The 57,671-nt window shown below is 43.8% G+C and carries 47 protein-coding genes, 2 tRNA genes and 1 pseudogene (2 of these 50 running past the window's edge); 30 read left to right on the top strand and 20 right to left on the bottom strand.

Annotated elements, in window-relative coordinates:
* From RB622_RS00950 to RB622_RS00910, 9 genes are all read left to right on the top strand, one after another.
* Positions 1 to 377: the 3' portion of an NrtR DNA-binding winged helix domain-containing protein gene (locus RB622_RS00950; protein ID WP_308044600.1), read on the top strand. 325 nt of this gene lie to the left of the window's left edge; the window shows 377 of its 702 coding nt (coding positions 326–702); its start codon lies off the left edge, out of view; its stop codon occupies positions 375 to 377.
* 91 nt (positions 378 to 468) lie between these two features.
* Positions 469 to 1,038 (top strand): MarC family protein, encoded by a 570-nt coding sequence (locus RB622_RS00945; RefSeq protein ID WP_308044599.1) that lies wholly within the window; start codon positions 469 to 471, stop codon positions 1,036 to 1,038.
* Positions 1,039 to 1,130: 92 nt separating this feature from the next.
* Positions 1,131 to 1,598: a nucleoside triphosphate pyrophosphohydrolase family protein gene (locus RB622_RS00940; protein ID WP_308044598.1), complete on the top strand. Its 468-nt coding sequence runs from the start codon at positions 1,131 to 1,133 to the stop codon at positions 1,596 to 1,598.
* A 42-nt stretch (positions 1,599 to 1,640) separates the two neighbouring features.
* A complete protein-coding gene (gene pepT, locus RB622_RS00935) occupies positions 1,641 to 2,876 on the top strand; it encodes a peptidase T (protein ID WP_308044597.1) in 1,236 nt (411 codons plus the stop codon).
* A gap of 10 nt (positions 2,877 to 2,886) precedes the next feature.
* A complete protein-coding gene (locus RB622_RS00930; protein ID WP_308044596.1) occupies positions 2,887 to 3,525 on the top strand; it encodes a ribonuclease H family protein in 639 nt (212 codons plus the stop codon).
* 6 nt (positions 3,526 to 3,531) lie between these two features.
* Complete coding sequence (locus RB622_RS00925; protein WP_308044595.1) at positions 3,532 to 4,254, top strand: methyltransferase; 723 nt, start codon at positions 3,532 to 3,534, stop codon at positions 4,252 to 4,254.
* Between the two features lie 64 nt (positions 4,255 to 4,318).
* A complete protein-coding gene (locus RB622_RS00920; RefSeq protein ID WP_308044594.1) occupies positions 4,319 to 5,293 on the top strand; it encodes a glycosyltransferase family 2 protein in 975 nt (324 codons plus the stop codon).
* Between the two features lie 41 nt (positions 5,294 to 5,334).
* The gene (locus RB622_RS00915; RefSeq protein WP_308044593.1) at positions 5,335 to 5,946 is read left to right on the top strand and encodes an inorganic pyrophosphatase; all 612 of its coding nucleotides are present in this window, start codon (positions 5,335 to 5,337) and stop codon (positions 5,944 to 5,946) included.
* A 229-nt stretch (positions 5,947 to 6,175) separates the two neighbouring features.
* Entirely contained in the window at positions 6,176 to 7,771 is a 1,596-nt protein-coding gene (locus RB622_RS00910; protein WP_308044592.1) for a peptide chain release factor 3, read from the top strand.
* 169 nt (positions 7,772 to 7,940) lie between these two features.
* Here RB622_RS00910 and RB622_RS00905 read toward each other — a convergent pair whose 3' ends face one another.
* Positions 7,941 to 8,303, bottom strand: a complete 363-nt coding sequence (locus RB622_RS00905; protein WP_308044591.1) for a hypothetical protein — start codon at positions 8,301 to 8,303, stop codon at positions 7,941 to 7,943.
* A 315-nt stretch (positions 8,304 to 8,618) separates the two neighbouring features.
* Complete coding sequence (locus RB622_RS00900) at positions 8,619 to 8,906, bottom strand: hypothetical protein (RefSeq protein ID WP_308044590.1); 288 nt, start codon at positions 8,904 to 8,906, stop codon at positions 8,619 to 8,621.
* A 184-nt stretch (positions 8,907 to 9,090) separates the two neighbouring features.
* On the opposite strand from RB622_RS00900, the gene RB622_RS00895 reads away from it, so the two are divergent.
* Together RB622_RS00895 and RB622_RS00890 are read left to right on the top strand one after the other, a co-directional pair.
* Positions 9,091 to 12,120 carry an amidohydrolase family protein gene (locus tag RB622_RS00895; RefSeq protein WP_308044589.1) on the top strand — a complete coding sequence of 1,010 codons (3,030 nt, stop codon included), beginning with the start codon at positions 9,091 to 9,093 and terminating at the stop codon, positions 12,118 to 12,120.
* Between the two features lie 50 nt (positions 12,121 to 12,170).
* Positions 12,171 to 13,499 (top strand): amidohydrolase family protein, encoded by a 1,329-nt coding sequence (locus RB622_RS00890; protein ID WP_308044588.1) that lies wholly within the window; start codon positions 12,171 to 12,173, stop codon positions 13,497 to 13,499.
* Positions 13,500 to 13,617: 118 nt separating this feature from the next.
* Here the strand turns inward: RB622_RS00890 and RB622_RS00885 are convergent, their stop codons facing one another.
* Positions 13,618 to 14,340: a S1-like domain-containing RNA-binding protein gene (locus RB622_RS00885; protein ID WP_308044587.1), complete on the bottom strand. Its 723-nt coding sequence runs from the start codon at positions 14,338 to 14,340 to the stop codon at positions 13,618 to 13,620.
* A 98-nt stretch (positions 14,341 to 14,438) separates the two neighbouring features.
* Between RB622_RS00885 and RB622_RS00880 the strand changes: the two genes are divergently transcribed.
* Complete coding sequence (locus RB622_RS00880; RefSeq protein WP_308044586.1) at positions 14,439 to 15,032, top strand: amidohydrolase family protein; 594 nt, start codon at positions 14,439 to 14,441, stop codon at positions 15,030 to 15,032.
* A 118-nt stretch (positions 15,033 to 15,150) separates the two neighbouring features.
* On the opposite strand, the gene RB622_RS00875 is transcribed toward RB622_RS00880, so the two are convergent.
* From RB622_RS00875 to RB622_RS00850, 6 genes are all read right to left on the bottom strand, one after another.
* Complete coding sequence (locus tag RB622_RS00875) at positions 15,151 to 15,993, bottom strand: S1-like domain-containing RNA-binding protein (protein ID WP_308044585.1); 843 nt, start codon at positions 15,991 to 15,993, stop codon at positions 15,151 to 15,153.
* Between the two features lie 168 nt (positions 15,994 to 16,161).
* Positions 16,162 to 17,493 carry a TolC family protein gene (locus RB622_RS00870; protein WP_308044584.1) on the bottom strand — a complete coding sequence of 444 codons (1,332 nt, stop codon included), beginning with the start codon at positions 17,491 to 17,493 and terminating at the stop codon, positions 16,162 to 16,164.
* A 42-nt stretch (positions 17,494 to 17,535) separates the two neighbouring features.
* Positions 17,536 to 20,643 (bottom strand): efflux RND transporter permease subunit, encoded by a 3,108-nt coding sequence (locus RB622_RS00865; RefSeq protein WP_308044583.1) that lies wholly within the window; start codon positions 20,641 to 20,643, stop codon positions 17,536 to 17,538.
* Positions 20,644 to 20,679: 36 nt separating this feature from the next.
* A complete protein-coding gene (locus tag RB622_RS00860) occupies positions 20,680 to 21,786 on the bottom strand; it encodes an efflux RND transporter periplasmic adaptor subunit (protein WP_308044582.1) in 1,107 nt (368 codons plus the stop codon).
* A 152-nt stretch (positions 21,787 to 21,938) separates the two neighbouring features.
* A complete protein-coding gene (locus RB622_RS00855) occupies positions 21,939 to 23,189 on the bottom strand; it encodes a chorismate-binding protein (protein ID WP_308044581.1) in 1,251 nt (416 codons plus the stop codon).
* Between the two features lie 81 nt (positions 23,190 to 23,270).
* Positions 23,271 to 23,696 (bottom strand): hotdog fold thioesterase, encoded by a 426-nt coding sequence (locus RB622_RS00850; protein ID WP_308044580.1) that lies wholly within the window; start codon positions 23,694 to 23,696, stop codon positions 23,271 to 23,273.
* 85 nt (positions 23,697 to 23,781) lie between these two features.
* Between RB622_RS00850 and RB622_RS00845 the strand changes: the two genes are divergently transcribed.
* The 4 genes from RB622_RS00845 to RB622_RS00830 all read left to right on the top strand — a co-directional run bounded on the left by RB622_RS00845 (position 23,782) and on the right by RB622_RS00830 (position 27,337).
* Positions 23,782 to 24,426: a histidine phosphatase family protein gene (locus tag RB622_RS00845; protein ID WP_308044579.1), complete on the top strand. Its 645-nt coding sequence runs from the start codon at positions 23,782 to 23,784 to the stop codon at positions 24,424 to 24,426.
* 102 nt (positions 24,427 to 24,528) lie between these two features.
* Positions 24,529 to 25,581, top strand: coding sequence for a histidine kinase (locus tag RB622_RS00840; protein WP_308044578.1), 1,053 nt, complete (start codon positions 24,529 to 24,531; stop codon positions 25,579 to 25,581).
* A gap of 105 nt (positions 25,582 to 25,686) precedes the next feature.
* The gene (locus RB622_RS00835) at positions 25,687 to 26,421 is read left to right on the top strand and encodes a response regulator (protein ID WP_308044577.1); all 735 of its coding nucleotides are present in this window, start codon (positions 25,687 to 25,689) and stop codon (positions 26,419 to 26,421) included.
* A gap of 109 nt (positions 26,422 to 26,530) precedes the next feature.
* Positions 26,531 to 27,337, top strand: coding sequence for a DUF3298 domain-containing protein (locus tag RB622_RS00830; protein ID WP_308044576.1), 807 nt, complete (start codon positions 26,531 to 26,533; stop codon positions 27,335 to 27,337).
* Here RB622_RS00830 and radC read toward each other — a convergent pair whose 3' ends face one another.
* The 4 genes from radC to RB622_RS00810 form a co-directional block, all read right to left on the bottom strand.
* Positions 27,338 to 28,042 carry a RadC family protein gene (gene radC, locus RB622_RS00825; protein WP_308044575.1) on the bottom strand — a complete coding sequence of 235 codons (705 nt, stop codon included), beginning with the start codon at positions 28,040 to 28,042 and terminating at the stop codon, positions 27,338 to 27,340.
* Positions 28,043 to 28,105: 63 nt separating this feature from the next.
* Entirely contained in the window at positions 28,106 to 29,608 is a 1,503-nt protein-coding gene (locus RB622_RS00820) for a hypothetical protein (RefSeq protein WP_308044574.1), read from the bottom strand.
* A 253-nt stretch (positions 29,609 to 29,861) separates the two neighbouring features.
* Complete coding sequence (locus tag RB622_RS00815; RefSeq protein ID WP_308044573.1) at positions 29,862 to 30,608, bottom strand: C4-type zinc ribbon domain-containing protein; 747 nt, start codon at positions 30,606 to 30,608, stop codon at positions 29,862 to 29,864.
* 106 nt (positions 30,609 to 30,714) lie between these two features.
* Positions 30,715 to 31,815 carry a Nif3-like dinuclear metal center hexameric protein gene (locus RB622_RS00810; protein WP_308044572.1) on the bottom strand — a complete coding sequence of 367 codons (1,101 nt, stop codon included), beginning with the start codon at positions 31,813 to 31,815 and terminating at the stop codon, positions 30,715 to 30,717.
* Positions 31,816 to 31,975: 160 nt separating this feature from the next.
* Here RB622_RS00810 and RB622_RS00805 point away from each other — a divergent pair.
* The 4 genes and pseudogenes from RB622_RS00805 to RB622_RS00795 all read left to right on the top strand — a co-directional run bounded on the left by RB622_RS00805 (position 31,976) and on the right by RB622_RS00795 (position 33,583).
* Positions 31,976 to 32,052 (top strand) — tRNA-Asp (locus RB622_RS00805).
* 25 nt (positions 32,053 to 32,077) lie between these two features.
* A tRNA-Asp gene (locus RB622_RS00800) sits at positions 32,078 to 32,151 on the top strand.
* 153 nt (positions 32,152 to 32,304) lie between these two features.
* Positions 32,305 to 32,562, top strand: a pseudogene (locus RB622_RS30265) (hypothetical protein); the annotation flags it as partial.
* A 454-nt stretch (positions 32,563 to 33,016) separates the two neighbouring features.
* Positions 33,017 to 33,583 (top strand): hypothetical protein, encoded by a 567-nt coding sequence (locus tag RB622_RS00795; protein ID WP_308044571.1) that lies wholly within the window; start codon positions 33,017 to 33,019, stop codon positions 33,581 to 33,583.
* A gap of 117 nt (positions 33,584 to 33,700) precedes the next feature.
* On the opposite strand, the gene RB622_RS00790 is transcribed toward RB622_RS00795, so the two are convergent.
* Entirely contained in the window at positions 33,701 to 37,840 is a 4,140-nt protein-coding gene (locus RB622_RS00790; RefSeq protein WP_308044570.1) for a two-component regulator propeller domain-containing protein, read from the bottom strand.
* Between the two features lie 354 nt (positions 37,841 to 38,194).
* Here RB622_RS00790 and RB622_RS00785 point away from each other — a divergent pair, with 354 nt between their 5' ends.
* The 4 genes from RB622_RS00785 to RB622_RS00770 are packed head-to-tail and all read left to right on the top strand — an operon-like array spanning position 38,195 to position 46,356.
* Entirely contained in the window at positions 38,195 to 41,341 is a 3,147-nt protein-coding gene (locus tag RB622_RS00785; protein ID WP_308044569.1) for a TonB-dependent receptor, read from the top strand.
* A 27-nt stretch (positions 41,342 to 41,368) separates the two neighbouring features.
* Complete coding sequence (locus RB622_RS00780; protein WP_308044568.1) at positions 41,369 to 42,910, top strand: RagB/SusD family nutrient uptake outer membrane protein; 1,542 nt, start codon at positions 41,369 to 41,371, stop codon at positions 42,908 to 42,910.
* A 16-nt stretch (positions 42,911 to 42,926) separates the two neighbouring features.
* Positions 42,927 to 44,384, top strand: a complete 1,458-nt coding sequence (locus tag RB622_RS00775; RefSeq protein ID WP_308044567.1) for a VCBS repeat-containing protein — start codon at positions 42,927 to 42,929, stop codon at positions 44,382 to 44,384.
* A complete protein-coding gene (locus RB622_RS00770; RefSeq protein ID WP_308044566.1) occupies positions 44,347 to 46,356 on the top strand; it encodes an FG-GAP-like repeat-containing protein in 2,010 nt (669 codons plus the stop codon). The genes RB622_RS00775 and RB622_RS00770 overlap by 38 nt, the downstream gene beginning before the upstream one ends.
* Positions 46,357 to 46,606: 250 nt before the next feature.
* Here RB622_RS00770 and RB622_RS00765 read toward each other — a convergent pair whose 3' ends face one another.
* Positions 46,607 to 47,620: a sialidase family protein gene (locus tag RB622_RS00765; RefSeq protein WP_308044565.1), complete on the bottom strand. Its 1,014-nt coding sequence runs from the start codon at positions 47,618 to 47,620 to the stop codon at positions 46,607 to 46,609.
* Between the two features lie 113 nt (positions 47,621 to 47,733).
* Between RB622_RS00765 and RB622_RS00760 the strand changes: the two genes are divergently transcribed.
* Complete coding sequence (locus tag RB622_RS00760; protein WP_308044564.1) at positions 47,734 to 48,864, top strand: winged helix-turn-helix domain-containing protein; 1,131 nt, start codon at positions 47,734 to 47,736, stop codon at positions 48,862 to 48,864.
* A gap of 265 nt (positions 48,865 to 49,129) precedes the next feature.
* On the opposite strand, the gene RB622_RS00755 is transcribed toward RB622_RS00760, so the two are convergent.
* The 3 genes from RB622_RS00755 to RB622_RS00745 form a co-directional block, all read right to left on the bottom strand.
* Positions 49,130 to 49,492: a VOC family protein gene (locus RB622_RS00755; protein ID WP_308044562.1), complete on the bottom strand. Its 363-nt coding sequence runs from the start codon at positions 49,490 to 49,492 to the stop codon at positions 49,130 to 49,132.
* Positions 49,493 to 49,563: 71 nt separating this feature from the next.
* Positions 49,564 to 50,301, bottom strand: a complete 738-nt coding sequence (locus RB622_RS00750; RefSeq protein ID WP_308044561.1) for a helix-turn-helix domain-containing protein — start codon at positions 50,299 to 50,301, stop codon at positions 49,564 to 49,566.
* A gap of 480 nt (positions 50,302 to 50,781) precedes the next feature.
* Positions 50,782 to 51,156 (bottom strand): hypothetical protein, encoded by a 375-nt coding sequence (locus RB622_RS00745; protein ID WP_308044560.1) that lies wholly within the window; start codon positions 51,154 to 51,156, stop codon positions 50,782 to 50,784.
* Positions 51,157 to 51,751: 595 nt separating this feature from the next.
* Here RB622_RS00745 and RB622_RS00740 point away from each other — a divergent pair.
* Both RB622_RS00740 and RB622_RS00735 read left to right on the top strand, forming a co-directional pair.
* Positions 51,752 to 52,321 (top strand): hypothetical protein, encoded by a 570-nt coding sequence (locus tag RB622_RS00740; protein ID WP_308044559.1) that lies wholly within the window; start codon positions 51,752 to 51,754, stop codon positions 52,319 to 52,321.
* Between the two features lie 121 nt (positions 52,322 to 52,442).
* Positions 52,443 to 52,904, top strand: a complete 462-nt coding sequence (locus RB622_RS00735; RefSeq protein WP_308044558.1) for a hypothetical protein — start codon at positions 52,443 to 52,445, stop codon at positions 52,902 to 52,904.
* Positions 52,905 to 53,038: 134 nt separating this feature from the next.
* Here RB622_RS00735 and RB622_RS00730 read toward each other — a convergent pair whose 3' ends face one another.
* Positions 53,039 to 53,935 (bottom strand): helix-turn-helix transcriptional regulator, encoded by an 897-nt coding sequence (locus RB622_RS00730; protein WP_308044557.1) that lies wholly within the window; start codon positions 53,933 to 53,935, stop codon positions 53,039 to 53,041.
* 227 nt (positions 53,936 to 54,162) lie between these two features.
* Here RB622_RS00730 and RB622_RS00725 point away from each other — a divergent pair, with 227 nt between their 5' ends.
* The 3 genes from RB622_RS00725 to RB622_RS00715 are packed head-to-tail and all read left to right on the top strand — an operon-like array spanning position 54,163 to position 56,289.
* Complete coding sequence (locus tag RB622_RS00725) at positions 54,163 to 55,227, top strand: carboxymuconolactone decarboxylase family protein (protein ID WP_308044556.1); 1,065 nt, start codon at positions 54,163 to 54,165, stop codon at positions 55,225 to 55,227.
* The gene (locus RB622_RS00720; protein WP_308044555.1) at positions 55,224 to 55,694 is read left to right on the top strand and encodes a cyclophilin-like fold protein; all 471 of its coding nucleotides are present in this window, start codon (positions 55,224 to 55,226) and stop codon (positions 55,692 to 55,694) included. The genes RB622_RS00725 and RB622_RS00720 overlap by 4 nt, the downstream gene beginning before the upstream one ends.
* Before the next feature lie 19 nt (positions 55,695 to 55,713).
* The gene (locus tag RB622_RS00715; RefSeq protein WP_308044554.1) at positions 55,714 to 56,289 is read left to right on the top strand and encodes a sugar O-acetyltransferase; all 576 of its coding nucleotides are present in this window, start codon (positions 55,714 to 55,716) and stop codon (positions 56,287 to 56,289) included.
* A 507-nt stretch (positions 56,290 to 56,796) separates the two neighbouring features.
* Here the strand turns inward: RB622_RS00715 and RB622_RS00710 are convergent.
* Positions 56,797 to 57,671: the 3' end of a choice-of-anchor Q domain-containing protein gene (locus RB622_RS00710; protein WP_308044553.1), read on the bottom strand. It continues 2,653 nt past the right edge of the window; 875 of the gene's 3,528 nt are visible here — the last part of the coding sequence; its start codon lies beyond the right edge, outside the window; the stop codon is at positions 56,797 to 56,799.

Raw genomic sequence — 57,671 nt, 5'->3', positions numbered from 1 at the left:
AAATTTCAAAGAATTTTGAAGCGCAGTGGTTCTCCATGCAGGAGCTGCCTCAGCTGCTCTTCGATCACAGCGCGATGGTGCAAATGGCTATCGAACATTTGCGTTATAAGGCTTCACAGCATCCGATTGGTTTTGAGCTTCTTCCGGAGAAATTTACCATCCCGCAGCTGCAAAAACTCTACGAAGCGATTTTTGGAACCGAACTCGATAAAAGAAATTTTAGCCGGAAGTTGTTGTCGACAAATTTGTTGATAAAGCTGGAAGAAAAGCAAAAAGGATTTTCGAAAAAAGGTGCTTTTTACTACAAGATCGACGAAGAAAAGTACAAAAAGCAGTTTAATACTTTTCTAAACTTTTTGCCCAACGGAAACGCTTAGCAGGATTTAAATCGTTAGCTTAACAATAAAAGGTTGTGTAAGCAACGGGTTTTGTTCAACTTTGCGGCATAATCCTTGAATTGGTGTCGCGATGTTTAATCTCAAAGAAATACTTTCCGTAACGCTGATTTTGTTTTCAGTGATCGACGTATTGGGCTCAATACCCATCATTGTTGATTTCCGTAAGAAACTGGGCAAGATCGAATCTGAAAAAGCCACGCTGGCTGCGGGGGCGATCATGATCGTTTTTTTGTTTTTGGGCGAAAGACTTTTAAGCCTTTTTGGGGTGGATGTTGCCTCATTTGCCGTTGCCGGCGCCATCATTTTATTCCTTCTTGGATTGGAAATGGTGCTGGGTGTCAGTATTTTCAAACATGACAACATCAGCGTCAGCGCAGCGTCGATCGTGCCGATTGCTTTTCCGATCATCGCCGGTGCCGGGACAATGACAACCCTTCTTGCATTGCGGACAACCTATGAAATCAACAATATTCTGGTCGGTGTGCTGCTCAATTTATTTTTTGTTTATATGGTGCTGCGGTCTTCCAACTGGATTGAAAACAAACTTGGAAAAGGCGGGACGGATATCCTTCGGAAGGTATTTGGTATCATTCTGCTGGCCATTTCTATAAAACTTTTTAAAACAAACCTTATATTGTAACGTTAAAGCTGGGCTGAGTTTTGGTTTGAAAATACCTTTTTTACCGGATTCGAACGGATCATTTATAATAAATTTCAAATTTCTGTAACACAATGCAACAATTAGATAGTCTTAACCAGGTCGCTGAATTTCATAAAACTTTTAAACACCCAATCCTTGAAACGCCGACTATTCCTTCCGAGGATCGCAGCCGTTTGCGTGTGGCGCTTTTGGCAGAGGAATTAAAAGAATTGGAAGTGGCCATTCTGGAAAAAGATCTTGTGGAGGTGGCTGATGCACTTTGTGATTTGCAGTATGTACTTTCAGGCGCGGTGCTTGAATTTGGTTTGGGAGAAAAATTCAGGGCATTGTTTGATGAAGTACAACGCTCCAATATGTCAAAAGCCTGTGTGAGCATTGAAGAAGCCGAGGCGACTGTGGCGCATTACAATGCCAAGGGCACAGCATGTTATTACAAAGAAGACAATGGCAAATACCTTGTTTACCGCACGGCTGACGATAAGACATTGAAAAATATCAATTATTCACCGGCGGATCTTTCAGGAATTATCGCCTCATAAAGAATAAATATCAGTCGTTATTTCATTTTAATTTAAAGTAAAATGTCTTCCGTACTCAACAGATTTCTTAGCTACGTTCAGATCGACACACAATCTGATCCACAATCAACCAGTTTTCCAAGTACGGAAAAACAGCGGGACCTGAGTAATCAGCTCGTGATCGAGTTGCAGGAATTAGGTATTGAAGATGCGCATCTGGATGAACATGGTTACGTTTACGCAACGATTCCGGGAAATTCGGACAAGAAAAATATTCCGGTGATCTGTTTTTGCTCACATGTGGATACTTCGCCGGATGTGAGTGGAGCGAACGTGGCGCCGATTGTGCATCAGAAGTGGAATGGTGCGGATATTATTTTGCCCGATGATCCAACACAGGTAATCAGACTTTCGGAGCATCCCGATTTGAAAAATCAGATCGGGCACGACATTGTAACAGCCAGCGGAAGTACGCTTTTGGGAGCGGACAATAAGGCCGGTGTTGCCGAGATCATGGCGGCGGCTGAAATTCTGGTCACGGATCCGAGAATAAAGCACGGCGATATCAAAATACTTTTTACGCCGGATGAGGAAGTTGGTCGCGGGACGGAAAAGGTGGATTTGGTTAAACTCGGTGCCGATTATGGTTACACGGTGGATGGAGAGGCAGTCGGTACCATGGAAGACGAGACGTTTTCTGCCGATGGTGTGAAGGTTACGATTCATGGTGTAAGCACGCATCCCGGATACGCGATCGGTAAACTGGAAAACGCGCTAAAAATTGCGGGTGCTATTCTGGCGGCTTTGCCGAAGGACGGTCTTTCCCCGGAAACAACGGAAGATAAGCAGGGTTTTATTCACCCGGTTCATATCGAAGGAATACAAGAAAGGGCGGTTCTGGATTTTATCATCCGGGATTTTACCGAAGCAGGACTGCATGAAAAGGAAGCTTTTCTTCAAGAAATCGTCGATAAGGTTCTTGCCAGCTATCCCAACTCGAAATGCGAATTTAAAGTCACACAGCAGTACCGGAACATGAAGGAAATCCTTGCTCTGCACCCACAGATCATTGATAATGCCGTGGAGGCCATGAAGCGTTCCGGTTTAAATCCTATTACGAGAAGTATCCGCGGCGGAACGGATGGTTCCAGGCTGTCATTTATGGGGCTGCCGTGCCCGAATATTTTTGCCGGAGAACATGCGTTTCATTCGCGTTTGGAATGGGTTTCTGTCCAGGATATGGAAAAAGCGGTGGAGGTTATCGTAAGCCTGACGCAGGTTTGGGAGGAAAGAAGTTAGTTTAGAATTAATGGCAAAAAAGACAAAATTTTATGTAGTGTGGCAAGGTAGACAAACAGGTGTGTTTACCGACTGGAAAGAATGTGAGGCGCAAATCAAGGGCTTTGAAGATGCCCGGTACAAATCATTTGACTCGATACAAGAAGCGGAAACAGCCATTCAGCGGAATTATTGGGAGTATGTTCAAAAAAAGGAGAACGCGGCAAAGCCAGTGGCTAAAATAGCGCCGGCAAATATTGGTCAGCCTATTAAAAACAGCATTGCCGTGGACGCGGCCTGGAATACGGCCTCGGGTGACATGGAGTATCAGGGGACTTATCTGCAAACCGGCGAAAGGATTTTTCTTCAGGGGCCTTTCAAAGATGCCACCAATAATATCGGCGAGTTTCTAGCGATCGTGCATGGATTGGCCTATTTGCAAAAGAACAACAGCGAAATTCCTGTATACTCAGATTCACGAACGGCGATCAGCTGGATTAAAAAGAAACATGCCAATACAAAATTGCAGCTGACGCCAAGGAATAAGCCCGTTTTTGAAATGCTGCAAAGAGCCGAGCGCTGGCTTGCCACAAACAGCTATCCGAACAAAATCCTGAAATGGGAAACGGAATACTGGGGTGAAAATCCTGCTGACTTTGGAAGAAAATAAAAATCCATGGCCAGAAATTCCTTTTTCAAATTCAAACAATTTACGATCAATCAGGATCAGTGTGCGATGAAAGTCTGCACGGATGCCTGCGTGCTGGGTGCCTGGGCTGATGTTGAAAATGCGGAGCGGATTCTGGATATTGGTGCAGGCACAGGCTTGTTGTCTTTGATGGTTGCCCAGCGTAACCATCGCGCAACGATTGACGCGGTCGAATTGGATCGCGAAGCCTATACGCAGGCTAGCCGGAATACCGCTAACAGTCCTTTTAAAAATCGGATCGCAATTTTCAATGATGCGATCCAGGATTTTTCTTCTGACGGAAAATACGATTGCATCATTACCAATCCGCCATTTTTTCAGTCGGATCTTCGCTCACCGGATCTGAAAATAAACCAGGCCCATCATTCAGAATCCCTCACTTTTCAGGACTTACTCAAATCTATTGACAGGTTACTCACCGAAAAAGGGAAATGGAATATACTGCTTCCGGTCGATGAAGGTATTATTTTTCAGGATCTCGCCGAGAAAGCCGGATGGTTTTTGGAGCGAAAACTAACTTTGTTCCATCAAAAAGAAAAGAAACCATTTCGTCTGTTAATGATTTTTTCAAAACTTGAACTTGCTGATATTGTGGATGTTAATTCGGATTTGTTTATATACGGCGAAGATGGCAGAACCTATCATCCTGAGTTTAAAAAATTAATGAAAGACTATTATTTGATATTTTGATCAGGAAAAACACGAACTTTACACGTTAATACGGGTGTGTAGGTATCACCCTTGTACTTTATTCATGACCAATTCAGCTATTCAGATTTCCGTTGTTATCCCGCTTTTTAATGAAGAGGAGTCTTTGCCAGAGCTTAGTGAGTGGATTGCGCGCGTGATGACTGAAAATAATTTTTCCTACGAAATCCTTTTTATCGACGATGGGAGTAAAGACCGCTCATGGGAAGTAATATGTGAGCTTTCACTGAAAAATCCCCATATCAGAGGTAAACGGTTCGTACGCAACTATGGGAAAACGGCTGCTTTGCAAACGGGTTTTCAGGCGGTGCGTGGCGATGTGGTTATCACGATGGATGCTGATTTGCAGGATAGTCCGGACGAAATTCCTGAGCTATACCGGATGATTAAAGAAGATCGTTATGATCTGGTTTCGGGGTGGAAAAAGAAAAGATACGACCCGATCACGAAGACAATTCCGACCAAAATTTTCAATGCGGCTACCCGTAGTATTTCCGGCGTATCTTTGCACGATTTTAATTGCGGGCTGAAAGCGTACCGTAAAGACGTGGTTAAAAATGTCACGATTTATGGTGAAATGCACCGTTATATTCCTGTTATTGCCAAGTGGAATGGCTTTGGAAAAATCGGTGAAAAAGTTGTTCAGCATCAGGCAAGAAAATACGGTTACACAAAATTTGGCCTTGAAAGGTTCGTTTTTGGCTTCCTGGACTTGCTTTCGATCGCGTTCGTCAATAAATTTGGTCGTCGCCCGATGCATTTGTTCGGCAGTCTTGGAACGCTTATGTTTTTTCTTGGAACGGTGATTGCCTTCTGGCTACTGGGAACGAAAATTTATAAAATTTACATTTCCCACGAACAGTACCGCAACGTTACAGAAAATCCGCTGTTCTTTCTCGCGCTTGTTGCGATCATGGTCGGCTCGCAGCTATTTCTCGCCGGATTTCTGGGCGAGTTATTTGTGAAACAATCCATATCCAAAACAGGCGATTATCTGATTTCAGAAAAGGCCGGAGAATAAAAAATAAAGAATTAAAAAGATCATATACATATTACCAAATAATGAACGCAAACGTACACAAAGCCCACCCCTGGCATGGAATTCCGATGGGGGAAAATGCACCTGAACTGGTAAACGCATTTATTGAAATCGTTCCTACGGATACTGTAAAATACGAAATTGACAAGCAGACAGGTTATTTGAAAATTGACCGTCCTCAAAAATATTCCAATATTGTTCCTGCGCTTTACGGATTCATTCCTAAAACGTATTGTGCCGATAAAATTGCAGCTCTTGCCCGTGACAGATCGGGGAGAGACGTTACAGAAGGTGATGGTGATGCGCTTGATATCCTGGTATTGTGCGAAAAAATCATTACGCACGGTGATGTCATGTGTGAGGCAAAACCAATCGGTGGTATTCGTTTGATCGATGGCGGCGAAGCGGATGATAAAATCATTGCCGTTTTGAAAGGTGACGAAGTTTATGGTGGATATGCTGATCTGAGCGAGTTGCCACAGGGAATTGTTGAGCGTTTGAAGCACTACTTCCTGACTTACAAAAACCTTCCGGGTGAAAAGGCACACATTGAAATTACCAATGTTTATGGCCGTGACGAAGCGCACGAAGTGATTCTTACATCCGTTGAAGATTACAAAGATTCTTTCTACTGAATACCTGAATTACCCCAGGTACTCATGAAAGTAGATGCTTAGCATGCATCAAGCATACTGACAGTTAATAATATAGCCGCTCCGGATACGGAGCGGCTATGTTTATTTGTATCTTTGTGCAAAATTTTGAAAAAAGGGAATCTTTCGTACCTGTTGTCAGCCTGTTCGGTTTGATATTTAAATCTGAAAATCAGCGTAAACCGGTAGCAGCAGGATATAAAATAACATAATGAGTAACATAGAGGAAATTAAGAAAAGGCGGACATTCGCGATCATTAGTCACCCGGATGCCGGGAAAACTACCCTGACAGAAAAACTTCTGCTTTTTGGAGGTGCGATTCAAACGGCTGGTGCTGTAAAATCGAATAAAATCAAGAAAACAGCCACTTCCGATTTCATGGAAATCGAGAAGCAGCGTGGTATTTCGGTTGCAACGTCGGTAATGACTTTTGAATACCGTGATTTGTTAATCAATATTCTGGATACACCCGGTCACAAGGACTTTGCCGAGGATACCTACCGCACGCTGACAGCTGTGGATAGCGTTATTCTGGTTATTGATTGCGTGAAAGGCGTTGAAGAGCAGACCGAAAGACTTATGGAGGTCTGCCGGATGCGTAACACACCTGTGATTGTTTTTGTAAACAAACTCGATAGAGAAGGTCAAAATCCATTTGAACTTCTTGATGAGCTGGAAACAAAGTTGGGCATTCGTGTACGTCCGCTTACCTGGCCGATTAACATGGGTGCAGATTTTAAAGGCGTTTACAGTCTGTTTGAGCAGAAACTGTATTTCTTTAAGATTAATAAAACCAAAATTGAAAGCAACGTTGTTGAAATTGATCTGGGAGACGATAGACTTGAAGAGCTTGTTGGCCTGAAAGACGCTGTGCAGTTGACCGAGGATGTGGAGTTGGTCGAAGGCGTTTACGACCAGTTTTCAAAAGAGGCTTACGAAAAAGGAGAACTGGCTCCGGTTTTCTTTGGCAGCGCGATCAATAACTTTGGTATCAAGGAGCTTTTGGATACCTTTTGTGAAATTTCTCCGCTTCCGCAGCCACGTGCTACGGATGTGCGTGAGGTTGAACCAACTGAGAAGAAATTCAGTGGTTTTATTTTTAAAATTCACGCAAACCTGGATCCGCGTCACCGCGACCGTATCGCTTTCCTGCGTATTTGCTCGGGTAAATTTGAGCGAAGAACTTTTTATCATCATGTAAGACTAAATAAGGACGTGCGTTTTGCCAGTCCGTTTACTTTCATGGCGTCGGATAAAAGTGTGCTGGACGAAGGGTTCCCGGGAGATGTTGTCGGTTTGTATGATACGGGAAATTTTAAAATTGGCGATACTTTAACAGAAGGAGAAAACTTCAATTTTGCCGGTATCCCTAGTTTCTCTCCCGAGATTTTCAAGGAGTTGATCAACCTGGATCCGATGAAATCAAAACAATTGGAAAAAGGAATTCAACAGCTGACGGACGAAGGTGTTGCCCAGTTGTTTAATCTTGACTTGGGAAATAGGAAAGTTGTAGGGACAGTTGGAGAGCTTCAGTTTGACGTAATCCAGTATCGCCTTGAACATGAATATGGTGCTAAATGCCGCTGGGTTCCTATGAACGTGACGCGTGCTTGCTGGTTAACGGCGGATGAAAAATCGGCAATGGACGAATTTATCCGTTTGAAAGGAAATCAGATTGCCTTTGATAAAGACCGTAATCCGGTATTTTTCGCAGAATCAGACTGGATGATCCGTATGAACCGCGAGAATAACCCGAAAATACATTTCCATTTTACGTCGGAATTTAAGACGGAGGTGGCGTTGTAAATATTTCGTCAGGCGCCACAAACCCGAAGGGTTGATCATATTATAGCAAATCAGGCTTTCAACTGCCTGATGTATTCCTCAAAGGATGGGTACAAAACCTAAAAACGGTGTTTATCATTAAATTAAAACTTAATGATAAACACCGTTTTTAGTAATGATTTGCAAGAAACTAGTTTCTTGGACCTCTGCCTGCTCCGCCGTTTCTCCTCCGTTCTTCCATCACTGTTTTGTATTTTTCCTGTTGCTCGGGCGTTAATACTTTTTGAAGTTCCGTATTAAAAGTTGCCATGGACTCTCTCATTTTGGATCTGTCCGCATCCTGCGAATTTCTCATTTCCTCCATTTTCTGGGCGCGCGTCAAATTCAACGTATAAACTTGTTTTTGCTGCTCATCTGTCAGGCCCAGACTTGCGGTTAACGATTTGGTTTGGTTTTCTGCTCTTGCTTCCGGCGTCAATTTTGCATTGTCCCGCTGTGCATAAGCAGAGATACTTGCGAAGGCCAGCATAATGGCGATTATTCCCTTCTTCATGGTTTTAAAGTTTAGATACCAGTCTTAGAGAGCGATTTGTAAAGAAGGTTTAATCTGGATGGATTTATTTAATAGAAAAATATTGTGGCCAGTGCAATGCTGATGGCGGGGTGTAACTTAACCGCGTTCCGAGCATTGCCTGATGCTAGCCTGTTGTCATATAAGTAGTAGTGAAAAATTAGTTTATATGATTGATTTTTATAATAATCTATTACTCATTCGGTCACGGAGCTAATCGCATATAGCTAATCGCCAATAGCTACTTAAGTTAAATAGCTTATAGTATTCAAAAATAAGTATATAAACTTATTTAGTTTAAAGCAGCGATTCAACCAGAAATTGCCATTCCTCTTTCAGGGAGCCTTTAAAAACATCAGCACCGGCCCTCCGGTACCAATATCCCGCGTTCCAGGTGTCGCCTTCAACCCGATGCAGATAAGCGTGCAGGCGATCATAGGTTTTTGTTCCTTCGCTGCTTTGGGCGATGTCGTGAGCGGCTTCCCAATTAGCATTGGCATCATACCAAAGTGCTTTTAATAACACCGGGAGCTCTTTTGGCGGCTGAGATTGTGAAAGGCTTGAAATGAATTGATCGTAGGTCATATAGATTTTAAAGGTAATGCTAATTACAAAAAAACAAACCAATATTGAAATTCCAAGTACAGATTGTACAGATATTGTAATACGGGGCTTTAAGCACTGTGTTAAGTGTTTTCATTGTATATTGTCTTATCAACAGTTGGATTAACAAAAATTCCTTAACTAATTTTAAAAATCTCCTAATTCTATGATTAAACAATTATCAACGTTAGTAGTTGGACTAACCTTGACCTCATTGTGCCATGCCCAGGAAACCTTCCCCCGTAATGGCGCCTATGATGAAAGAAAAGGGCAATATGCATTTACAAACGCCACGATCGTAGTGGATTCCAAAACAACGATTTCAAACGGGACTTTGCTTATCGAAAACGGTATGATCCGTGAAGTAAGCAAACAGGTTAAAATTCCTGCCGCTGCTGTGGTTGTGGATTTGAAAGGTAAATATATCTATCCATCACTTATCGACCTGGATTCCGACTATGGAATGCCCGAGATCAAACGCGACCAACGTAGCGCAGGCCGTCAAACGCCGCAATTAGAATCCAATAAAAAAGGTGCATTTGGCTGGAACCAGTCTATCCAACCAGAAACAGATGCCAGTAATATTTTCACGACTGATACTAAAAAAGCAGCTGATCTGCGGAAAATTGGCTTCGGGACAGTACTGACGCATCAGCATGATGGAATTGTTCGTGGTAATGGCGCGGTGGTTACGCTCACGGATGAATCTGCGAACAAGGCGCTGTTAAACGGGAAGGCTTCTGCGCATTTTTCTCTAAGTAAAGGAAGTTCAACGCAGAATTATCCTTCATCCGGAATGGGTGTGGTCGCGTTGCTTCGTCAGCATTATTACGATGCAGACTGGTATGCAAAAGGGGGGAAGGCTAAGGAGACGAATCTTTCGCTGGAAGCATTTAACCAGATCAAGGGCCTGCCTTCCTTTTTTGAAACGAACGACAAATATAGTGTATTGCGTGCCGACAAGATCGGTGACGAATTCGGACTTCAGTATATTATCAAAGGCGGAGGTGATGAGTATCAGCGTCTGGAGGAAATTAAAGGCACGAAAGCGACTTTGATTTTACCCCTTGATTTTCCGGCGGCTTATGATGTGAGTGATCCATGGGATGCCGATGTGATCACCGTTGCGCAACTTAAGCACTGGGAAATGGCGCCTGCCAATGCCTCGATACTTTCCAAAGGAGGCGTTTCTTTTGCGCTAACTTCTGCGGATCTTAAAAACAAAACAGATTTCTGGGCTAAAATACGCACCGCAATCGAGTATGGTTTACCGAAAGAAAAAGCACTGGAGGCATTGACAACCACGCCTGCCAAACTCATAAAAGCTGAGGGGCAAGTTGGAAGCTTGAAAGCGGGATTGCTCGCGAATTTTTTGATTACCTCCGATGATTTATTCAGCAAGGAAAATGTGATTTATGAAAACTGGGTTCAGGGGAAAAAATTCATTGTTGCGCCGCTGAATGCACCAGATTTCAGGGGGAATTATTCTTTTTCGATCAACAGGGAAGCGACAGGCAAGCTGGAAATATCAGGTTCCGTTGAAAAGCCGGAATATAAAATCATCCTGAAAGACACCGTTAAGATTACGCCAAAGGTAATTTTAGCCAATGAACTGCTGACCATGACTTATCAGCCTGAAACGAAAAATCCGGGGACCATAAGGCTAACAGGCTGGATTGCCGGGAAAGGACTTTCGGGCGAAGGTATTTTACCAGACGGGGCGCCGGTTACCTGGAATGCAACTTTGACAGAAAACTATAAGGAAGTTGCCAAAAAGGATACTGCTTCCCTTAAAATGAAGGAAACTGGCCCGGTTGTTTTTCCTTTTGTAGGATTTGGAAATGAGCAGCTGCCAAAATCCGAAACCGTATTTGTGAAAAATGCGACGGTTTGGACCAACGAGAAAGACGGTATTCTGCAAAATGCTGATGTGATTATCCAGAACGGGAAAATTGCAAAAGTGGGTAAAGGATTGTCAGCGCCATCGGGCGCACGTACGGTTGACGGTACTGGAAAACATTTGACCAACGGCATAATCGATGAGCATTCTCATATCGCTTTGTTTGCGATCAACGAGGGATCACAATCCAGTACGGCAGAGGTGCGTATGAGTGATGTAATCAATCCGGATGATGTCAATATCTACCGTCAGCTGGCTGGTGGTGTTACTACTTCACATTTGCTTCATGGTTCAGCCAACGCGATTGGCGGACAAAGTGCCCTGATCAAATTGAAATGGGGAGCGACACAATCGGAAATGCTTATTCCGGATGCTAAAACGATAAAGTTTGCTTTGGGCGAAAACGTAAAGCAATCGAACTGGGGTGATGTGGCACGCGTACGTTTCCCACAAACGAGAATGGGGGTTGAACAGGTTTACTTTGATCATTTTATCAGAGCGAAAGAATACGCAAAAACCTGGAAGGATTACAACGGGGCTGCAAAGAAAACGGGTCTGGAAGTTCCGCGTAAAGATTTGGAGCTGGAAGCTTTGGCTGAGATTTTGGATAGTCAGCGTTTTATCACTTGTCACTCTTACGTGCAATCCGAGATTAATATGTTGATGCACGTAGCCGATTCGCTGAACTTTAAGATCAATACTTTTACGCACATTCTGGAAGGCTATAAGATGGCCGACAAAATGAAAAACCGTAATATCGGCGGATCCACATTTGCTGACTGGTGGGCTTACAAGATGGAAGTGAAAGAGGCTATACCATATAACGCGGCGCTGATGTACCACGAGGGAATCACCGTGGCAATCAATTCAGACGATGCGGAAATGGCCAGAAGATTAAATCAGGAAGCGGCTAAAACGGTAACTTTTGGCGGGGTGCCGGAAGAGGAAGCATGGAAAATGATTACTTTAAATCCTGCGAAACTTTTGCACGTTGACAATAGAATGGGTAGCATTAAGGCTGGCAAGGACGCCGATCTGGTTCTTTGGAATGCGCATCCGCTGTCAATTTATGCACGTCCTGAATTTACAATGATTGAAGGAACGGTTTATTTTGACCGTAAAGAAGACGTTGCAAAACAGGCTAAAATAGCGTTGGAGCGCGAACGCATTATTCAAAAAATGCTCAGCGACAAGGCCGATGGAAAACCGACACAAAAACCACAGGCAGCTCAGCCACGCATGTGGCATTGTGAAGATATCATCGGTATTCATGCAGAACATGAGGAAGGAAAATAAAGGAAATCTTTGTCTGTTCTTCCATCATTTACTCATTTTTTAACTGTCTTATGAAAACAAAAAAATATATAAAACCGGCATCTTGCTTCTTCGGGTTGGCGGCTATTTTCTGTCTTAATTTTGCCGGATATGCCCAGAACCCGGCTCCGGCCAAGCCGCAAACAAAACCCATTATCCTGACTGGCGGAACCATACACCTGGGCAACGGGCAGGTAATTGAAAACGGTGTCATTGCTTTTGATAAAGGAGTTATTACGCAGGTAGCCGCTTCGGGCGCTGCGGTTGATCGCAATAGCTCGGAAGTGATTGATGTCAAAGGGAAGCATATTTTTCCTGGTATTATTTCAATGAACACCACGGTTGGTATTCAGGAAATCGCCTCGGTGCGCGCGACGCTGGACTACAACGAAGTAGGAGAAATTAATCCGCACGTGCGGGCGCTGGTTGCCTATAATACCGATTCTGAAGTTATACCTACGCTGCGCAACACTGGGATTTTGCTTTCTCAGGCCGTTCCGCAGGGCGGGATTATTTCGGGCTCCTCATCCGTGTTTTATTCTGACGGATGGAATTGGGAAGATGCAGTACTGAAAAAGGATGATGGCATCTGGATCAACTGGCCTCCATTTTTGGCCAGCAGTTTTAACTATGAAGATTTTTCTGTTTCTGTAAAAAGAAATGAGAAGCGTCAGGAGATTATAGACGTGTTTCGCAGTACATTTTCCCAGGCCAAAGCTTATGCCGAAACAGCAAAGCCAAGTCCGGCCAATATGCGTCTGGAAGCCATGCGCGCTCTTTTTAAAGGAACGACCAATCTTTATATTCGGGCTGATTATGCCAAGGATATCATTGAATCGGTGAAATTTGCTCAGGAATTCGGATTGAAAAAGATCGTGATTGTGGGCGGAGACCAGGCCAATAAGGTGACTGCATTTTTGAAAGATAATCAGATTCCTGTGGTTTTGAATCCTGCGCACCGTCTGCCAAACGGGACAGATGAAGGTGTTTATCTTCCTTATGAGTTACCGGGAATACTGGCAAAAGCGGGCGTGAAAGTTGCAATCACCTACGCTGATGAATGGTGGAGAACCCGTAACCTTGCTTTTTTAGCCGGCACATCATCTGGTTTCAGTGATGTGACACCGGAACAGGCACTGCAATTTATCACCAAAAATCCTGCTGAAATATTGGGCGTGGATCAATACGTGGGAACTTTGGAAAAAGGTAAGCAGGCTTCTCTGGTCGTAACGACTGGCGATATGCTGGATATGCGTGGAAACGCGGTACAGATGGTTTTCATCAAGGGTGGAAAAGTGAACCTGGATGACAAACAAAAACGTCTTTACGAGAAGTATAAAGAAAAATACGGCCAGAAGTAATTTAGGTTACACAGCGTTTTAAGAGTTAAAAAAGAGAGCCACAGAGAAAATAAATCTCTGCGGCTCTCTTTTTTAACTCTGTGGTTCTCTGTGTAACCTAACCTGGTAACCTGACAAATTAATCTTCCGTCAGTGAATAAATTCCTTCCTCGGTGATACGTATCAGGCCTTGTTTGTATAAACCGCCAATGGCTTTTTTGAAGACTTTCTTGCTGATTCCGAGTTGTCTGTTAATGTCTTCTGGAGCGCTGCTGTCTGAAAGGTTCAGGAAGCCGTTGTTCTTTTTAAGGTCGTCAAGAATGCGTTGTGCAGTAGGTTCCACCACATTTTCGTAACCCTGTTTTTCCAGGCTGATATCCAGTCTGTTTTCGTCCCGGATCTTTTTGACATAACCTTTCAGAGAATCGCCTACCTGAATGGTTTTGAAAACCTCATTGGCATAAATAAGTCCCTTATGAAACTGGTTTACCACCACATTGTAGCCAAGATCCGTTTTTTTCCAAACGAGCAAATCAACCTCATCGCCTTCTTTGACCAGCAGACGCTCGTTTTCCAAATATCTGTCGAGCTTTGTTGTGGCAATCAAACGGGATGTTTTTTGGTCCAGGTATAAAAAGACCACATGCCACTCGCCAATTTCCATCGGTGTGGTTTGTTCTCTGAACGGAACAAAAAGGTCTTTTTCCAATCCCCAATTCAAAAATGCCCCATGTTCCGAGACGTCTTTGACTTCAAGATTGGCAAATTCGTTCCGTACAATTTTGGGAGTTTCTGTGGTTGCCACCGGCCGGTCTTCCGAATCGTTGTATACAAAAACCTTGATAACATCATCGATCTGCATGTCATCAGTTTTGTATTTATTGGGAAGAAGCACTTTCCCAGGCCAAAGCTTATGCCGAAACAGCAAAGCCAAGTCCGGCCAATATGCGTCTGGAAGCCATGCGCGCTCTTTTTAAAGGAACGACCAATCTTTATATTCGGGCTGATTATGCCAAGGATATCATTGAATCGGTGAAATTTGCTCAGGAATTCGGATTGAAAAAGATCGTGATTGTGGGCGGAGACCAGGCCAATAAGGTGACTGCATTTTTGAAAGATAATCAGATTCCTGTGGTTTTGAATCCTGCGCACCGTCTGCCAAACGGGACAGATGAAGGTGTTTATCTTCCTTATGAGTTACCGGGAATACTGGCAAAAGCGGGCGTGAAAGTTGCAATCACCTACGCTGATGAATGGTGGAGAACCCGTAACCTTGCTTTTTTAGCCGGCACATCATCTGGTTTCAGTGATGTGACACCGGAACAGGCACTGCAATTTATCACCAAAAATCCTGCTGAAATATTGGGCGTGGATCAATACGTGGGAACTTTGGAAAAAGGTAAGCAGGCTTCTCTGGTCGTAACGACTGGCGATATGCTGGATATGCGTGGAAACGCGGTACAGATGGTTTTCATCAAGGGTGGAAAAGTGAACCTGGATGACAAACAAAAACGTCTTTACGAGAAGTATAAAGAAAAATACGGCCAGAAGTAATTTAGGTTACACAGCGTTTTAAGAGTTAAAAAAGAGAGCCACAGAGAAAATAAATCTCTGCGGCTCTCTTTTTTAACTCTGTGGTTCTCTGTGTAACCTAACCTGGTAACCTGACAAATTAATCTTCCGTCAGTGAATAAATTCCTTCCTCGGTGATACGTATCAGGCCTTGTTTGTATAAACCGCCAATGGCTTTTTTGAAGACTTTCTTGCTGATTCCGAGTTGTCTGTTAATGTCTTCTGGAGCGCTGCTGTCTGAAAGGTTCAGGAAGCCGTTGTTCTTTTTAAGGTCGTCAAGAATGCGTTGTGCAGTAGGTTCCACCACATTTTCGTAACCCTGTTTTTCCAGGCTGATATCCAGTCTGTTTTCGTCCCGGATCTTTTTGACATAACCTTTCAGAGAATCGCCTACCTGAATGGTTTTGAAAACCTCATTGGCATAAATAAGTCCCTTATGAAACTGGTTTACCACCACATTGTAGCCAAGATCCGTTTTTTTCCAAACGAGCAAATCAACCTCATCGCCTTCTTTGACCAGCAGACGCTCGTTTTCCAAATATCTGTCGAGCTTTGTTGTGGCAATCAAACGGGATGTTTTTTGGTCCAGGTATAAAAAGACCACATGCCACTCGCCAATTTCCATCGGTGTGGTTTGTTCTCTGAACGGAACAAAAAGGTCTTTTTCCAATCCCCAATTCAAAAATGCCCCATGTTCCGAGACGTCTTTGACTTCAAGATTGGCAAATTCGTTCCGTACAATTTTGGGAGTTTCTGTGGTTGCCACCGGCCGGTCTTCCGAATCGTTGTATACAAAAACCTTGATAACATCATCGATCTGCATGTCATCAGTTTTGTATTTATTGGGAAGAAGCACTTCTTCACCTTCTACATCGCCTAAAAAGAAGCCAACGCTGGTATCACGCAGGATGGTCAGGTGGTTATATTTTCCTATAAAAAGCATTCTCTGTCTCTAAGTTTGCTGCAAAGGTAATGCTATAAACCGGTATTTACCACCTTAATCTCTTAGCACCATAGAAGTTGATGTGCCCTGAAATAATAAAACCATGTAAGAAACCATTGAAAACCTTGGTTTTATACAGGAAGGTGAACTCAGGTACCGTTGATGGATTTACATCAGTGCATTGGTTAATCTTTTCAGTTCAATTTCAGACGATTTGGCAGCATAGTTCAGGTTGATCAGCCGGTAACCTGCTTCCTCGAAACTGCGCTGTGCTTCCCTTACATCAATAATTGTTGCCTGAATAAGCTGAAAACGCTGCAAGGTAAGATCCAAAAGCTGCTGACTTAACTTGTAATTAGCCTTCTGAGATTCAAGCTGATCCAGAGAACTTTGATACGTCTGGAACATTTTTACCGCCTGTGCCGAGTAATCCCGGAAAAGGATCTGTTTCTGCGTTTTCGCCGACGAAGAGTTGATTTCTGCAACTTGCTTCTGACGTTTAAAAGCCCCCCCGTTATAAATAGGAACGGCAAGGGTAACGCCTGCATTGGGTGCTGAGACCTTGTTCAATAAGGTAAAACCTGCCGTACTTTGGTTACGGGTATAGTTGTAACCAAGATTTAATCTTACGGTAGGGTAGCGCAGGGCAGCGGTTTCTTTCACGATCAATTCTGAAATGCGGATTTGATTGTCAGCCGCCTTGATGTCTGCATTGGATGCTAGTTTATCCAGTACATGGTCGATTTGTAAACCCTGTTCAACCAAAATCGTGTCTTTTATGGCAACGGGCGACTTTGGATCAAGTGCAAGCAGTCTCAATAACTCGGACTTGGCTACATCTACGGCCAATTGCTGGGTGATCAGCGTTTGGTTCAAGGTGTTCAGGTCAATTTGTGCCTGAAATAAATCGGTATTATTGGCCATCCCGGCTGTCTTACGCACTTCAATGATTTCCAGCCTTTTTTGCGAAGCGGCAATGGAAAATTTAACCGTGTTGATGTAGCTCAACTGGCGAACAACATCGTAATAGCTTGTCATAACCGCTGCAACGGTATTTTGTATCTGAGAATTTAAAACCTCACTGCTTTGATACTGTAATTCGGCCAGACGCTTCTTTGTCGCAACAACTCTTTTTCCGTTGTACAAAAGAAGACTGGCTGTGATACCCGCGCTCGTATTATTCCCTTCTGCGCCACGGCGTTTGGTTCCGGCACCTGTTTGCAGTTCCTGGGTAATATTCTGAATTTGTTCCGTGTTGGAAGCGTTGGCATTGACTGTGGGAAGTCCCCCAGCTACGCCATAGTTATTAAGCAGTGTGTTGGCTTCCATGTCATTTTTGGCGATCTGTATCTCCAGGCTGTTTTTTAAAGCAATGGAAATAGCTTCATCCAGCGTGATCCTAAGAGAGTCTGCCCCGTTATGGCAAATGGCCGGAGCACTGGTCAGCAAAAGAAGACAAGCGATTTTTAAACTGATATTAAGGTTTGTTAGCGGATTCATGCAAAACCAATATTGACTTATGATTACTAAATGATTTAGGATCTAAACAACGACGGCAGCTGCGGCAGCTTCTTCTTCAGCCGCGGCGGTTTGTTCTCTGTGCTTGTTGTGTTTTGGGGAAATAAACGTGTAAATCGCCGGAATAACGAACAAGGTCAGGATGAGCGAAAACGTAAGACCGCCCACAATAACAACACCCAGAGGCACACGGCTGGTAGCAGCTGCCCCGAGACTTAATGCAATCGGCAATGCTCCGAATGCCGTTGCAAGACTTGTCATCAGGATTGGACGCAAACGCTGGGTTGCCGATTCAATAACCGCCGGAAGTCTGGCCATGCCATGTTCCCGTTTCTGATTGGCAAATTCCACGATTAAAATACCATTTTTTGTCACCAGCCCGATGAGCATGATCATGCCGATCTGTGAGAAAATGTTAATCGTCAGATTGAAAATATAAAGGCTCAAAAGTGCTCCTGCCAACGCAAGAGGTACGGTGATCATGATGATGAACGGATCCGTAAAGCTCTCAAACTGACCGGCCAATACAAGGTATACAAGTAATAAGGCTAGCCCAAAAGCAAAACTGGTATTGGAAGAGCTTTCTTCAAAATCACGTGAAGGACCGCTTAACGAGGTCTGGAAAGACTCGTCCAGAAGTTTATTGGCAATGTTACGCATCGCTACAACACCGTCGCCAACCGTTTTTCCTTCCACCAGAGAGGCGGAAATTGTCGCGCTTTTGTAACGGTTGTAGTGATAAATTGTTGGCGGGCCGCTTTGTTCTTCCATTTTTACCACGGCACTCAAAGGAATATTCTGACCGCGGTCATTGCGCACATACAATTTCTCAATGTCGGCAGGTTTGTCACGATCCGCTCGTTCAACTTGTCCGATTACCTGATATTGCTGGCCGTTTCTGATGAAATAAGCCAATCTTCGTCCACTGAACGCGGCCTGGATCGTTGCTGCAACGTCCGTTGTAGAAAGTCCAAGATCGCGTGCTTTCAGACGGTCGATCGTCAGCAATACTTCGGGTTTATTAAACTTTAAGTTCACATCGACATTCTGGAAAACAGGATCTTTCCTTGCTTCTTCGAGGAATTTAGGCATTACATCCGTAAGCTTGGCAAAGTCAAGGTTTTGCAGGATAAACTGAACGGGCAGCGCCCCGCGTGAGCCAATACCCACGGCAATGGTTTGCTCCTGAACGGCAAATATCCGGGCGTTATTAAATTTGGGAAGTTTCTTGTTAATAGCCATCGCGATATCGTTCTGGCTCCTTTTTCTATCATGAGAAGGCACGAGACCGATACGTCCCGAGGATGCATTCATACCGCCGCCACCAAAACCGGGCGTGGATGAAAACACGAACTGACGTTCCGGAATCGAATCATTTAAATAATTAACTACTTCGTCGGAAATGCTCTGCATCTGATCAAAACTGGTTCCTTCCGGCGCGGACATGCTTAAACGCACGCTATTGCGGTCTTCCATAGGGGCCAGTTCGCTTTGCAAATGAGTATAGGTGTAATAGATTATGCCCAGACAAGCAACGACTATCACCCAGGCAGTCCAGCGCACGTGCATAAAACCTTTTAACGACCTGTTATAGCCGTTTTCCATGCCGGTAAAAAATGGCTCTGTTTTGTTATAGAACCAGCCGTGACTGGCATTTTTTCTGTTCAAAAACACGTTTAGCACGGGTGTGATGGTCAGTGAAACAAACGCGGAGATCAAAACGGCGGAAGCTACAACGATCCCGAATTCCCGGAAAAGACTTCCTACAAAACCTTCCAGGAAAATGACAGGGAGGAATACCACGGCCAGCGTGAGTGATGTAGAAATAACGGCAAAGAAAATCTCCTTACTGCCTTCCAGGGCAGCCTTCCTGATGGGGAGTCCTTCTTCGAGTTTTCGGAAAATGTTTTCGGTCACCACAATACCATCATCCACCACAAGTCCGGTGGCCAGTACAATCCCCAAAAGCGTCAGAATGTTGATGGAGAAACCACAGATGTACATGACGAAAAATGTCGCCACGAGTGAAATCGGGATATCGATCAAGGGACGGATTGCCACCAGAAAGTTCCGGAAGAAGAACAGAATCACAATAACGACGAGCCCGAAAGAGATCAGCAGGGTTTCTTCCACTTCTTCCACTGACTGACGGACCAAACGGGTATTGTCGATCAGTACGTTGAAGGTAATGTCAGACTTATTGGATTTTTGAATTTCTTCAAGGCGTTTGTTAAACTCGTCCGAGATTTTTACATAATTGGCGCCCGGTTGCGGGATAACGGCCAAACCAACGGCATATACCCCGTTGTATTTCCAGCTTTGCTCTTCGTTTTCAGGCCCCAGCTCCACTTTGGCCACATTGCTCAAACGAACGATTCCGGTGCTGTCATTTTTAATGATCAGGTCATTGAATTCTTTTTCGGTCGTCAGCCTACCCATCGTGCGGATGGTCAGCTCGGTCTGGTTTCCGTAAATTTTACCAGCGGGAAGTTCAACATTCTCTGCACTTAATGTCGTATTGATGTCATTAAATGAAATATTATAAGCGTTCATTTTATCGGGATCAAGCCAGATACGCATGGCATATCTTTTTTGTCCGAAAATATTGATCGCACTTACACCGTCAATCGTCTGAAGGCTTTGCTGTAAAACGTTCTCAGCATACTCACTTAATTCCAGAAGTCCCTTGGATGGACTTTGCACGGCAAGCAGCAGAATAAAGTCACTATTGGCATCTGCTTTGCTTACAACCGGCGGGGCGTCAACATCCTGGGGAAGGTTCCTTTGGGCCTGACTTACCTTGTCGCGAACATCGTTGGCAGCCGCTTCCAGGTCAATTTCCAGGTTGAATTCAACGGTGATATTACTGGTACCGATCTGGCTGGATGAGCTGATGGTCTTGATACCGGGAATACCATTGATGCTTTTTTCAAGAGGCTCGGTAATCTGGCTTTCGATAATGTCTGCATTTGCGCCTGTGTAACTCGTGCGCACATTCACGATAGGCGGGTCAATGGCAGGATAATCCCGCAGTGACAGAAAGTTATAACCCACCACGCCGAAAAGGATGATAAGCAGGTTCATAACCACGGCAAGTACTGGCCGGTTCAGTGATAATTCCGAAATATTCATAGGATGGATGTCAAAGGAATGGGCATCATTTTACCGTTATTCGGCAGATGTTCTCAGGTTTTTTACTGCTCTCACTTTCACTGGCGCATCGGGACGGGCGAACAATACCCCGGAAACAACTACGGAATCTCCAACATTAATACCTTTGGTAATTTCTACAAAGTCTGCTTGACGAACGCCCGTTTCGATGGTAACGAAAACGGCCTTTCCACCTTTTACTGTAACCGCCTTCTTATTTCTGGATTCAGGAATGATACAGTTGGTCGGAATTAAAATACTGTTTTTTTGAGCGCCTGCATTCAGGTAAACTTTGGCAAAAGAACCTGGATTAAAAGTCGCTCCACTCAAAGTGGCTCTTACGGTAATATTTCTGGTGCTTTGATTGATCTGTGGTTCCGTTGCGATAATGGTTGCTTTCTGAATGGTTCCTTTCTGATCGATGATCACATCCACTGTGCTGCCTTTGCTGACAAATGACTGATAAACTTCGGGAACGGTAAAATCGACACGCAGGTTGCTGAGCTGCTGCATGCTGGCAATGACTGTCGTCGGCGAAACGTATGTTCCTGCACTTACTTTACGCAGACCTACAATACCTGTAAATGGCGCGCGGATAATCGTTTTGTCAATGAGCGCCTGGGTATAAACCATATCCGCTTTCAGTGAGTTAACCTGGTTTAAGGCAAGGTCATAGTCAGCCTGATTTACCCCACTGATGGCTATTAATTTTTTTAATCTTTCTTCGGTTTTTACGGCCAGTTCCAGCTGTACTTTTGATTTTTCGAGCTGAGCCAGCAGGTCTGCATTGTTAATGCGCGCAATAACCGTACCTTTTTGAATCGTTTTTCCTTCGGGTACATCCAGGAACGTTAACAGTCCGTTTACTTCCGGGCGAAGCTCCGCATATTCGTTGGCAACCACGGTTCCGTTTACCTCAACTTTATCACTTACGTTTTCACGGGAAGCGATAATTACGTCGACCACTGTCGGATCTGACTTGCTTTTATCTTGTTTAAAGTTGTCTTTTTTCTCTCCACAGGACAAAATAAAAGTGCAGGAAAAAGCCAGAATCAGAGGAGAAAAAACTGTGTTAACTAAAAAAGACCGATGTAAATAATTTGGCCAAAGGAGGTTATGATTCATAAATTAGAACTATTTCAGGGTATTTTTGAATTATAATTTCGTTAGGAATAGGTAACAGTCAGAAAATGTGGTGTTTTCTGACTGCTATGTAAAGGTAATACGGCTTAGATGGTTTTCTACTATAAAAGTTTAACGGCTGATTCGAAAAAAAATTAGAAATCTTTTCCGATAACTTTCAGAAGGGTGTCACATTTAAGTTCCGTTTCTTCCCATTCGCGTTCGGGGATGGAGTCTTCGGTGATGCCTGCGCCGGCGTAAAAGGTGGCGATGCCATCTTTTAATCGAACTGTACGCAGGTTTACAAACAGGTTTGAATCGCTTTCAACCTGTACGGGTCCTAGAAATCCGCTGTAAAAAGTGCGGTCATATCCTTCTATTTCGGACAGAAATTGCAAACTCGGAATTTTTGGTACGCCGCACACGGCCGAAGTTGGATGAAGCAGCCGAAGCATGACAGAGGAAAGTTCAGGGAAATTCACAGCGTTCGTATCGACTTCAAAATCGGTACGCAGGTGATAAAGGTTCCCTGCCAGGACGGTTTTAGGGCCCGTTTCCAGATATTCTCTTAACCTGATTTTTTTAAAACATTCGACAATGTAACGGCTTACGAGCGCCTGTTCTTCAATTTCCTTTTGTCCCCAGCGGATATCGTATTTGGCAATAAGATTCCCTGCTTCGTCTTTCGCCTTTTGTGTTCCAGCAAGCGACATGGTTTTGAAAATGCCGTCTGATTTCTGCTGAACCAGCGCTTCGGGACTCGCGCCAAGCCAGAGTTCTTTCTGATCCGGCAGATTTACCAGGGATACAAAGGCGTGCGGATAGGCTTTGGCGAGTTTTTGAAAGGCTTTGGCCGGCTGAAACTGATCGGTATAACTAAGCTCTTTGGTTCTTGAAAGTACAACTTTATGAAACTGCTTTTGCCGGATTGCCGAAACGGCGAGTTCGACCGTTCGTTCAAACCGTGTTTTGCTGTCATGATCAGGCAAAGAAGATAAAAGCAGTGTGGTCTCAGGATTGGGGTGAGCCACCAGAAGTTTTTTTAACGCACCAGCTTTAGCGGCTAGTCTGATCACCTCCGGGTGCTCTTCACCGGGCAGGTTATCAATTTGCTGCATCAGCCCGTTTTCTGCGTATACGGCAATGATATCTCCCTCCATAAAAAGAACGTCATCCTGCTCTTTCCAGTGAAATGAACTGATGATAAATCCGGGAGAAAGTTTTTCCAGATCAGGCTGGCAGCTGCGGATGCCTTCTCTGACGGAGATCAGTAATTTTATTTCGTGGGTATGCGGAAGTTTCCATAATGCACAGGGAAATCCCAGTTCTTTTGCTGCTTCCCAAAGTTCTTCTGCCTCAAATTGTTCTAAAATTGACTGGGCAGTTTTTATATGTGTTGAAATCATTCAGTTCATCTTTAACAGGTTGCCACCCGCCTTGCAATCTCAATAGGGCATGGCTTCGACCATCCGATTCAGGAAATTAAGTTAGCGGTTTGCATTGACAATTGCTACGGTGAGCCTGCTGATGCAAACCAGTTTATTTTGTTCATTGGTAATTTTAATGTCCCAGATATGAGTGGTCCGGCCCACATGGATAGGGGTCACACGCCCGTAAACAAATCCTTCTTTGGCCGACCGCAAATGATTTGCATTGATTTCAAGACCTACGGCGTGTTGATTGTCTGGATCTTTCAGACATAAGAACGAAGCAATACTTCCCAAAGTTTCTGCCAGCACCACCGATGCGCCACCGTGTAAAATGCCAAATGGCTGGTGTGTACGATGGTCTACAGGCATTTTAGCAACAATATAATCTGCTCCGATTTCAGTGAATTCGATTCCTAAATGACTGGCAATTGTGTTCTTACTAAAAGAATGAATGGCTTCAAGTGAAAGGGATGTTGTGAACATATCTAAAAATTGTATAAATTTGCACCTGCTATATTAGTCAAAAACAAGGTATTTGCAAAAATAATATTTAAATAATACAATTATTTTGAAAAGAAAGTCTATATATCTCATTCGCCACGGTGAAACTGATCTTAATCGTAAAGGAGTTGTACAGGGAAGTGGCGTAGATTCTATGCTTAACGAATGGGGAGAGGCTCAGGCCGCTGCTTTTTTTAATGCGTACCAACATGTTCCTTTTGACAAGATATATACTTCTAACTTACAGCGAACACAGCAATCTGTCCGCGGGTTCATCAGCCAGGGAATACCTTATGAAAGTTATGAGGGTCTGAATGAAATTTCCTGGGGCCTTCGCGAGGGCAAGGAGCCAAATATCGGTGATACGACTTATTACCGTGAGCTCGTTCTGGCCTGGAAAGCCGGTGATTTTGACCGCGCTGCAGAGGAAGGCGAAAGCCCCGTACAGGTTCGTGCGCGCCAGATTACGGTGATTGAGACGATTTTATCCCGTCCGCACGAAAGAAATATTCTGATTGCCATGCATGGCCGTGCGATGCGTGTGCTGCTAACGACCTTGTTTGACGAATCTCTGATTCATATGGACGACTACGAACACAGCAATCTTTGTTTGTACCGCATCAATTATGCATACGATACCCAGCAATTTGAGCTTGAAGTGAAAAACGACACCACGCACCTGCTTTCGCTGGAAATACCTCAAACTATTTAAAAACCGTTTGTAAGAGTGCGATTCCTTTGATGTATTTATAACGAAAAGCTGCCAGCGGTTCTATACTTTTGTTGTGAATAAATCGGCTGTAAACTTTAAAACATGTCCAAAAGGAAGATATACTGGGCGCTGCAAATTTTAGGCTGGACCACACTCATTATGTATGAGTTTGTGCTGTATACACTCGAATATGGATTTGACCTGAGTAATTTATACAGCAGTCTTGCCAATATTCTGCTTGGTATCACGCTGACACATTTATACCGCTTGGTGATCCGCCGCTGGAACTGGTCCACTTTGCCTTTGCCAAGACTTGCCCTCCGGGTTGGGTTTTCGGTGTTGCTTTTGGGGCTGATCATGACCATTGTCAATCTTCCGCTTGACCGAAAGATCCTGGAAGAAAATCTGATGAACCAGCCTTTTGTTTTCTGGAATTATTATGCGGGCTGGTGTAAAAATTTGCTGGCCTGGATACTTTCCTATACCGTTTATCATTACGTGGAACAAAATCGGTTAACGGATTTTGAGAAGATCATGCTGAAAACTTCCATGCGTGAAGCAGAAGCAAAAGTGCTTCGTTCTCAGCTTAATCCGCATTTTACTTTCAATGCCTTAAACAGCATCCGGGCGCTGGTGTACGAGGATCCTTCCAAAGCGCAGATCAGTATTACACAATTATCCAATATTTTACGAAATTCGCTGCTGGCCGACCGCCGCAAAACGGTTGACTTACAGGAGGAACTGAAAACGGTTGAAGATTATCTGGAACTGGAAAAGGTGCGGTATGAGGAGCGTTTGAAATATACCATCACGTCGAACCCGCAGGCGGTTTACTGGCAGGTTCCGCCGATGATGCTGCAGACACTGGTGGAAAACGGTATCAAACATGGCGTTTCAAAAGAAATGAATGGCGGTTTTTTAGAAGTGACTTCAGATATTGAAGAAGATGTACTGATTATCAGAATTCGGAATACGGGGAATCTGGGTGGCACCGATTCGGGTGGGGTAGGCTTAAAAAACACTGCGGAGCGTCTTTCGATTTTGTATGGTAAAGGCGCTTCGTTCAGAATATTTCAGGAAAAAGAAGGCGTTGTTTGCTCCGAAGTACGCATTCCAACATTATCCGATCAGATGCAGCTTTTACAGGTTGACTAGAATTGGAGTTTCAACGAGAAGATCAATTATCTTTACAAGTCACCGATTATCAAATTTAAATAACAATTCAAGATTTTTATTTAATAAAACAATTCCGAAACCGCCATGAGAACTCTTATTATCGATGATGAACGTCTAGCAAGAAATGAACTGAAAAGATTACTGGAACCATATACTAAAATAGAGATCGTGGGGGAGGCCGCTAATGCGGAGGAGGCGCTTGTGATGATCGATGATCTTCAGCCGGAGCTGCTGTTTCTGGACATTCAGATGCCGGGGAAAAATGGCTTTGAGCTTTTGTCTTCGATCGAAGGGAAAAGTCCGGAAGTTATTTTTACGACAGCCTACGACGAATATGCAATCAAGGCTTTTGAATACAATGCGCTGGATTATTTACTGAAACCAATCGATACAGAGCGTTTAAAAGATACGATTCAGCGGATTGAAGAAAATCAGGCGATACCTGAAAATTCAATTTCAAATCACGAACGCGTTGAAAAAATTCTTGGGGAAAATGATCAGGTGTTTGTCAAGGACGGCGAAAAATGCTGGTTTGTAAAACTGGGCAAGATCCGTTTGTTTGAATCCATGGGGAACTATGTTCGTCTGCATTTTGATGACCAAAAACCGCTGGTTCTTAAATCACTTAATAATCTGGAAGAGCGCCTGGATTCGGGAACCTATTTCAGGGCAAATCGCAAGCACATCATTAACCTGCACTGGATAGAGAAAATTGAACCCTGGTTTAGCGGCGGTTTGCTGGTGACATTACAGGGGGGTGATAAAATTGAAATTTCCCGTCGTCAGGCCATACGTTTTAAAGAATTGATGAGTTTGTAAAAGAAAAAGCCATGCCACGAGCAGCCGGTCGGACGGTTTTTTCCGTCCGACCGGTAATAAACCAAAGCAATCAGAAAACTAAAATCACGTCATTAATCACTTCATCACCATGCGTCTTTTCTCAGGTCTTCTAATAATCAGCGGTGTTATTTGTTTTTCAGCATGTAATTCGTCCCAAAAGGAAGAAATAAATACAGCCATCAAACAGGCAAAATTCAATAAAACGGAATTTGGAAAATGTGATACGACGGGCAATAACGGTGCTACCGTGAAAATTGACCTGTGGGAACCGGCCGGATCCGATTCAGCTTCTTCAAAAATCCGTACTTTTTTATCAGGAAAAGTGATTGAAAGAGTCAATGAGCAAGCTGATTCTGCCAGCATTGCCGCCATGCCGGGCGCCGATAAGAATCTCAAAGCTGCTTACGAAGTATTTGCAGGGAACTATAAAAAACTGAAAACCCAATTTCCGGATGCGCCCGGATGCTGGTTTATTGAGGTGAAAGGTGATACAGTCATGATTTCTGATAAAATTGTTCAGTATCAGTTGGATCATTTTGCTTTTACCGGCGGTGCACATCCCAACAGTTTCCGTTCTTATTATGTGTTTGATGTGAAAACAGGAGCTGAAAAAAATGTAAAAACCTTTGTTTCGGATTCTGTTGCGTTGCTAAAAAAGGCAGAAACTGCATTTCGCAAACTGGAAAAAATAGCCGATACGACAAATCTGGAAGATGCTGGTTATTTTCTTGCCGACCACAAGTTCTTTCTTCCCGCCAATTATGCTTTTACAAAAGAAGGAGTATTTTTTTACTATAACCCTTACGAAATCGCAGCCTATGCGCGTGGGGCCGTAACTTTCACGATACCCTATGGAGAGCTGGAAGGCATTGTAAAAAAGGAGCTTATCTTTTAGTCAAAATATTCCATCGTCGACAAAACTGTAAAAACCTTTGTCTGCGAAAATGACATGGTCAAGCACAGGCAGGTCAAGTATTTGGCCTGCCTGTTTTAATTGTGCCGTGAGATTAATATCCGCATTGCTGGCTTTGAGCTGCCCCGAAGGATGGTTATGAACCAGAACGATTCCGCTCGCTGCGTTTTCCAGTGCATGTTTAAAAATGATTTTAGGGTCACAGACGGTTCCGGAAATTCCGCCAATGCTGACTGCCACCGATTTGATAACCTCATTGGCGCGGTTTAACATGACAATCCAGAATTCTTCGTGGAATTTATCCATCAGGTGCGGTTTCATCTCGTTGTAGATATCAACGGAGGATTTGATATGACGACGCTGGTTTTGCAAAAGGTCTGTGCGCCTGCGCCCAAGTTCCAGCGCAGCCATGATCGTGATGGCTTTGGCCTCGCCGATGCCTTTATTTTTGGTCAGATCCTGGATGCCTTGTCGGGCGAGCTCGTTAATATTGTTGCTGACCGAATTCATAACACCTTTCGCCACATCGACCGCGGAAAGGGAAACGGTACCCGAACCGATCAGAATGGCGATAAGTTCTGCATCTGAGAGCGCCGCTCGGCCTTTGCGCATCAGTTTTTCACGAGGGCGGTCTTCTTCTGCCCAGCTGAGTATTTTTCTGGGATTGTACGGGTTGTCTTCGGACATAGCGTGTTGTTTAATTCTATGACGGAAAACCGAAGCGCAGGTCATGAAAACAGGCTGGAAATCTTACTGACCGAGTTCGGTCAATGCGGCTTTTGCCTTATTATCGATACTGTTTTTATATTCATGTTTTTTAAAAGCCATCGCTTTTTTGAAATAATTCACTGCTACTGTATTCTGGTTTTTATCCCGCATGATATACCCCATTTGAAGCGCCGCCGAAGGTCCGAAGGTAAATGAAGTGTTTTGCGTCAGATAAATGGCGCGGTCATAGTAAGGCATGGCGCGTTCAATCTGATCCATTTTTTGTAATATCCGGCCTTTTCTGTAATTCAGCTCGGCCTTATCGGTAGGCGTGTGAAATGATTTTTCTGTGTAATTATCGATGAAATCCCAGGCTTCGGCCAGGTATCCGCCGTCGGTAGCATAACGCGCTTTGTAAAGGATTTTTTGTTCGGGTAAAAGTTTACCTTCCTCATATTCCTCCGACAGTCTCTGCGCAAATTTATCGCCTTCAATGATCGTACTGCCCGTACTGCCAGCCAGTTTGATATACTGCGCCGCAGCCGTATCCCGATTGGCCAGCCACCGGCTCATGAACATTTTTAGATTGCTGTCTTTGATATAGTTGAATCCTTTGTAGCGCTTTTGGAATTTGTTGTAAAAAAAGAAAGCAATATCATATTTTCCTTTTTGAAGGGCTATTTCACCCCGCAGGTAATCAAGAAAAGGAAATGCGATATAGTCATCGCTGTTGGGCGCGTGATTGAGATAGTAAAGTGCCTCTTCACTTTTTCCTTCCTTCATCAAAATGGTGGTGGCAAAAAAATGCAATAGTAAATTGTCAGGCTGATTTTTGGGCAGTTGTTTGAGCAAGGTCTTTTGTTCTTCACTGAGCTGTAACGTGTAGGCATGCAGCAAAAGATTGATAAGTTGGGTTTCCTGTTTAAAAAAAGGTTCTTCTCGCTCAACAAGTTGTATTTCCTGAATGCCCAGTTTAATATCACCTTTCAGTCCAAGAATTTTAGTTACCCAAGTGTAATTATCGGGCACCGAACCGATCAAAACATGCAGCAGTCCTAATGTTTTTAAATTCGGACGGAAATTTGGAAACCTCTTTTGATTTTCTTCTGCGATCCGGTAAGCTTTGATCACATCCCAGGATGCGCTGGCTTCGTTGCCAAACTTCATTTTTGCAAAAGCCCAGTGTAGGCGGATTTCTGCCTGAAAAAAACGCTTGTAAGGAGAGGAGTTCGGAAGTTTGGCCAACGCCGCAAGCCTTAAGTCTTCGTTTTTACTCCAGGCCTTAAAAGCACTTTTATCCTCGGAGATCAAAAGATAGTGCAGGTCTGCGTAATTGTCCAGATATTGAATGAGTCCGTTGTCCGGATTTATTTTTCGTTCTTCATTAATTAAATCACGGGCCGATTCGATTCGTAACTTTTGAATTTCGAAATAGGCTTTTTGCAGTTTCGGGGTGAAGATTACGTCATTTGTGGCTTCTTCTGCTTTCAGTGTATGGTTGAGCAGCAGAAAAAAAAGTATTATGAGGAAGCGTGATATTTTCAATGGATGATTGCCGATGATGAATAATTTTGATCAGATTTCGCCAGATGTTTTTTCAACCCGACTCCGCAAATTTAAGCACAGAAATTCAGGATAGGTAATTATCTGCTAAATCAGCTATGTTTTGAAGTGTTTTGTTACTTTCTGAATTGAAAGTAACGACGCAAAATGCGGGTGATACGTGAAGGGTGAAGCTAAAAGCAAAAAGGTTGCCTTGTGGAAGACAACCTTTTTGTAAATACAAAATTGTTAAGATCTAGCGGCGTTGGTGAACTGGTTCAACGCTTTCTACGTCAGCCAGGATTCTTCCGCAATGTTCGCAAACGATCAGTTTTTTGCGCTCACGAATATCCGCTTGTCTTTGTGGAGGAACGATGCTGAAACATCCTCCGCAGGCACCGCGCGATACGTGTACAACGGCAAGGCCGTTCATTGAGTTATCACGAATTTTCTGATAAGATTTCAATAAACGATCTTCGATTTTTTTGATATGCTTTTCACGTTCGCCTAAAAGTCCTTTTTCTTCTGATTCGCTTTCGCTGGTGATCAAAGAAAGTTCGCCTTTTTTAGCTTTTAAATCTTCATTTCTTTCATTCAAAGTAGATTCTGCACGATTAGCATCATCTTCGATCAATCTGATACGCGCTTTGGCTTCGTTGATTTTCTTGTCAGCCAATTGCATATCAAGTTCCTGCAATTCAATTTCTTTGGTGATAGCGTCATATTCACGGTTATTGCGAACATTCATCTGCTGATCCTTGTATTTTTTGATCAGTTTTTCACCATCCTTTTGTGCACCTTTGAAGTTATCAATTTCGGCATTTAAGGCAGCGATTTCGCTTTTGAATTTTCCTATTCTCGTTTCAAAACCGATGATTTCGTCTTCCAGATCTCTAACTTCTTCGGGAAGATCGCCACGGGTTTTTCTGATTTCGTCCAGGCTTGAATCAATTTCCTGAAGTTTCAGGAGAGCGTCTAATTTTTGTGCGATTGTATTTTCCATGTATGTCTTTAATGGACTTGTTTCAATGCGTATTATATGAGTGGGACTTAAAGCTGAATCTCTTCTTCTCACTATTTAGAGTACTAACCAGCTCAGAAACTTGTTTCTAGGCGTAATATCGTACCGGATTAGTATTGACTTCTGACAAACAGAGTGCGAAATTACTAAAAATTCCTGATAAATAGTTGTATAATAAATCTTTCGTAAATACTTCGCTTTCAAAATGGCCGATATCGCAGATCATAATGCGATTATCCGCATCAAAAAATTCATGGTACTTATAGTCTGCGGTAATAAAAACGTCAGCCTGAGCCTTTATTGCATTTGGTAACAAAAAACTTCCGGCGCCACCACAAACTGCTACGCGTTTTATTTTCTTGTTTAAAGGAACCGTATGTTTGATTAGCGGTGTCTGCATCTGTTTTTTTACAAAATACAAAAAATCTTCCGGATCCATCGCTTCGGCCAGTTCGCCCACGGCTCCGGCGCCAACTTCCTGGTTCTCATTTTCAAGCGCCTGCAGATAATAGGCGACCTCTTCATAGGGATGATTGTCCTTTAAAGTCTTCAGAATAGAGGATTCCAGATAGGCCGGAAACATAACCTCAACCCGGTGTTCGCTGACCTCCTCTTTAATGCCCCTGGTTCCGATCACCGGGTTGGCCAGGTCACTGGGCTGGAAAGTGCCGGTCCCTTCAGTGCGGAAACTACAATTTTTATATTGTCCGATCGTACCGGCACCTGCTTCAAACAAGGCATCCAGCACCTTTTGAGAATTTTCTATTGGGACAAAAAAAGTCAGCTTAAAGAGCAGCTGTTTTTTAGGGGCGAGGACTTTCACATTGGTCAGACCCAGTCTTTCCGCTATTTTCCAGTTCACGCCATTGGTGACGTGGTCGAGGTTTGTATGAATGGCGTAAATAGCCACATCATGCCTGATGGCTTTGATCACGGTCCGCTCGACGTAATTAGTACCATTAAGTTTTTTTAGGCCTTTAAAGACAATCGGATGATGCGCGACGATCAGATTACAGTTTTTTGCTATGGCTTCTTCTACGACCTGCTCGGTAACATCCAAAGAGAATAACACGCCGGTCACAACTGTTTGCGGATCTCCCACCAGTAGTCCTGCATTATCATAACTTTCCTGATAGGGGGCAGGGGCAAGTTTTTCCAGTTGTTGCGTGATCTGCTTAATTTTTGTCATTTTTTTTATCTTCCAACTGTTTGATAGCCAGAATGAATTTGGTTTTTTGAAAAATTATTTACAAATTAACTAACATTTTATTTGTCTAGGGTATTGTAATGAAGAATAAAAATACTAGTTTTGCACCACAATCACTCGGAACGACGGGTGGAAATGACTTGGTTTGGTAGTTCAGTTGGTTAGAATACATGCCTGTCACGCATGGGGTCGCGGGTTCGAGTCCCGTCCAGACCGCCAAGTTTATTGAAAGATTGAAGCTATTGGTTTGGTAGTTCAGTTGGTTAGAATACATGCCTGTCACGCATGGGGTCGCGGGTTCGAGTCCCGTCCAGACCGCAAAAAGCTCAGAGAAATCTGGGCTTTTTTTGTTTTTGCGTGAAGCTTTTCGCTGCCAAAATATTAATCTCCCCGAACATGGGTTATATTGATCTTACCTTTGAGGACCAAATATTTCAAAAAGAATAGTCTAGTGTTCTAAGAGTATGTTTTGGTAAGGGGGCCAGAACGATCTGGCATTCTCATGCAGAAAGACAGGTAATCGTAGTGCTTTCTGGAACTGCCTGGTACCAGGAAAAAGGCAAGCCAAGACAAATCCTAAAACAAGGGGAGGTAATTCAATACAATAAGCGTGGTTTTGCGAATTACCAAGATATAGCCTCGATGACCAGCAACCAGCGCATCCGGGAATTTCTATTCAACAAAGAAGATTTCGCCCCGGAACTAAATCTAGGATTTGAATCAGACTAGGGGCACTTGCGCTCAATCGCCCCATTCAATCAAGAAAATACAGTCGATCTGATTTTGTTCTTCACCGATGATATTAATCTTTGTCTTGACCGCATCAGAATTCGTCACTTATAATTCGCTGAGATAAGCATTCATTTCTGATTTCAAGAGCACTTTTCGAATAATGTTTCAAGAAACCAGGTTTTTGTAAGACAGTTGTATAGGCAACATTATTGTACAGTATATCCAACTACTTAGAGGCCAAAATCCATAACAGTCTGTAAAAGCAGCTTTTACGTTTCGTTAACATTCTTTTACAGGTCATTAACAGACGACAGGATAGAAACTTTTAGCTTTGCGACCATCGCAGTGGCGGCCCACCGCTGTGGTTGAAATCCTTGTAAATAAAAAGAATGCCTTAAACGGATCTGATTTATCAGGATACAGATTTATTTTAATTAAACCTATAAAAAACATGAAAAAAATTATTTATGCGCTAATCTTAGCGCTGGTTGTGGTAAGTGGATTGGTATTTGCTAATCGTGAAATTAAAAATGAAGCTTCGAAAAAGCCAACCTCAAAGCCACTCTCTGCTGCTGAAAGGAAAGCTGCATTGAAAAAATGGGAGGCTACCCCTGATGGTATAAATTACAAAAAATGGGAAGCGTCTCCCGCAGGTAAAAAAGTGTATGCCAGTGAAGCTAAAATAAGGAAGCATATAAGTGCTTTTACCAATATGGAGGCTGTTGTAACCTCTCTTTCTCTTCCGCCAGGCTCACGATTAGGTTTCGGAGTGATGGTCATGATTAATGGTGACGATTATATTCTTAGTTTTGGGCCGGAAAAGTCTGACAAGAATTTTTTGAACTTTAACAATGAATTTAAGCAATTGCATAGCCTGAAAGTTAACGAGAAAATAATGATACGAAGCCATAATGTATCGCACGCGCCCAAGTATTCATATCCAATAGTATCGGGCGACTATGTAGAACGGGATAGTAAAATAATTTATAAACGTGCCCCTCGCAAAGGCGGTTGCTAAGTAAATTATGAAATACATATATGCTTTTTTCTTAACGGGGATAAATTGAGACATGAAAATTGTCTCAATTTTGCAGGCTCAGTTATTGACAGCCTCAAAAACTAACCGCATCAAAAATCAAAGGAGTTGTTTGCCTGGTGCGGGCTCGCATTTTCGTTTTGCATTCATATATTCCGATGGAAGCATGTTGAATTTTGCCTTAAATGATCTGGCGAAATAATTGGGCGTAGCAAATCCGGCTGCATAAGAGATCTGGGAGACATTCAAATCGCTTTTTTCCAATAATATAGCCGCCTTTTCCAGCTTAACGGTCCTTATAAACTCGACAGGGGTCTGACCCGTAATTTCCAGGAGCTTGTTGTAGAGGGTCCCCCTGCTCATGCCCAGCTGCTTGCTTAGCTTTTCAACACCGAGTTGCGGGCTGTTATCGAGATTTTTGTCAATATAGGCCAGAATATTTGTCAGCAACTTCTGGTTACCTGACAATACCTGCGGCTCTGGTCGGGTAACGTCGATATGTCGGGTGTATGTACTTTTTAAAAGCCGGCTAAGCAAAAGCAGATTATTGATTTTGGCTTTGAGAATGTCAAAGTTGAATGGCTTGGTCAGATAGTCGTTAGCACCTGAATTTAATCCGCGAAGTTCCTGTTCCTCGCCCGTCGATGCGGTCAGCAGTATCACCGGTATATGAGCAGTACGCTTGTCAGATTTGATTTTCTGACTAAGCAGGATTCCATCCATTTCAGGCATTGTGATATCACTGATAATTATTTCCGGGTGTTGACTGAGCGCTTTTTGCCAGCCCTCGACTCCGTTTGAAGCTTCGATAACCCGATAGAAGGTTTGCAGATTTTCTTTCAGATAGGAACGAAATTCCTCATTGTCTTCAATGACAAGGATGTCGGCCGAACCATTGGTTTGCCCTTGAAAGGTAGGAAGTGATACCTGACCGGCTATGGATTCAGAGGAGTCGTTAGCGGTGACTGACATGGGTTTGATCGGTGGTGGAGTCAGGACAGCTTCCGGGCTGTGGTGTGGAAGACAGACGGTAAATACGCTTCCATGTCCCGGCTCACTCTCGACAATGATAGATCCTTTGTGCAGCTGGACGAATTCTTTTACAATGGACAGACCGATCCCACTTCCCTGATTCAATACATTTGACGGAGAATCATGCTGAAAAAATCGTTCGAAAATCAGCTCATGCTTATCAGAGGGAATTCCAATGCCAGTATCGGATACTTGAATGTAAAGGCACTGCTGTGCATGGGTATCTTCGGATTTTAATATAGAGAGCGTTATCCTGCCTTTTTTGGGTGTATGCTTAAAAGCATTGGAAAGCAAGTTCAGGATTACGCGTTCGATTTTATTCGCATCGAAGTCCATGTACAGGCTCTCAATTTGACTATCGACTATGAATTCAATGCCATTTGTTTGAGATAGATAACGGAAAGATTCAGCCGTTTCCTTGATAAAGGAGACAATTTCCCCACGGCGACTGTCAAGTTTCAATTCGTGCTCCTGTAAGCTTTTAAAATCCAGTAGCTGGTCTACCAGATTAAGCAGGCGCTTTGCATTGCGCTTGATTCCCTTCACATATTGAGCTTTGTCGATCGGCGCGCTTTTGTTTAATAGGTGATCTAGCGGCGCAAGAATCAACGAAATAGGCGTTCTGAGCTCATGGCTTAAATTGGTAAGAAATTTGATCTTCATTTCGTCCAATTCCCTTTGGCGTTCTATTTCCCTATCGTGTCGCTCTTGGCTGAATTTATTTTTAAGCCTTTGGATACCCTTGTGCCTGATCAGAAATAACAGGCCGAAAAATGCTGTGAAATAGAAAAGATAAGCATAAAGCGTCATGTAAAATGGGGGGCTGACAACGACCTTGATTGTTGTACCGGGTTCGTTCCAAATCCCTTTGTAATTTCTGGCCTGAACTTTGAATGTGTAGGTGCCCGGGCTCAGGTTGGTATAGCTGGCGGTTTTGGAAAAACCAGCCTGGTGCCATTCGCCGTCCAAGCCTTCCAGACGATAGCGAAACACTGTTTGTAGCGGATCCGAATAATTGAGCTCCGCGTAGGAGATAGAGAAATTCTGTTTGTATTCCAGATGAATGGATTTTGCAATGGAGATGTGTTCGCTGATAATCAAGGAATCAGATGGGGTTATGATTTTGTTGCCAGCTCTTAATTCCTTTAAAATGATAGGCATCTCGTTATTTTTTTGCCTGAGTGTACCGGTGTCCAGGTAATTGAAACCCTGAATGCCGCCAAAGAACAACAAGTTGTCTCGTGTACGGATGCCGGCTCCGAGGACAAAAGTGTAGTTTTGAAGGCCATTGTACTGCGTAAAGTTGACGAAGCTTTTTGTTGCAGGATCAAGATAACTGACCCCCTGATTGGTACTAACCCAGATACGGCCCTGCGCATCTTCAAGAATCTTATGGACTACGCCGTTAGGAAGGCCTTCCTTGTGGGCAAAAACGGAGAATCTGCGCGTTTTTTCGTTGAACATGGCCAGCCCTTCACCGCCGGTACCAATCCAGATATTGCCTTTGCGGTCCTCATGGATAGAAAGCACAACGTTGCCTGGCAGGTTGCTGCTTTGTTTGTCGAGAAGAATTGATTTTTTTCGTTCAGGATCATAGATTGCCAAACCAGTACCATGCGAAGCGATCCAAATTTTACCGCGTTTATCCTGATGAATAGCCCTGATATAACCATTGAGCGGAATCTCACGCTTCTGGAGCGGCGTGGCCGGATCGAAATACCGGGAAAAATGTTGTGTCCTTGGGTCGAACAGATTGACTCCGCCTCCATTCGTCCCAATCCATAGCCTGCCCTGCGTATCGGTTGTCATACAGAAAATGTCATTATTATTCAGTGAGGATGCGGTTTTACCTTGTGTAAACTGCTGATAATGACCGTTGGATGGATTGAGTGCAAAAAGTCCGTCCTGAAAAGTCCCTATCCACAAACGGTCAGGAGAGGACATTTCCAGGGACATGATGGCCAGACCGGGAGAAGCAAGTTTGTTTTTGGGATGAACAGGGATTTTAGTAAACAGGTTTGTTTGGCGATGGTAGAGGTTTAATCCGCCTCCGTCTGTGCCGACAAAAATGTCGCCATCCTTTTTTTCTGCAAATGATGTAACAAATGGAGCGCTTAAGCTATAAGGATCATGCGGATCTGAACGATAGAGGCCGAAAATCGTAAAGTTTCTGTCATACTTGTTGATCCCCCCCTTATAAGTACCCAGCCAGAAAATACCCTGCTTGTCAATGAGAATACTACGAACCGATTTATTTGTCAGGCTGAAAGGGGTTCGTGTGTCAGGGGCGTACCTGGTCACATTTCCGGTGCGGATATCCATCAGGTTCAGTCCACCATCTGTACAGATCCATAGCTTTTGTTGATTTTCTGCGGCAATCGCATAAATCATATTGCTGCTGATTGTTTTTTCATTGTTTACCTGATACCTGAAAGTCTGAAGCAGATTTCCGTCTGCTGTGAGCTTATGCAAGCCATTGGATGTCCCGACCCATATGTTGCCGAGCTTGTCACCTGAGATGGTTTTTACAAAACTGCCACCGTTTGCCTGGAGCGTGCTATGCTCGTAGTTGAGATGTAAAAAGCGGCCGGTTTTGAAATCAAATCGGTACAGCCCTGTCTCGGTGCCAATCCACATTTGCTCCTTTGAGTCTGCAAACAAACTAAGAATTTGTCCGTTTGCAATCTGGCCGGCAACACCCGGACGCTGATTGAACCGGGTTATCCTGTGCGTTACCGGATTCACTGTAAGCAGCCCCGAACTGGTTGCAACCCATATTTTCCCCGTGTGGTCACTGGTTATTGCAGTGACGATGTCGTTGGCATTAATACGAATGAAGTTATCTTTCCGACGGTTGTATAAATGAAGAGAACCTTGAACTGAGCCAATCCAGATCTGGCCCAATTTATCTTCATGAAGTGTAGAAATATCGTTTGATCGTAAACTTGCCGGATCTGCCTGGTTGTGTCTGTAAACAGTGAATTCGGTCCCATCATATTTATTGAGGCCATCGTCGGTACCAAACCAGAGTAAGCCATAGCGGTCTTTCAAAATCGTATGCACTGTGTTAGATGATAACCCATCCATGGAAGTAAGCGCGGTGAACTTAGGCTGGTCGTCTTTGGCGTTGACCGGGCTACCAGAACCGATACAGAATATCACCAGAATGACAATGGTTAAAAACACCTTCTTTTGAGGAATTGGCATCGTACTGTCCAATTTTATACCTGATTTTTTATGAAATAGACACATTTTGAACATTTGTTACATTTGTTTTTACAAATGTTCTCACTTCAAACTCCCTGGTTGATCTACATTTGTTCAGCGGTTAGTTAAAAATATTATCGGAAAAATGACAGGTCATTATCTCTAATAATACAGAAGCACAGCAGTCGAAAAATATATTGTCATTTTGAGCATAATCGCTGAAAAATTTGTCAAAGGTTGCCGGACGATCTCGGTAGAGGCGGGCATTTGTCAATACTATGCGGACGGGAGTATCCCGAAAAGTTTTTTTTGCATTGTTTAATAGGTGTCGTTTTAACATTTAACATTTAATCTATGAAGAATTGTCTACAAATCCTTTCTCTTTTTAGGGAAAGTTGGTTGAGCTGGTCGTTCGGCTTGCTGCTGGTGCTGTCAATACAGGCTGTGTGTGCCGCAAAAAGTGCAGACCAACAAATAGTAGGGAAGGTGACCGCTGACAACGGAGAGACCTTATCAGGAGTGAATGTTACTTTAAAAGGGAGTAGTATAGGAACAACCACAGACGCGAAAGGGGATTATTCGCTTATTGTTCCTTCTGAAAGCAGTGTACTCGTATTTAGTTTTATAGGCTTTAAAAAGCAGGAAGTACTAGTGGGGACAAAAACCAGGATTGATATTGTGCTATCCGCCGAGAACCAGGCTTTGGAAGAAATTGTCGTCATCGGGTATGGCACACAAAAGAAATCCTCACTTACCGGAGCAGTTTCTTCGGTGTCACCAAAAGAACTGACTGCATTACCGGTTATCAGTGCAGAGCAGGCTTTGCAGGGACGTGTGCCTGGTGTACGGGTTGTCAATAATGGTAGTCCCGGCCAAACTCCTATTGTACGTATAAGGGGTATCGGCTCTATTAACTACGCGTCGGGCCCTCTTTACGTGATTGACGGGATCCCGGCAGGTGATCTGAACAACCTGGATCCTAAGGACATTGAATCACTGGAGGTATTGAAGGATGCGAGCTCGGCGGCGATCTACGGTTCGAGAGCATCCAATGGTGTGATCATTATTACAACCAAAAAAGGGTCGAAAGACGGTAAGTTACATGTTAACCTGGACACCTATTTTGGCACACAATCCGCCTGGAAAAAACTTGATGTCCTTAATACGGATCAATACATTCAATATGCGACGGCACTGCTTGGAAATGCTGGCATTGCCATGCCGGGCAGACTGTCTGACCTGAACCAGCCTGTTTACCAGGGTGCTACGCAGACTTTCGCGCAAACGCATACCAACTGGCAGGACGTTATGTTTCGCAGCGCACCGATTCAGCAGCATCAGATATCGGTCTCCGGAGGCAATAATGTTTCTCGTTTCTTTACTTCTGCGGGTTATTTTGACCAGGAAGGTATTTTAATTGGGACCAATTACAAGCGTGCGAACGTTCGTCTTAATTCGGATCACCAGGTTACCAAATTTCTGAACATTGGCCAGACATTAACCGTTTCCTACGATAAATCACGCGGAGAACAAGGGTTTGGCGGAGGCCGTACCGCAGTGATGCAAATGATACGGAACCTGCCTTACTGGCCTGTTACAGATCCTACTAAACCAGGTGGTTACAGCTCGCCGACAGCAGCCGATGGTAGTGATCCGGATAACCCGGTCCGCATTGCATTGATGGATGTTACCCGTAATCAGCGTTTGAAATTGCTGGGCTCTATTTTTGCCGAGGTAAAAATAGCCAGCTTCCTGAAATACCGTTTTAGCTTTGGCGCAGATGTAGTTTCAGCGACCACCACCAATCGGTTCCCTATTTATAATGATGGGTTCAAATCGCGCTCCCAATATGAAATCCGCGACAGCCGTACCAACTATTTTTCGCCGGTACTGACCAATCAGCTGACCTTTGAAAAAACTTTTGGCAAACACCAACTGAATGTCACTGCAATTGTGGACAAGCAAACTTTTCGTGCCAATACGCTGAACGGGTCCGGATACCGACCCAATAACGATATCGATGAATTGCAGGGGGTATCCAATCCAACTGCCACCAGCTCACTGGACGAAAGCTCACTGATTTCTTATGTAGGACGTCTGAACTACGAATATGCAGGAAAATACCTGTTGAGCGGCTCCATTCGCCGTGACGGTTCGTCCCGCTTCGCACCAGGAAACAAATGGGGTACCTTTCCATCGCTGTCATTGGGATGGCGCATCAGCGAGGAGGAATTCCTGAAATCGGTCCCACAGATCTCTGAACTGAAAATCCGGGCCAGCTACGGACAGACTGGTTTTAACGGGATCGGTAGCTATGCGTGGCAATCCCTGGTTTCGGCGGATAACAGTAATTATGTATTTGGCGGAAACAAAGTACTAGGCTCGTATTTTAGTTCCCTGGCCAATACGCAGCTGAAATGGGAAAGCACTACCATGACCAACTTAGGGATTGACCTGGCGTTATTTAACAACAGCGTCACATTCACGGCCGAAACCTACAAGAGGAATACCGACGGACTATTGCTCCAGGTACCGATCCCCAATTCTGTGGGTTACTCGACCTCACCTTTGTCCAACATTGGAAGCATGAAAAACTGGGGGTACGAATTCCAACTGGGTTACAGTAAAAACGACGGTGATTTCAAGTGGAATGCTTCTGCTAATCTTGATATAACCAGAAACAAAGTGCTGAGCCTTGCTACTCCGAGCGCTACGCTCTTCTCAGGTGCCAATTCAGATTTCGGAGGCTTTGATATCACTAAAACCGAAACAGGACATCCGATTCAATCCTTCTTTGGATGGCAGGTAGACGGTATTTTCCAGAACCATGCTGAAATCAACGCTGCCAATGCGCTGGATGGGGATGACAAGACCAAGTATCAGGATCAGGCTGCACCAGGAGATATCAGGTTTAAAGATTTGAATGGCGATGGTAAAATCGATGCTTCTGACAGGGCTTATAATGGCAGTTTTATACCAAAATTCAGCTACGGTGCTAATTTTGGTGGAAGCTTTAAAAACTTCGATTTCACATTGTATCTGCAGGGTGTGCAGGGCAATAAGATCTACAATGGAACAAAGGTTATTGAACAGGGGATGTTACGGTTGTTTAATGCCGGAACGGACGTGTTAAATGCCTGGACATCAAGTAATACCAACACAGACGTGCCAAGGGCAATAAGCGGTGATCCAAACAACAACAGCCGTTCGAGCGATCGTTTTATCGAAAGCGGATCTTATATGCGGATTAAAAATATCAGCATCGGTTACACGATACCAGCCAAGATACTTTCGGCACTGACCAGGGAAACGATCACAAAAGCGCGCTTTTATGTTTCGGCGACCAACCTGCTGACTTTTACCAAGTACTCGGGGCTGGATCCTGAAATTGGGGTGAACGGATCATCTACCGATTCGGGAACACAGCTGATCAATGGGATCGACTATGGGATGTATCCACAGCCCAGGACCTTACAAGTGGGTTTGAGTGTAGGATTTTGACATTGAATCTTTTATCAAGAAACTGAAATGAAAAAGAGACTAATTACTAGTTATGCCCTATTGTTCGGGATCGTATTTGCCTGTAACGATGATACGCTTGAAAAGACGAACCCCAATGGCGTGACTGTGGAAGGTTACTACAAAAATGGTACGGAACTAAGCAGTGGTGTTACCAGTGTGTATTCCATGCTTAAAGCCAATAACCTGGTTGCCAGGGAATGGTTTTTCTTACACGACCTGCGAAGCGACGATGTCGCAGCAGGTGGTGGACAGCTGGAAACACCGCGTAACCAGTTGCTGCTCGGCACCCACGATACCGGAAACTCGGTAATGGGAACGGTGTGGCTTGCTTATTACCGGATGATACACCGTGCCAATGCAGTGGTGGACAACTCCGAAAAAGTGACGGACCTTGCCGATGCAGACAAAAAGAGGTTGCTTGGAGAAGCCCGATTTTTGAGGGCCTACTCTTATTACGAACTGGTCAGCATGTGGGGCGCAGTGCCGCTTTACAAAAATTATGTCCTGACCGTAGACGGGAGTCTGGCAAAGTCCCCGGTCGAAGATGTTTATGCTTACCTGATCTCTGAATTGCAGGCAATCCAGGCTGATTTGCCGGTAACTTATGATGCAGCCAATCAGGGGCGTGTAACCAAAGGTGCAGCGCAAATGTTGCTGGCAAGGGCTTATTTGCAAAAAGGCGACTATGCCAATGCAAAGACCGAGCTGCTGAAAGTATACAATTCAGGGGTTTATGCGCTGGTTGACAACTATAACGACAATTTCCTGGAAGAAACGGAGTTCAACAGTGAGTCAATTTTCGAGGTCAACTTCGCTCCTTCGGGTGGGGTTTACAACTGGGACGGCGATGGAAACGGTGCTACGGCTGGAACCGAAACGGTGCGTACTCAGGAATATTCGGCCATAGGATGGCGTAACGTGATCCCTTCGAACAGTCTGCTGTCGGAATTTGAAAAAACTGCGAAAGGCGATGCCAAGACAGACCCGCGTTACGACGACTCCTTTTATTTTACCGGCGAAAAATACAACAAAGGTGCCAATACGCTGACCGATGGGCAACAGAACGGGAACTCATCGGTGGTAGATGGCGTCACCCTGAAAGTGAGCTGGCAAAAATACTCGCTTATGTATAAAATGAACGAATCGTTTTTGACCGGAGCTATCAACCAGCGAATTATGCGATTTGCGGAAACGATCCTGTCGCTGGCTGAAGTGGAAAATGAGGCGGGAAATATTTCCGAGGCTGTCAAATACCTGAACATGATCCGTGCCCGTAAAAGCGTAAGTATGCCCGCCTATCCGACTGCAAAATTTCCTGTTTCGACAAAAGATCAGGTCTTCGCAGCGATCGTCCATGAAAGACGCGTGGAGCAAAGCGGCGAACAGATCCGGAACATGGATATTTTGAGATGGCGGAAACTAGGTAAGCTGAAAGCTGAACCCCTGACTTATTTCCAGGCCAACAAGATCGAACTACTGCCGATTCCGCAACAGGAGGTAGATAACAACGCCAAAATCGAACCGGCGGACCAGAATCCGGGGTATTAAGCAGCATTTAAATTTCATGCAAAAGATTTCGTTTTACTCATTCATCTTTTTCCTCCTGCTTCTTTCTTGCCAAAAGAAGCAGGAGACTCTTTTTATTTCGCACAATTCAGAAGAAACCGGCATTACTTTTTCTAATGTATTGAACCCTAACGATTCCATTAACCCATTCACATTTACCAATTTTTACAATGGTGGGGGCGTCGGAATCGGGGATGTGAATAATGATGGCAAGCCTGATATTTTCTTTGGCGGGAACCAGGTTAGCTGCCGGTTGTACCTCAGTAAAATCGATACACTTTCAAAAAAATGGGCGTTTGAAGACATTACAGAAGCGGCTGGTGTGAGAACAGCACGCTGGTGTACTGGGATTTCCATGGTTGATATCAATCAGGATGGCTTGCTGGATATCTACGTAAGCGTTGCCCGGCATCCCAAATTGAGCTCGTCTGCGGACCCTGCGACTTCCGAAAACTTACTTTTTGTGAACCAGGGTTTAGACAGCAACAAACAGCCACGGTTTCGTGAAATGGCAAAAGCGTTTGGTTTGAACGCCGCATCGTTCACCGTTCAAACAGCCTTCTTCGATGCTGATCTCGACGGTGACCTGGATGCTTATATGATGAATTCAGCACCCGATCTTCAAAATCCAAATTACCTGCGGCAAACTTACAACGACGGCTCTTATCCGAGTACCGGCAAGCTGTACCGCAACGAAGGTACCGGTGAAAATGGGATCCCGGTTTTTACTGATATTTCAAAAGATGCAGGTGTAAGATACGAAGGACTTGGACTTGGTCTGGCAATAAGTGATTTGAATAAGGATGGTTACCCGGATATTTATTGTTCCAATGACTTCATCAGCAGCGATATACTTTATCTTAACAATGGTTTAAAAAATGTCGGAGTACCTACTTTTAACAATGCAATCCGGGAAGCAACCACACATACGAGTTTGTATGGCATGGGGCTGGATGTAGCCGACATCAACAATGATACTTACCCGGATATTTTCCAATTGGATATGCTTCCGGAAGATAATTTCCGCCAAAAAAAGATGCTTGCCGGGCAGGATTATGACCGTAAGGAAATGAGTATTTCGGCTCAATACGGTTATCAGCTTCAGTACATGCGGAATGTGCTGCAGCTTAACCTCGGTGCAACGCCCGGTCAAGGTCAGAACGGGGTGCCGATGTTTAGTGAGATCGGTTTGCTGGCGGGTGTTGCAAAAACCGATTGGAGCTGGGCACCGCTCATTGCGGATTTTGACAATGACGGACAGAAAGATATTTTCATCACCAATGGATACCGTCGCGACGTGACCGACCGCGATTTTATCCAGTTTAAGGAGGATTTTTCAAATTTTGGCACCAACGATTTCAAGCAGCAAAATGCATTGGAACTGATCAAAAAGGTACCGGAGGTGCAGATTGCCAACTATGCCTACCAAAACACGGGTAACCTTACTTTTTTTTAATGCCTCCCACGATTGGGGACTCGACAAGCTTTCCTACTCCAATGGGGCCGCCTATGCAGACATGGACGGCGACGGAGATCTGGATTTAGTTGTTAATAATATTGATTCAGAAGCTTTTATCTATCAAAACAACAGCAGAGAAAAAGGGAAATCAAATTTTCTGAACGTTACATTGAAGGGTGAAAAAGGTAACCTTTCCGGAATTGGCAGTAAGGTAACAATTTGGACTGGTAAAGATCCGCAATATGCCGAGCTGAGTGTGGTGAGAGGATTCCAATCGTCTGTGGATCCCGTAGTACATTTTGGTATTGGGGATAAAAAACAGATCGATAGTCTGGAAGTAGTCTGGCCCGGAGGGAAATCTCAAAAACTGTACAAAATTAAGGCAAACAAGCGGTTGGTTCTAAACCAGAAAAAAGCAATAGAACCCGGGAAATCTGTTTTGCCAAAGCCACAGCAATCCTATTTTACGGATATTACCAATCATTTAAATCTCGACTTTAAGCATTCTGAGGGCAATTTTGTCGATTTCAAGCAGACGGCAACCATGCACAAAATGTTATCAAAAAGCGGCTTTGTAATTGCGACTGGCGATGTGAATGGCGACGGTTTGGAAGATATTTTTGCCGGAGGAAGTTACCGGGCAGGCAAGCCCACTATTTTTCTGCAAAAAGCGGGAGGCCATTTTGAAAAACGCATCGTTTCCCAGGATTCTCTACATGAAAACACCGCCGCCGTTTTCCTGGATGCGGATAAGGACGGGGACCTGGATTTACTGGTATCAAATGGAGGAAATGAGCTGCCGGTGACCGAAAAAGCATTTTACAAAGTTCAATTGTATTTAAATAATGGCACCGGAAACTTCCAGCCCGCACGCAATACAGCATTACCGGAACTTTCATTAAGCAGCTCCTGCATAGTAACCAACGATTTTGACAAAGACGGCGATCTGGATATTTTCATTGGCGGTCGCAGCATTCCGGGCAAATATCCGCTGCCTGCCAGCAGCTATCTGCTTAGGAACGATTCCAAAGGGGGCGAGCCGCATTTTACCAATGTAACCTCGGAATTTTGCCCGGAGCTACTCGATATTGGTATGGTTTGCAGCGCTTTGTGGGCAGATATCAATCAGGATGGATTTGATGATCTCGTGCTTGTAGGGGAGTGGATGCCTATCAGGATTTTTGAAAATAAAAAAGGTCGATCATTGCATTCACAAAAAGCAGCGAACGGCTTAAACCAGTTTACCGGCTGGTGGAACAGTTTGGCTGCCAGCGATTTTGATCACGACGGCGACATTGATTTCATTGCGGGGAATGAAGGGTTGAATACTTTTTACCGTGCTTCACAAAAAGAACCAATCAAAATCGTAGCGAAGGATTTCAACGGTGATGGCACTTTCGATCCATTAATGGGTTATTTTATTCAGGGTAAACGTTATCCAAGTGTTCCCCGCGACGCATTGAATCAGCAGGTGATCCAGTTTCGCAGAAAATTCCCGCATTATGCCGACTATGCCAAAGTAACTTTCGACGAACTGCTTTCCAATGAGGAGCTAAAAGGCGCGCACAGCGCCGAAGCGACTTACCTGCAAAGTGCCTACATTGAAAACACCGGCAACGGAAATTTTATGGTCCATGCATTGTCTGTTGAGGCGCAAAAATCGCCGGTATTCGGGATTGTGACTGGGGATGTGAATGCAGATGGACATCAGGATGTGGTATTGACCGGTAATTTTTATCCCAATGAAGTAAATATGGGCAGGCAGAAAGCGTCGACCGGACTGCTGCTGCTAGGTAACGGTAAAGGAGATTTTAAATCTGTTAGTTGCTCGGAAAGTGGGTTAATGATCCAGGGGGACGCCCGGAAAAGCACTTTTTTCAAAGGTGCCAACCAGGGAAAATGGCTGCTAACTGCCATTAATTCCGGGCCAATTCAAATCAATAAACTGAACATCGTCAAAACTAAATAACTGTTTTATTCATGACCTTACGTTACCGGGTAGCCATCACTCTTCCTTTTTTTGTTTTGGATCATACGATGATAGAACTCCTATGAATTTCTACCTTTCAACCGCTGAATTATTTCAAGTTGAAAAAATATCATGCTTATCCCGATTTTCAATCGGGTGTCTTTGTTTTTGCTAATGCAAGGCCTTCATTAAAGAAATGGGGATCTTCCATATGACTGGGCATAAATTTTAGAATTGCTCTCATGAATTTTCAACATCCTCCACCTCTTGGTATGGCATAAATCACGTTGCCAGAAACAGATAAGTTGAAGACTTTATCTTGTATAGCAGGCAGTAACAGTTGCCATGTTTTTCCCTTGTCTGACGATCTATAAATCCCGGCAGGATGACCACAGAACATGTATGCACCAACCTCGGTAATTGAGGCAATATAGAGGCTTGGGGGGAGGTCAGCATCGATCGGCTGCCAGGTTTTACCACCGTCGTATGATGTCCGTACTCTTCTGGTCTCCGTCTCTGTATTGCAAGTGATCGCGGCAAATCCACCTTTGATACGTTCTACAGTGATGCCAACACCGCCCTCGCTAATCACCGACTCCCAGCTTTCACCATCATCGGTTGATCTTATTATCCCCCTCTGGCTGGTTGCCAGGAGTACACCGTTTGACTCTACAAATGTCCTTACCCAGCCTTCAGTATGAAAATGTTTCCAGGTTTCTCCACCGTCGGTGGATTTAGAAAGGCTGGAGTCGGAGCAGATGAAAACTGTGCCTCCGGCAGTTTTAAAAACGGTGCGTACCCCTTTTCCTGGAAAATTCGTGTATATAGGCGACCATACACTCGTTCCGTTTATTTTTTGTAAAAACTGGCCACTGTAATTGAATGCAAGCATTCCGGTCCTACCAGGGACAATGCTGCCAAGGTTGTCTGGAGAAATCTCTTTTTCCCAAAAAGGAGTTCTGGAATTTGCTTTGCTGTGATACATCTCATTTCCAGTATGCAGATAGATTCCATTATCATTTGCATAGAAACCTTCTCTAGGAATACCATTTTCCGACAAATTTTCAGGCAGTCCTTCGCTGATGTCCTGCCATGTCTGTCCGTCATCTGTAGACTTAAAAATGATGTTTGCAGCTCCTGCCTTATCCCTTTTTTGTTTTTGCTTACTATCCGGGAGTGAGGACGACTGTGGGAATTCCAAAGCCTGATCAAAGGCAAATGAGAATTGGAAAAGGAGCAAAAAAGCAAGGCTATGGATTTTCATGACTAAAATTGGTTTGGTGAAATAATAGAATAAAATTGTTTTTAACTTTACATATCCAAATGTAGGCACCCGGGTTGCTGCTCCTTGTAAATCAATTGTAAAAAGAAATGTAAATGCGTGTAAATTCTGCTTTTACTGGCTTTTTCACTAACCGGTTGGTGGTGGGGTCCGGCATTGCCACGGTGATGCTTGCTATTTTTTTTATCGCCTCGTCTTTCACAGAACGTTCCAGCCGAGACATCAGGGCGAAGCAAATAAACCTCATTATCCGTCAAGCTGGTCATCGGTTGCTGCAGCAGGCTGGTGACTCAACCTCACGTGTATTGCCTGTTACCGAGATTAAAGAAGGCACATTTCTGCTCAGGTTCGAAAATGAATTCGTTTTTAACCACGATTCGCTCATGGTGCTGTCACAGGGCTTACTTCCCAAAACAGAGTTCCCTTCTGGTTACACCGTTACAGTACATGATTGCATGAAAGGCGGCATCGTCTATGGTTTCCAGGTCAATAATACCTCGCCAGACATCCTGGCTTGCAGCGGCAGAAGTCAGCCCCGGGGTTGTTACACGATCGAATTTGCCTTTCCGGATTTTTATGAGAACGTAAAACAGAAGAAAGCTGACATCGACCAGCTGACTGAATCAGTTAAAGTGGGTACTCAGGAAGTCAATTCAAAACTTAAAGAATTTAAAACGGCAGCCTTTGACCAACGGGCTGAAGAACTCAAGTCCGTTAAAATGGATCCTAAGGAAGTCAATCCAAAACTTGAAGAATTAAAAACGACAACCTTTGACTATCCATTAATCCACGTGGTTTATGGCGGCATTCTGGTGTTGCTGGGTGTTACCTTGTTGATTGGGCGTTTTTGGGAAAATTTAAAACCGGTGCCCGGGCAGAATCAAAACTACGCTATAATAAAAGAGTCCGTTCCGGAATTGGCTGCGCTCGGAAGTTTTTTATTTAACGTGAAGGGGCAGCGCTTGCTTTTGGGAAGCGAGGTGATTAGTCTTACGGACAAAGAATGCAAGGTTCTGGAGTTGCTCCACAAAAATTTCGGTGAACTGATCCCCCGCGAAACGCTGATGCAGGAAGTCTGGATCAACGAAGGGGTCTTCACCGGTCGCAGCCTGGACATGTTTGTGTCGAAACTTCGAAAGAAATTAAGCCATGATCCTGAACTGAGAATAACGAATGTTCATGGGAAGGGGTATAAGCTGGAAATACCTGAAAGACCGATTATTTAAAATCATATATCTTATCCGCTGCACGATTTTCAGGGTATCCGGAAATGTCAGAAATCGTATTAGGGGTTCGGATAGGGCCCCGTCCAGGCCGCAAAAAGTTCAGAGAAATCATGGGGCATATTGATCTTACCTTCGAGTACCAAGTATTTCAAAAAAGCATTGTCTAGTGTTCTAATATCTTCTTTAAATTTTGCAAATCCTTTGCCACAGCCATGGCATCTTCATTAAACTCGCTGTCCTTTTTATACTAGTTAAATTGGGTGGTTTACTGAGACCAGACCGCCAGCTCATTGCCATCCGGATCTATAAACTGAAAACGTTTGCCACCAGGGAAACTGAAAATGTCCTTCGCTATTACACCACCAGCTTTAATAATATTTTGCCGGGTCGTTTCGATATCCTCTGAATAAAGGACGACTAATATGCTTCCTTTTGCGGGGTTGCCCGAAGTAAAACCACCATCAACATAGTCGCCTTCAAAAGCGGTGTAATCAGGGCCAAAGTCAGTAAAGGTCCAATCGAAACATTCTGTATAAAATCTTTTGATCAGTTGAATGTCCTTCGAGAGAAATTCGATGTACTGGATTTGTGCGTGCCTTAGTTTGTTCTGTGCAGGAATGTTTTCCATAATGTCTTTAGATTGTTTATGCAAATGTAATTGACAATGCTTATCCAAACTTTGGAAAAATACGACAAAATTTATAGCTCGGTAGGCGTAACTCCCGTGTAGTGTTTTATGGTATTGGCCAAATGGGCATGGTCGTAATAACCATGTTCAAAGGCGATCTCTAACATGCTTTTTCCGGATGATTTTTCCCGGATCGCAGCATGCACAAACTGAAAGCGAATTATGTTAATGAACTCCTTGGGACTGACCCCAATATGCTGTTTGAAATGCCGTTCTAGTTGCCTTACCGTGGTGAAATGCCTGTTTGCCAATTCAAACACACTGATTGTGCCCTTATGTTTTTCAATGTCGGCTATCACCTGCATAAGAATAGGTGTTGGATGTGGAACTAGCTTTTCAATAAAGAACTGATTGAGATAATCGAAGGAGCCGGTAATAACCTGACCGAAGTCGGGGGATAGTTTTTTCTCAAACCCGATGGTTTTGTCGGTTGCCTCATGCAGCGAGGAGAATTTATAGAATGCGGAAAAGGCCGATGGTTTGAAGCGTACACCCAAAAGTTTGGTTTCAGCTTTCAATTCAGTTATTTTAAATTGTCGCATCGTTCCCACCAAACAGGTTTCCCCATTTTTAATATCGAAGCGTCCATTGTCGGTCTTACAATCCTCGCCCAGATTTAAAATGATGTCAACACAGCCGTCAGGTAAAATTTTTTCGGATATCGGGCTGCTTTCGTTGTTTGTTGTGATCCAAAAGGCATCAATATAGTCACCTAAGGCTGGATGCGGTTTGGTTTCTTTATAGTTCATAAGTCAATTACTTCCCTTCATTCAAGTCAGAAGGAATATGAAATAGGAAAAGATATTACAAAAACCAAAACAATATTAACTTTATGAAAAGGATTCTTTATCTATTGTTGTTTGCCATTTGCATTGCTTAGACTTGTTATGCCTCGAATAAATCGCTGTGGCATCTTTGAGTATGGTCAATATCGAAGGGTTGAAAATATACCTTTTCTGAAAAATATACTCGCCGGTGTAGGTATTTGGAGAATTCGGAAGCATTGACCATCAGTAGACATTCGTCCAGCATGTGCTAAATAATTGTTAACCATTTATTTAAGCGAGTCCATTTCAGCCGAAACAGCCTGACTTCAACTTCCGGATTGTGGTGATCAGTGGCTCCGAATTCTCCAGTATATCTGAGATTCGGAAAGCAGTTGAGCTTATTCAGGTAACACTGCTGTGAATGCAGCTTCGGAACGGGGCATCATGGAAAACTCAAAGCTCTCATTTGCCGCTCACTTTGGTAATGTGACACTTGTCGGCTTTGAAAATGTAATCCTCGGAAACGACTACTTCGCTGCCGCGTTTGCCTATGAATCGGAAAGTATCCTGCTGGTTTTCTAGTTTCGGCTGGTAGTTGTCATCTAGGACAAGGTAATAGCCGGGCCTCAGATCGGAATTGGCTAAGTGGCGGATCGTGTCTGCGTTGGACAACCGGATCGAGTAAGATTCTGTCAACGGATCACCGGGCACATTTAGTAATGCAGATCTGAATTCTTCCGTGCAGATCACGCCCCGCTCATTGTCTTCATCCACGCATGAGCATAGCAAAGTTGTGAGAGATAAGGTTAAAAGCAATGAAAGGTTACGGGTTTTCATGGCGTTGTTTGTGTAAAGTGAAAGTACTTACCTGGGACAAGATTTGAAAGAAATTCGTTGGAATGTATAATTGCATCAGGCCCTATAAATTAAAAAAGTGTGTAACCCCAACTCTGGATGGGTGGTTTTTATGAGATCCTGTAAATAACTACCGTATTAGGAAACCAGGGTTAGTTAAGACTGTGTTAAATCCAATGGTCATATTCATGGATAGAATTTCAGGAAGACCAATTTTATCTCTCTATAATTTACCAATCTTTATTGACCGAGAATAGGTACTGTTATTGATTTGTTAAAATGGTCTGTACGTATAATCTATTCTCACAAAACCTCAGATTCCCGTATTAAAGTTTTGTGCTTATACTGCCGGCTATAAGGTTCACTAAGGAAGGTTTTTAAGATATAATCCAATCTTTAAATTTAAAAATGCGTATATGCTTGGCATTTTTTATTTTGGACTATCTTCATGGCAAATTTAGTCTATATGCAATCCAGTTGCCCATTAATTAAAATACAGATTCTGCTAAGTTTACAGTATGTTTCTGCCTCTTGCACCAGGATTTCAAACTGTCCTGAGCAAATTAATTGACTACCAATGTTTGGAAATTCTGTTAAATGCCCGGAACAGTTTGCGGCGGATGTAGCTTTCATTACGGAAATGAGCGCAGCGTTTCAAGGTGACAGAAAAAAGGCAGCACAAGATCGGGTTGCAAGAGCGTGGGATTACTTTAATCAAAACGTCAAAGACACTGCGATGATGCGTTTTAACCAGGCGTGGCTATTGGACAGCATGAACGCAGATGTATACTGGGGTTTTGGAAACCTACTCGGTAACAATATAAAGCATAAAGAAGCACTTCCGTTATTCAAAAAATCACTTGGGTTCAACCCGGTTAATCCGCTTGTATGGGCATCTACAGGTCAGGCGTATGGCAATAGTTATATGCAAACCAGTGATAGAAAGGAACTTGATAGCTGCATATTTTATTTCAGGCGGTCGTATCAGCTTGATTCTTCGAGGGGAGAAACCTGCTCAAAGTTGACTTTTGCATACCTGGAAGCAATGCAAATGGATAGTGCGAAAAAGTTTCAAGCTCTCACTGACAAGATTGATCCACAGCTTTTACCATTGGAAATTAGGGAGAGAATTAAAGATATGAAATAATTTTTATGGAGAGCGATTAATTGATAGTACTCCCATCCTTAGTTCAAACCACTCATAATAATTGTAGTCGCTATTGATCAGGCAGTTGTCTAAATTGAAAGGTAACAAATCAAACAACGCCATGAACACCGGAAAATTAGTCGAGCGAATCATTTCACTGTTTAGATCCAATGCTAAACTTTGGCAGGGAGTCCCACTGATCAATATTTATTGCTTAAGGCTCCTGTACCTATTGATGTTCTTTGTTCTTGGCAAGGATGTTTGGACTTATATTTTCACCCATACAGGAGTATGGGAGTCTAATGAAGCGATGGCATGGTCTGTTTGGGCATCTTTCTCGCTCCTGGCTTTTTTAGGGATATTGCAACCATTAAAACTGCTACCTATTTTATTCCTGGAAATTTCCTATAAGCTGATTTGGCTGATGATGGTGGCATACCCTTTATGGAATTCAGGTACGCTGGCCGGTTCCCCGGCAGAAGGAATGACAGCTGCATTTGTCCTGGTGATCTTACCTATCCTCTTTGTACCCTGGAAGTATGTGCTCAAAACATATATTTCGGTAGAGAGACAAGATGTATGAATAGATTATCCGGGTCGCTTAGCTGTTTTGAGGAAAAATAATTAGCACCATAATTTTACTATGGGGTTAAATTAAAAGAATGGACAAAAACCGTCGAGTGAAGCTTTTATCCGTTTTTGTGAAAAGAAAGCAACTTAAATTAAACTCCGGTATTCATTGGGCGTAACACCGGTTTTTTGTTTAAAAAGGCGGGTGAAATGCTGCTGATATTTAAAGCCAAGTTGGAAGGCAATTTCGCCCAATGAAGTATGGGCTTCAAAGATTTTTACCTTTGCTTCGTCAATTAGCCTTGTTTGGATAAAATCCAGGGCCGTGTTTCCTGTTTCCTTTTTAATGAGGTCGCCAAAATAGTTGGGAGACAGATAGAGCATTTCGGCACAGTACGCTACACTTGGCAGACCTAATGTTTGCGCCTTTCCCGATTTAAAATAATCGTTTAGTAAATCTTCAAAACGTACCAGAATATCTTTGTTCGCATTGCTGCGTGTGATAAACTGCCGGTCGTAAAACCGCATACAGTAGTTGAGAAATAATTCGATGTTGGAAACGATGAGTGTTTTACTGTGTTTGTCAATGTTTTGGTCTATCTCGGTTCTGATCTTTTCAAAGCAATCGACAATCGTGTGTCTCTCTCTCTTTGACAAATGCAAAGCTTCGTTTACCGCATAGGAAAAGAACGAATATTCTTTGATGATTTTTCCTAAATGTGTGCCTGCAATCAAATCCGGGTGGAAAACCAAAGCATAACCTGATGGTTTGGTAACTTTTCCCTTACTGTCAATTCCATATACCTGTCCCGGAGAAACAAATACCAGCGTGCCGTCTTCATAGTCGTACGGCTGGCAACCATATATCATATCGCCGCACTTAATATTTTTTAGAAACACCGCATAAACGCCCATAAGGCGTCTGAAATATTGTACGGTAGGTATTTCGTTAAAATTGACCACACTGACCAAGGGATGCAGCGTATCAGCTCCCACCCAATTGTTGTACTGCTTCACGGTATCTATTCTCTCTACTTGTTCCATATGCCAGCGAATTACACTTCAAATATAGTCATGCTGGCACATGGAATTTATTATAATGCCCCAAATCAGTAAAAGTGGTAAATAAACCAGTAGCCTGTGTAAAAATGGACCGGGTCCGATGACCGACCTTTGTGATACAAAATGATAGACAAAGTCGTATAGTAATGAAGCAAATCGTTAAATTAGGTATTTACCTAGCCATTAACAGGCCGTAAACATTGTCAGGAATGAACCGAAACAAACCGCTTTCAGGAATACTAATTTTTGTGTTTATGTTGGGTACCACCGTGATGAAAGCACAAACGAATACAATCCAGAAACATGCGTTAAGCCCCCGGGAACAAAGCATGGTAGCCATTTCTGCATTGACTGCCGCCGGGGATCTGGAAAATCTGTCCAAGCCGTTGAACGCTGGCCTGGATGCAGGATTGACCGTCGAGGAAACCAAGGAAATGCTTGTGCAGCTGTATGCCTATTGTGGTTTTCCAAGAAGTCTGAATGCCATCAGCACACTCATGGATGTGCTCGATAAAAGAAAAGCCAATGGCATTAAGGACAAGCCAGGAAAGCCAGCTGTTTCACAAAACGGGGCTCAGGATCCGTACGAACAGGGCAGAAAAGTGTTGGAAGAATTGACCAAAATGCCCCAGTCAAAACCAGCGCCGGGATTTGGCGTATTTGCCCCCAGAATCGATACCTTCCTGAAAGAGCATCTGTTTGCTGACATTTTCGAAAGCGAAGTGCTAACCTTTCAGCAGCGGGAGCTTGTAACCATTTCGGCCCTTGCAGCCATGCCGGGCGTTGTATCACAATTGCAATCCCATGTAAAAATGGGTATCAACACCGGTATTACTGAAAACCAACTTCTGGAAGTTGCGGAATTGATTGCAAAGTTTGTCAGCAGAACGCAGGCAAACTCCTTAAGAAAGGCAATTGCAAAGCCTGCGGTACCCGTCGTTGAAGCCGGGATGATGGTGCGTATTTCAGAAATTGAAATCCTGGCAGAGCATCTAAACGAATATAATGCGGTTCTGAAAGAGGAAGCAGCCGCATCCGTTGAGAAGGAGCAGGGTGTACTGGCCATTTTTCCAATGTACAGTAAGGAGCAGCCAACCCAGATCAGGATTGTTGAAATCTATGCCGACAGTGGTGCTTACCAGTCGCATTTGAAAACGCCGCATTTTTTGCACTACAAAACAACGACGCTAAAAATGGTAAAGTCATTAAAATTGATCGATATGACTGCACTCGACGAACAAACCATGTTAGAGATTTTTAAAAAACTGAAATGATGAAAAACGCGCTGATTATTTTGTCTGGACTCTGCATGCTGTTGACAGGAAGTCTGGCTTGTAAAACGAACAGCATGACAATACCAAATACGAATATGGAAACCAACAACAGTGATACGATGAGCAGCCAGCTTAAAATCAGGATCGGTACTAAAACGTTCACGGCAACGCTCCTTAATAATCAGGCGACAACTGCTTTTAAAGCCAGATTACCTATGACCGTTTCCATGAGTGAATTAAATGGGAATGAAAAACTTTATCGTTTCCCAACCAACCTGCCGACCAGTTCTTCAAATCCCGGAACCATCCATACCGGCGACCTGATGCTCTATGGCTCCAATACGCTTGTTCTTTTCTATCAATCATTTCCGACGCCTTACAGTTATACGAAGCTCGGACGCATCGATGATCCTGCCGGGTTGGCGGCGGCAGTTGGTTCCGGAAGCGTAACAGTTACCTTTGAATGAGTGCAAAACATCAATGGATATGCATAATCAGTTAAAAGAAAAAGATATTTTCGATCGGATGAGGGCCGGTGAGCCTATCCGGAAAGACGATCCTGGCTATAATCAGTTTCAGCAGGCCGTTGCCAGCACGATTCGGCTATCTGTTGCATTGAATGCTTCAACAGATGTGGATCAGGTGCGGGAACGGCTGAGCGAAATAACTGGCATGGCCATTGACGGCTCAACGACTGTATTCCCTCCGTTTTATACCAACTTTGGCAGGTTTATTACGCTTGGTAAAAACGTATTCATAAACCACGCCTGCTCTTTTTTGGACATGGGCGGAATAACAATTGAGGACAATGTAATGATTGGTCCCAGGGTCAATCTCACCTCTGAAACGCATCCCCTTGATCCGAATGCGCGTGAAACGGTTATTCCCAAGCCGATCGTGATCAGGCGAAACGCCTGGATCGGAGCAGCGGCGACGATCTTACCCGGTGTCACAATCGGTGAAAACGCAATTGTCGCAGCGGGCGCAGTAGTTAGCCGGGACGTGCCAGCCAATGCGGTAGTAGCCGGTATTCCGGCAAAAGTTATTAAAACAAATTTATGATAACGTTATAGATCATTCCGTGATTATACGGAAAATCAAAGAATTGTCATGGGTCGTTCCGGCGTCCTTAACTTTACTGGTGACGGATATTTAGAAAATGCGTATTGGTGTGAGGTTGGAGTTGTAATTGGGCTTATTTTCAATGAATTATGTTCTTAGTTAGCCGGTGCCGTCATTTACAATCGGATTGTAACTTGTGTTGTATAACAAAACCCTGAATTGGCTGCTCAAATTTTCACAACCCTTTTCTATGTTATTAACCCGACGGATATTTAACGCAATCAAATAAAGGTCAAGATATGCGTCTCTTACCGGTTTGTGGGACTGTTTAGTTAAACCAATTGGCTAAGGCTAAGTCGTAAAAAAATACGATTTTACCTTAACCAATTGTAATCGACAGCGTAAATGTTTGAATACTTTCAGGAATTAAGCGTAAGATAATGCGTTGTAAATCTTGTGTTTAACAGGGGGGATAAAGATGATCTATTGATGGCAGTTCGTTGGATGTTACTTCACAACGAGCCTTGCGACCACCTTGTGTTGCCCATCTGAAACATGGATCAGATAAATACCGGACGTAAGTCCGCGGGTATTAAGCAGGTACTTTCCGTTTTGGTACGTTACCGGCAACTGTATCTGCTGGCCCGGCAGGTTGTACAGGCTGATGATGACATCGTCCTTAAACCCGGTCAGATCCAGCGTGGTTTCTCCATTGGAGGGGTTGGGATAGAGCAGGGCGGTGAGAAAATTGGTCTTCCCATCACCGTTTACCGAAACCATTCTTGAATAGGCATACGTATTGTCCATATCCACAGCCTTCAGCCGATAATAGATCAATGATGGAAGGCTGCCGCTAAAATGATCCGTATAGCCATAACTGTTTAGCGCGGTACTTTTGCCACTGGCTTTAATCGTGGCTATTGTTTCAAAGGTTTTGGCATCCATGCTCCGTTGCACATCAAAGTGGGAGGCGTTTTCCTCAGAGGTGGTCTGCCAGTTTAGCTGCACGTTGCTTTCCTGCTTTTGAGCTTGAAAGGAAAGCAGGGTTACGGGTAGGGCAGTTGCATTTTGGGCGGTTACGAAAAACACACTAAACCCATTGACGGCAAACTTGACTTCCCAGAGTTGAGTATTGCTGTTCCAGCTTACTAAAGTAGGTGTGATCAGCTTTCTGTCGGTACCTGGCATACCCGTTTGGCCATCTCCCGCGTGATACTGTACGACGAGTAACTTTGTTTTGTCATCCGAAGGATTGACTGGTAATTCAAGCGCGTTCTGCGAGCCAAAGTTGGCGTTGTAATGTTGAAAATCCTCTTTGGTAAAGAAAAGCGTGATGTTAGCCGTTGCGTTTTCCGCATTTTCAGCAGGCGTGAGGTTGTAAT

It is taken from the genome of Dyadobacter sp. LHD-138 (assembly GCF_030929615.1).
Taxonomy (GTDB): Bacteria; Bacteroidota; Bacteroidia; order Cytophagales; family Spirosomataceae; genus Dyadobacter.
Note: the sequence above shows the minus strand (reverse complement) of the source record. Positions and strands in the feature narration are given on the sequence as shown.

Bases quoted from the DNA above. Each gene is read 5' to 3' on its own strand.
- RB622_RS00920 (WP_308044594.1), top strand. From the start codon at position 4,319: ATGACCAATTCAGCTATTCAGATTTCCGTTGTTATCCCGCTTTTTAAT.
- RB622_RS00945 (WP_308044599.1), top strand. From the start codon at position 469: ATGTTTAATCTCAAAGAAATACTTTCCGTAACGCTGATTTTGTTTTCA.
- RB622_RS00735 (WP_308044558.1), top strand. From the start codon at position 52,443: ATGAACACCGGAAAATTAGTCGAGCGAATCATTTCACTGTTTAGATCC.
- RB622_RS00785 (WP_308044569.1), top strand. From the start codon at position 38,195: ATGAAGAATTGTCTACAAATCCTTTCTCTTTTTAGGGAAAGTTGGTTG.
- RB622_RS00760 (WP_308044564.1), top strand. From the start codon at position 47,734: ATGCGTGTAAATTCTGCTTTTACTGGCTTTTTCACTAACCGGTTGGTG.
- RB622_RS00835 (WP_308044577.1), top strand. From the start codon at position 25,687: ATGAGAACTCTTATTATCGATGATGAACGTCTAGCAAGAAATGAACTG.
- RB622_RS00720 (WP_308044555.1), top strand. From the start codon at position 55,224: ATGATGAAAAACGCGCTGATTATTTTGTCTGGACTCTGCATGCTGTTG.
- RB622_RS00795 (WP_308044571.1), top strand. From the start codon at position 33,017: ATGAAAAAAATTATTTATGCGCTAATCTTAGCGCTGGTTGTGGTAAGT.
- RB622_RS00790 (WP_308044570.1), bottom strand. From the start codon at position 37,840: ATGCCAATTCCTCAAAAGAAGGTGTTTTTAACCATTGTCATTCTGGTG.
- RB622_RS00915 (WP_308044593.1), top strand. From the start codon at position 5,335: ATGAACGCAAACGTACACAAAGCCCACCCCTGGCATGGAATTCCGATG.
- RB622_RS00715 (WP_308044554.1), top strand. From the start codon at position 55,714: ATGCATAATCAGTTAAAAGAAAAAGATATTTTCGATCGGATGAGGGCC.
- RB622_RS00745 (WP_308044560.1), bottom strand. From the start codon at position 51,156: ATGAAAACCCGTAACCTTTCATTGCTTTTAACCTTATCTCTCACAACT.
- RB622_RS00750 (WP_308044561.1), bottom strand. From the start codon at position 50,301: ATGAACTATAAAGAAACCAAACCGCATCCAGCCTTAGGTGACTATATT.
- RB622_RS00925 (WP_308044595.1), top strand. From the start codon at position 3,532: ATGGCCAGAAATTCCTTTTTCAAATTCAAACAATTTACGATCAATCAG.
- RB622_RS00905 (WP_308044591.1), bottom strand. From the start codon at position 8,303: ATGAAGAAGGGAATAATCGCCATTATGCTGGCCTTCGCAAGTATCTCT.
- RB622_RS00850 (WP_308044580.1), bottom strand. From the start codon at position 23,696: ATGTTCACAACATCCCTTTCACTTGAAGCCATTCATTCTTTTAGTAAG.
- RB622_RS00770 (WP_308044566.1), top strand. From the start codon at position 44,347: ATGCCTACCAAAACACGGGTAACCTTACTTTTTTTTAATGCCTCCCAC.
- RB622_RS00730 (WP_308044557.1), bottom strand. From the start codon at position 53,935: ATGGAACAAGTAGAGAGAATAGATACCGTGAAGCAGTACAACAATTGG.
- RB622_RS00755 (WP_308044562.1), bottom strand. From the start codon at position 49,492: ATGGAAAACATTCCTGCACAGAACAAACTAAGGCACGCACAAATCCAG.
- RB622_RS00875 (WP_308044585.1), bottom strand. From the start codon at position 15,993: ATGCTTTTTATAGGAAAATATAACCACCTGACCATCCTGCGTGATACC.
- RB622_RS00855 (WP_308044581.1), bottom strand. From the start codon at position 23,189: ATGATTTCAACACATATAAAAACTGCCCAGTCAATTTTAGAACAATTT.
- RB622_RS00885 (WP_308044587.1), bottom strand. From the start codon at position 14,340: ATGCAGATCGATGATGTTATCAAGGTTTTTGTATACAACGATTCGGAA.
- RB622_RS00725 (WP_308044556.1), top strand. From the start codon at position 54,163: ATGAACCGAAACAAACCGCTTTCAGGAATACTAATTTTTGTGTTTATG.
- RB622_RS00900 (WP_308044590.1), bottom strand. From the start codon at position 8,906: ATGACCTACGATCAATTCATTTCAAGCCTTTCACAATCTCAGCCGCCA.
- RB622_RS00870 (WP_308044584.1), bottom strand. From the start codon at position 17,493: ATGAATCCGCTAACAAACCTTAATATCAGTTTAAAAATCGCTTGTCTT.
- RB622_RS00895 (WP_308044589.1), top strand. From the start codon at position 9,091: ATGATTAAACAATTATCAACGTTAGTAGTTGGACTAACCTTGACCTCA.
- RB622_RS00880 (WP_308044586.1), top strand. From the start codon at position 14,439: ATGCGCGCTCTTTTTAAAGGAACGACCAATCTTTATATTCGGGCTGAT.
- RB622_RS00815 (WP_308044573.1), bottom strand. From the start codon at position 30,608: ATGGAAAATACAATCGCACAAAAATTAGACGCTCTCCTGAAACTTCAG.
- RB622_RS00775 (WP_308044567.1), top strand. From the start codon at position 42,927: ATGCAAAAGATTTCGTTTTACTCATTCATCTTTTTCCTCCTGCTTCTT.
- RB622_RS00840 (WP_308044578.1), top strand. From the start codon at position 24,529: ATGTCCAAAAGGAAGATATACTGGGCGCTGCAAATTTTAGGCTGGACC.
- RB622_RS00780 (WP_308044568.1), top strand. From the start codon at position 41,369: ATGAAAAAGAGACTAATTACTAGTTATGCCCTATTGTTCGGGATCGTA.
- RB622_RS00810 (WP_308044572.1), bottom strand. From the start codon at position 31,815: ATGACAAAAATTAAGCAGATCACGCAACAACTGGAAAAACTTGCCCCT.
- RB622_RS00765 (WP_308044565.1), bottom strand. From the start codon at position 47,620: ATGAAAATCCATAGCCTTGCTTTTTTGCTCCTTTTCCAATTCTCATTT.
- RB622_RS00910 (WP_308044592.1), top strand. From the start codon at position 6,176: ATGAGTAACATAGAGGAAATTAAGAAAAGGCGGACATTCGCGATCATT.
- radC (WP_308044575.1), bottom strand. From the start codon at position 28,042: ATGTCCGAAGACAACCCGTACAATCCCAGAAAAATACTCAGCTGGGCA.
- pepT (WP_308044597.1), top strand. From the start codon at position 1,641: ATGTCTTCCGTACTCAACAGATTTCTTAGCTACGTTCAGATCGACACA.
- RB622_RS00940 (WP_308044598.1), top strand. From the start codon at position 1,131: ATGCAACAATTAGATAGTCTTAACCAGGTCGCTGAATTTCATAAAACT.
- RB622_RS00830 (WP_308044576.1), top strand. From the start codon at position 26,531: ATGCGTCTTTTCTCAGGTCTTCTAATAATCAGCGGTGTTATTTGTTTT.
- RB622_RS00930 (WP_308044596.1), top strand. From the start codon at position 2,887: ATGGCAAAAAAGACAAAATTTTATGTAGTGTGGCAAGGTAGACAAACA.
- RB622_RS00740 (WP_308044559.1), top strand. From the start codon at position 51,752: ATGTTTGGAAATTCTGTTAAATGCCCGGAACAGTTTGCGGCGGATGTA.
- RB622_RS00865 (WP_308044583.1), bottom strand. From the start codon at position 20,643: ATGAATATTTCGGAATTATCACTGAACCGGCCAGTACTTGCCGTGGTT.
- RB622_RS00860 (WP_308044582.1), bottom strand. From the start codon at position 21,786: ATGAATCATAACCTCCTTTGGCCAAATTATTTACATCGGTCTTTTTTA.
- RB622_RS00890 (WP_308044588.1), top strand. From the start codon at position 12,171: ATGAAAACAAAAAAATATATAAAACCGGCATCTTGCTTCTTCGGGTTG.